The sequence below is a fragment of the Paenibacillus solisilvae genome, assembly GCF_042656405.1.
In the GTDB taxonomy this organism is placed as follows: domain Bacteria; phylum Bacillota; class Bacilli; order Paenibacillales; family Paenibacillaceae; genus Paenibacillus_Z; species Paenibacillus_Z solisilvae.
Genome location: NZ_JBHSOW010000104.1, coordinates 1 through 40,900 on the forward strand (window position 1 = coordinate 1; position 40,900 = coordinate 40,900).

The 40,900-nt window shown below is 49.6% G+C and carries 35 protein-coding genes and 1 riboswitch; of the genes, 12 read left to right on the forward strand and 23 right to left on the reverse strand.

The window, feature by feature from the left end; all coding sequences use genetic code 11:
- Window positions 1–96: 96 nt before the first annotated feature.
- The 3 genes from ACFPYJ_RS27010 to ACFPYJ_RS27020 all read right to left on the reverse strand — a co-directional run bounded on the left by ACFPYJ_RS27010 (window position 97) and on the right by ACFPYJ_RS27020 (window position 2,323).
- On the reverse strand, window positions 97–1,425 hold the full coding sequence (locus ACFPYJ_RS27010) for a 5'-deoxyadenosine deaminase (protein WP_379191353.1): 1,329 nt from the start codon (window positions 1,423–1,425) through the stop codon (window positions 97–99).
- 203 nt (window positions 1,426–1,628) lie between these two features.
- Window positions 1,629–1,973, reverse strand: a complete 345-nt coding sequence (locus tag ACFPYJ_RS27015; RefSeq protein WP_379191354.1) for a hypothetical protein — start codon at window positions 1,971–1,973, stop codon at window positions 1,629–1,631.
- Window positions 1,970–2,323 (reverse strand): hypothetical protein, encoded by a 354-nt coding sequence (locus ACFPYJ_RS27020; protein WP_379191355.1) that lies wholly within the window; start codon window positions 2,321–2,323, stop codon window positions 1,970–1,972. Before ACFPYJ_RS27020 ends, ACFPYJ_RS27015 begins: the two co-directional genes overlap by 4 nt.
- A 165-nt stretch (window positions 2,324–2,488) precedes the next feature.
- Between ACFPYJ_RS27020 and asnB the strand changes: the two genes are divergently transcribed.
- From asnB to ACFPYJ_RS27035, 3 genes are all read left to right on the forward strand, one after another.
- Entirely contained in the window at window positions 2,489–4,333 is a 1,845-nt protein-coding gene (gene asnB, locus ACFPYJ_RS27025; protein WP_379191384.1) for an asparagine synthase (glutamine-hydrolyzing), read from the forward strand.
- A 298-nt stretch (window positions 4,334–4,631) separates the two neighbouring features.
- On the forward strand, window positions 4,632–4,832 hold the full coding sequence (locus ACFPYJ_RS27030; RefSeq protein WP_125653563.1) for a cold-shock protein: 201 nt from the start codon (window positions 4,632–4,634) through the stop codon (window positions 4,830–4,832).
- Between the two features lie 321 nt (window positions 4,833–5,153).
- Complete coding sequence (locus ACFPYJ_RS27035) at window positions 5,154–5,984, forward strand: AAC(3) family N-acetyltransferase (RefSeq protein ID WP_379191356.1); 831 nt, start codon at window positions 5,154–5,156, stop codon at window positions 5,982–5,984.
- A gap of 74 nt (window positions 5,985–6,058) precedes the next feature.
- On the opposite strand, the gene rdgB is transcribed toward ACFPYJ_RS27035, so the two are convergent.
- The 3 genes from rdgB to ACFPYJ_RS27050 all read right to left on the reverse strand — a co-directional run bounded on the left by rdgB (window position 6,059) and on the right by ACFPYJ_RS27050 (window position 8,720).
- Window positions 6,059–6,703, reverse strand: coding sequence for an RdgB/HAM1 family non-canonical purine NTP pyrophosphatase (gene rdgB, locus ACFPYJ_RS27040; RefSeq protein ID WP_379191357.1), 645 nt, complete (start codon window positions 6,701–6,703; stop codon window positions 6,059–6,061).
- A complete protein-coding gene (gene rph, locus ACFPYJ_RS27045) occupies window positions 6,700–7,446 on the reverse strand; it encodes a ribonuclease PH (RefSeq protein ID WP_379191358.1) in 747 nt (248 codons plus the stop codon). The genes rdgB and rph overlap by 4 nt, the downstream gene beginning before the upstream one ends.
- Before the next feature lie 209 nt (window positions 7,447–7,655).
- Complete coding sequence (locus ACFPYJ_RS27050) at window positions 7,656–8,720, reverse strand: GerMN domain-containing protein (protein ID WP_379191359.1); 1,065 nt, start codon at window positions 8,718–8,720, stop codon at window positions 7,656–7,658.
- Between the two features lie 149 nt (window positions 8,721–8,869).
- Here ACFPYJ_RS27050 and ACFPYJ_RS27055 point away from each other — a divergent pair, with 149 nt between their 5' ends.
- Window positions 8,870–9,409 (forward strand): phosphatidylglycerophosphatase A family protein, encoded by a 540-nt coding sequence (locus ACFPYJ_RS27055; protein WP_379191360.1) that lies wholly within the window; start codon window positions 8,870–8,872, stop codon window positions 9,407–9,409.
- A gap of 104 nt (window positions 9,410–9,513) precedes the next feature.
- On the opposite strand, the gene ACFPYJ_RS27060 is transcribed toward ACFPYJ_RS27055, so the two are convergent.
- Window positions 9,514–10,071, reverse strand: coding sequence for an SMI1/KNR4 family protein (locus tag ACFPYJ_RS27060; protein ID WP_379191361.1), 558 nt, complete (start codon window positions 10,069–10,071; stop codon window positions 9,514–9,516).
- A gap of 608 nt (window positions 10,072–10,679) precedes the next feature.
- On the opposite strand from ACFPYJ_RS27060, the gene ACFPYJ_RS27065 reads away from it, so the two are divergent.
- Window positions 10,680–12,485, forward strand: coding sequence for an ABC transporter ATP-binding protein (locus ACFPYJ_RS27065; protein ID WP_379191362.1), 1,806 nt, complete (start codon window positions 10,680–10,682; stop codon window positions 12,483–12,485).
- 330 nt (window positions 12,486–12,815) lie between these two features.
- Here ACFPYJ_RS27065 and ACFPYJ_RS27070 read toward each other — a convergent pair whose 3' ends face one another.
- From ACFPYJ_RS27070 to ACFPYJ_RS27120, 11 genes are all read right to left on the reverse strand, one after another.
- Window positions 12,816–13,679: an aminoglycoside 6-adenylyltransferase gene (locus ACFPYJ_RS27070; RefSeq protein WP_379191363.1), complete on the reverse strand. Its 864-nt coding sequence runs from the start codon at window positions 13,677–13,679 to the stop codon at window positions 12,816–12,818.
- Window positions 13,680–13,763: 84 nt separating this feature from the next.
- Window positions 13,764–14,609: an aldo/keto reductase gene (locus tag ACFPYJ_RS27075; RefSeq protein WP_379191364.1), complete on the reverse strand. Its 846-nt coding sequence runs from the start codon at window positions 14,607–14,609 to the stop codon at window positions 13,764–13,766.
- Between the two features lie 126 nt (window positions 14,610–14,735).
- Window positions 14,736–14,975: an NUDIX hydrolase gene (locus tag ACFPYJ_RS27080; protein ID WP_379191365.1), complete on the reverse strand. Its 240-nt coding sequence runs from the start codon at window positions 14,973–14,975 to the stop codon at window positions 14,736–14,738.
- On the reverse strand, window positions 14,972–15,532 hold the full coding sequence (locus tag ACFPYJ_RS27085) for a histidine phosphatase family protein (RefSeq protein WP_379191366.1): 561 nt from the start codon (window positions 15,530–15,532) through the stop codon (window positions 14,972–14,974). Before ACFPYJ_RS27085 ends, ACFPYJ_RS27080 begins: the two co-directional genes overlap by 4 nt.
- 35 nt (window positions 15,533–15,567) lie before the next feature.
- Window positions 15,568–16,077, reverse strand: coding sequence for a GNAT family N-acetyltransferase (locus tag ACFPYJ_RS27090; protein WP_379191367.1), 510 nt, complete (start codon window positions 16,075–16,077; stop codon window positions 15,568–15,570).
- Between the two features lie 128 nt (window positions 16,078–16,205).
- A complete protein-coding gene (locus ACFPYJ_RS27095; protein ID WP_379191369.1) occupies window positions 16,206–16,823 on the reverse strand; it encodes an NUDIX hydrolase in 618 nt (205 codons plus the stop codon).
- Window positions 16,824–17,041: 218 nt separating this feature from the next.
- The gene (locus ACFPYJ_RS27100) at window positions 17,042–18,544 is read right to left on the reverse strand and encodes a discoidin domain-containing protein (RefSeq protein WP_379191370.1); all 1,503 of its coding nucleotides are present in this window, start codon (window positions 18,542–18,544) and stop codon (window positions 17,042–17,044) included.
- The gene (locus ACFPYJ_RS27105) at window positions 18,541–20,115 is read right to left on the reverse strand and encodes an alpha-amylase family protein (protein ID WP_379191371.1); all 1,575 of its coding nucleotides are present in this window, start codon (window positions 20,113–20,115) and stop codon (window positions 18,541–18,543) included. The genes ACFPYJ_RS27100 and ACFPYJ_RS27105 overlap by 4 nt, the downstream gene beginning before the upstream one ends.
- A 110-nt stretch (window positions 20,116–20,225) precedes the next feature.
- Complete coding sequence (locus ACFPYJ_RS27110; protein ID WP_379191372.1) at window positions 20,226–21,866, reverse strand: ABC transporter substrate-binding protein; 1,641 nt, start codon at window positions 21,864–21,866, stop codon at window positions 20,226–20,228.
- A 237-nt stretch (window positions 21,867–22,103) separates the two neighbouring features.
- Window positions 22,104–23,876, reverse strand: a complete 1,773-nt coding sequence (locus ACFPYJ_RS27115) for a cache domain-containing sensor histidine kinase (protein ID WP_379191373.1) — start codon at window positions 23,874–23,876, stop codon at window positions 22,104–22,106.
- Window positions 23,851–25,410, reverse strand: a complete 1,560-nt coding sequence (locus ACFPYJ_RS27120; RefSeq protein WP_379191374.1) for a response regulator — start codon at window positions 25,408–25,410, stop codon at window positions 23,851–23,853. Before ACFPYJ_RS27120 ends, ACFPYJ_RS27115 begins: the two co-directional genes overlap by 26 nt.
- A gap of 204 nt (window positions 25,411–25,614) precedes the next feature.
- Between ACFPYJ_RS27120 and ACFPYJ_RS27125 the strand changes: the two genes are divergently transcribed.
- Together ACFPYJ_RS27125 and ACFPYJ_RS27130 are read left to right on the forward strand one after the other, a co-directional pair.
- Complete coding sequence (locus tag ACFPYJ_RS27125) at window positions 25,615–26,565, forward strand: ABC transporter permease (protein WP_379191385.1); 951 nt, start codon at window positions 25,615–25,617, stop codon at window positions 26,563–26,565.
- A 15-nt stretch (window positions 26,566–26,580) separates the two neighbouring features.
- Complete coding sequence (locus tag ACFPYJ_RS27130; RefSeq protein ID WP_379191375.1) at window positions 26,581–27,474, forward strand: carbohydrate ABC transporter permease; 894 nt, start codon at window positions 26,581–26,583, stop codon at window positions 27,472–27,474.
- 241 nt (window positions 27,475–27,715) lie between these two features.
- On the opposite strand, the gene ACFPYJ_RS27135 is transcribed toward ACFPYJ_RS27130, so the two are convergent.
- The 4 genes from ACFPYJ_RS27135 to hemE all read right to left on the reverse strand — a co-directional run bounded on the left by ACFPYJ_RS27135 (window position 27,716) and on the right by hemE (window position 32,286).
- A complete protein-coding gene (locus tag ACFPYJ_RS27135; RefSeq protein ID WP_379191376.1) occupies window positions 27,716–28,573 on the reverse strand; it encodes a bifunctional 5,10-methylenetetrahydrofolate dehydrogenase/5,10-methenyltetrahydrofolate cyclohydrolase in 858 nt (285 codons plus the stop codon).
- Between the two features lie 58 nt (window positions 28,574–28,631).
- Window positions 28,632–28,713, reverse strand: a riboswitch (ZMP/ZTP riboswitch).
- Between the two features lie 65 nt (window positions 28,714–28,778).
- Entirely contained in the window at window positions 28,779–30,254 is a 1,476-nt protein-coding gene (gene hemG / locus ACFPYJ_RS27140; protein ID WP_379191386.1) for a protoporphyrinogen oxidase, read from the reverse strand.
- Between the two features lie 42 nt (window positions 30,255–30,296).
- Window positions 30,297–31,223, reverse strand: a complete 927-nt coding sequence (gene hemH / locus ACFPYJ_RS27145; RefSeq protein ID WP_379191377.1) for a ferrochelatase — start codon at window positions 31,221–31,223, stop codon at window positions 30,297–30,299.
- Window positions 31,216–32,286, reverse strand: coding sequence for a uroporphyrinogen decarboxylase (hemE, locus tag ACFPYJ_RS27150; RefSeq protein WP_379191378.1), 1,071 nt, complete (start codon window positions 32,284–32,286; stop codon window positions 31,216–31,218). The genes hemH and hemE overlap by 8 nt, the downstream gene beginning before the upstream one ends.
- A 205-nt stretch (window positions 32,287–32,491) precedes the next feature.
- Here hemE and ACFPYJ_RS27155 point away from each other — a divergent pair, with 205 nt between their 5' ends.
- From ACFPYJ_RS27155 to ACFPYJ_RS27165, 3 genes are all read left to right on the forward strand, one after another.
- The gene (locus ACFPYJ_RS27155) at window positions 32,492–34,165 is read left to right on the forward strand and encodes a PhoX family protein (protein ID WP_379191379.1); all 1,674 of its coding nucleotides are present in this window, start codon (window positions 32,492–32,494) and stop codon (window positions 34,163–34,165) included.
- A 26-nt stretch (window positions 34,166–34,191) separates the two neighbouring features.
- Window positions 34,192–34,365, forward strand: a complete 174-nt coding sequence (tatA, locus tag ACFPYJ_RS27160; RefSeq protein ID WP_379191380.1) for a twin-arginine translocase TatA/TatE family subunit — start codon at window positions 34,192–34,194, stop codon at window positions 34,363–34,365.
- Between the two features lie 268 nt (window positions 34,366–34,633).
- Window positions 34,634–35,848: an MFS transporter gene (locus ACFPYJ_RS27165; RefSeq protein WP_379191381.1), complete on the forward strand. Its 1,215-nt coding sequence runs from the start codon at window positions 34,634–34,636 to the stop codon at window positions 35,846–35,848.
- 42 nt (window positions 35,849–35,890) lie between these two features.
- Here ACFPYJ_RS27165 and ACFPYJ_RS27170 read toward each other — a convergent pair whose 3' ends face one another.
- The gene (locus ACFPYJ_RS27170) at window positions 35,891–36,517 is read right to left on the reverse strand and encodes an O-methyltransferase (protein ID WP_379191382.1); all 627 of its coding nucleotides are present in this window, start codon (window positions 36,515–36,517) and stop codon (window positions 35,891–35,893) included.
- 120 nt (window positions 36,518–36,637) lie between these two features.
- On the opposite strand from ACFPYJ_RS27170, the gene ACFPYJ_RS27175 reads away from it, so the two are divergent.
- Both ACFPYJ_RS27175 and ACFPYJ_RS27180 read left to right on the forward strand, forming a co-directional pair.
- The gene (locus ACFPYJ_RS27175) at window positions 36,638–37,789 is read left to right on the forward strand and encodes a THUMP domain-containing class I SAM-dependent RNA methyltransferase (RefSeq protein WP_379191387.1); all 1,152 of its coding nucleotides are present in this window, start codon (window positions 36,638–36,640) and stop codon (window positions 37,787–37,789) included.
- Between the two features lie 100 nt (window positions 37,790–37,889).
- Window positions 37,890–39,869 carry an LTA synthase family protein gene (locus ACFPYJ_RS27180; protein ID WP_379191383.1) on the forward strand — a complete coding sequence of 660 codons (1,980 nt, stop codon included), beginning with the start codon at window positions 37,890–37,892 and terminating at the stop codon, window positions 39,867–39,869.
- Window positions 39,870–40,900 lie beyond the last annotated feature (1,031 nt).

Here is a 40,900-nt window from a genome sequence, read left to right on the forward strand (position 1 = left end):
GATTGAATACCGGTGCGCGCTGGCAGCATAGCTTTTTTCTAATGTCTACTTGACAGGGGTATGACCACATAGCGAGTTCACCGGTTTTTTTATCGATTATATGCGTTTGAGCAGCCTTGCAATCGAGCGGTCCGCTTCACGCAGGACTAGGCGCTTATCAACGGTACGCACTTTACCGCGTTCAACGACTCGCTTCCCATCCACCCAAACCGAATCAACATTGCCCCTGGATGCGGCATAAACGACTCTGGAATACGGATCGGCTTCGTAGGAGGGGAAGGTGTGGAAGTCATTCAGATCCAGAAGTGCCAAATCCGCTTTCTTCCCGGCTTCAATGGAGCCGATCAGGTGATCGAGCCCAAGCGTCCGTGCACCGCCAATCGTAGCCATCCGCAGCACAGTGCGCGCATCCATCGATTCCGGACCGCAGCGCACCTTATGCAGCAAGGCGGTCAGCCGCATTTCTTGAAACATATCCAGTGTGTTGTTGCACGGAGCGCCGTCAGCACCGATGCCGATTTCCACACCCTGCTCCAGCAGCTCAGGCACCATAGCGATACCGGAAGCGAGCTTCAGGTTCGAGCCTGGACAATGAGTCATTTTCGTTCCGGTACGTCTTATAATTTCCCGCTCTTCGTCGTCAAGCCAGATGCAATGAGCAAGTACCAGCCGCGGTGAGGTGAGTCCAATATGATGCAGATAAACGATATTGCGCATGCCGCGCTGGCTTCTGACCAGTTCAATCTCTTCGAGATTCTCCGCCGCATGCGTATGTACAAGCACATTATAATGTGCAGCTAAGTCCCTTACCTCAATCAGCAGCTGCTCTGAACAGGAAACGACAAACCTCGGACAATAAGCATACCCCAGTCTGCCGCCATCATGGCCGTGCCATTTCTCCAGCAGTCTCGTGCTCTCGGCTACGGACTTGTCTGTCTGCTCTTGGAGTCCTAGAGGCACATCTCCGCCCGCATCCATCATGACTTTACCGGATATCGCCCGAATGCCGCTGCTCGCCATCGCTTGAAAGGCCGAATCCGTATGGCTTACCGTCTCCATATCAAGAATCGTGGTCGTACCGCTCCTGAGCAGTTCTCCGATTCCAAGCATGGCCGAGTAATAAACCGATTCCTCATCATGCGCTGCTTCCAGCGGCCAAACACGTTTGCGGAGCCAGTCCATAAGCGCCATATCATCTGCACGCCCGCGGAATAAGGTTTGACATAAATGAATATGGGTTTGTACGAAGCCAGGCAGCAGCAGCTTTCCCTTTGCTTCAATGACAGTTGTGTCGGCATCATGCTCGGTGATGGTTTCACCGACGGACACGATCCGGTCATCCCGCAGCAGCACGTCGCCGACTACGATTTGATCTTGATCATTCATTGTTACAATTGTGGCATTCCGCAATAAGGTTGTACCCATGAAGCCGCCTCCTCACTTCGCATGCATCCGATAAGCGGTGGTTACCGCTTTGCGAATATCACTTTCGCACCTATTGTAGCATGATCGAAGAAAGAAGGCGGAATTTTCAATCAAATGAATGGCAGTCGTCTCTGTGCGGAATATAGGCGTGTTTGCTGCTCCACGAATTGCGGATTGGAACATTCGGTTTATTTATCTTTTCGTTAAACATCCAGAAGTCGATGTAATTCGGCTCTGACTCCAGGGTAGGAGAGCACCTGCTCCTTGAAGAGTTCCCGCTCTCCCCAATTCGTCTTCATGGTAGTAGTTTCAAACAGCTCCATGCTGATGTCCGAGTAGGCGCTGTGCATACTGTTGTCGTACCAATCAATTTCTGATGAGGCATCATTCTTCACGATGGCAACAAGATCATAGTCGTTATCTTGAGAGGTCCCGAAGAACGCAAGCAGCTCCGGCGCTTCAAGCTGATCTGTTCTTACCTCAACCTCGCAGCAGCGAATTCCATCCCGGTCGATCGCACGGCGTACATGAGCCCCTGTAACCGTCATTGCAGGCTCCCCTCCGAGAAAAGCCCCATTGTAGCGATATGGCTCTTCGTTTCGGGCGTTCCCCATTTATAAAGCAATTTGTAAATATCCACGAGTAGCCCGTCCACGCCCCTGTTGATCTGTTCGTCAGATGCTGATCCGAAAGGACTTTGAGCAAAATGGATCATCTCCGCCTCATCCATAGAAGAGAGCTCATCGAACAGCTCCCCAAGCTGATTCCGTTCTTCTTCATTAACTTCTATTACCAGCTCATAAGCAGCAGCCGTCGGATCTTCCAAAATCGAGCCCGCCTGTACGGACACATAATAAGGTTTACGCGCGTAAAATGCTTCATCTTGATTATTTGTCACGCTAGAAACTCCCTTTCCTAACATTTCTCAAGGAAATGTGTAGTTCGTATTTGCTTGTTTCCGCCATCCTTTAGCATCCCCAGGCGGACAGACATTATATGCTTCACAACCGCATAACCATCTTAGTATCGCTGTTTATGCCCTGCAAAGAGAGGAATGAGAACCATGTGTGGATTCACCGGCTGGATCGACTGGACGGATGACCTGACCAAACAATCTGCGACGCTGGAAAAGATGACCGGAACGCTGGCAAACCGCGGACCAGATGCCTCGGGCACCTGGATATCTCCGCACTGCGCCCTCGGACACCGGAGACTTTCCGTTATCGACCCGATCAACGGTGCGCAGCCGATGGTTCGTACCACTGAAGATGATACGTATGTCCTCGTATATAATGGAGAACTATACAACGCGCCTGAGCTGAAACGGGAGCTTGAAGGCCGCGGCAGACGATTCACAACAACTTGCGATACCGAGGTATTGTTAGTGGCTTATATGGAATGGGGCCCTTCCTGCGTCGAGAAGTTTAACGGTATCTTTGCTTTTGCTCTCTGGGATTCAAAGGAGCAGCAGCTATTTCTAGCGCGCGATCGCCTTGGAGTGAAGCCGCTGTTCTTTGCCAAGCAGCTTGGCCGGTTTATATTCGGTTCCGAGCCGAAGGCACTGCTGGCCCATCCAGCCGTCAAACCGGAGATAGGTCCGGAAGGATTAGCCGAGATCTTCATCGTCGGTCCTGCACGTACGCCAGGGCATGGCGTCTATCGGGATCTCTCTGAGCTGCTGCCTGGCCAATGTGCAATTGCCAACCGGTCAGGCGTTTCGATTGCGGCATATTGGAAGCTTGAGAGCAGGCCGCATACCGAGGATGCTGCTGCAACGGCACGCAAGGTAGGCGAGCTGCTCAGCGATACGGTTGAACGCCAGCTTGTTTCTGATGTCCCGCTATGCACCTTATTGTCAGGCGGGCTTGATTCAAGCGCGCTTACAGCACTGGCTGTTAGCTACTACAAACAAACAGGACAAGGAAATGTCCATACCTTCTCAGTCGATTATGTAGATAACGATAAACATTTCAAGTCACATGCCTTCCAGCCCAATGCCGACGCCCCTTGGATTGAACGGATGACCAGCTACCTCCAGACGGAGCATCATCCGATCGCTTTCGATACGCCGGAGCTTGTTGAGGCGCTTCGTGATGCCATGCTTGCCAGGGATTTGCCGGGAATGGCGGATGTGGACGCATCACTGCTGCTTTTCTGTAAAGAGATCAAGAAAGAAGCAACCGTAGCAATCTCAGGAGAGGCAGCCGATGAAATATTCGGGGGATATCCATGGTTTCACCGCGAGGATGCCTTGAATGCAAATACATTCCCCTGGTCGCTGGCTGCAGGCATGCGTGCTGATCTGCTGTCTCAAGATGTGGCTGCTTGGATCAAACCGCTTGAATACTTGGGTGACCGTTATTCGGATGCGATTGCGGAAGTCCCAAGGTTAAATGGCGAAGATGCTGCAGCTTCTCGTATGAGACAGATGTCTTATCTGAATATTGCCCGGTTCATGCCGACCTTGCTCGACCGCAAAGACAGAATGAGCATGGCAGTCGGGCTCGAGGTACGTGTTCCTTACTGCGATCACCGGCTCGTGGAATATGTATTTAATATACCTTGGCAGATCAAGATGACCGGTGACCGTGAGAAAGGTATTCTTCGGCAGTCGCTCGAAGGCGTTCTTCCGCATGATGTGCTGTACCGCAAGAAAAGCCCTTATCCCAAAACACATAACCCGAACTATCTATCAGCCGTCCGCTCAAGACTGCTCGATATTCTGAGTGATGGTAATTCTCCGCTGCTTCCCTTAATCAATGTGAAGAAAATCCGGGAGATCGCGGAGTCGGAAACGGCAAGTTCTAACCTCCCATGGTTTGGACAGCTGATGTCCGGACCCCAACTTTTTGCCTATTTATTGCAAGTCGATATGTGGCTGCGCGAGTATCGCGTATCGATCCGGTAATTCAACTTGCAAGCAAAAGCCCCGTATACTGGCTGTTCCTGTCGTCCTTACGGGGCTTTCTCAGTAGGTATATTCGAGCATATGGACGCGTCTTATTTTCAGACAAATTTCGCATTAAATAAAAACCCATTTGCTTTGTTCATTTCAGTGTGGTAGGATACGTCTATAAGCAAATTAAACCTTAAATTCACTTATTGAAAAGGTTAGCATTTGTTAATGATACCCTTTTCAATGTGTGATTTTTTGTTATTAAATTTCAAAAAAAACATATTAAATAAACTTTTGGAGGTCATTCAAAATGGCACAAGGAACAGTTAAATGGTTTAACGCAGAAAAAGGATTTGGTTTTATCGAGGTTGAAGGTGGAAATGACGTATTCGTACATTTCTCCGCAATCCAAGGCGAAGGCTTCAAATCCCTTGACGAAGGACAACACGTTGAATTCAACGTTGTTCAAGGCAACCGTGGACCACAAGCAGAAAACGTTGTAAAACTGTAGTTTTCCGTTTTCGAGAGACAGCCCTTAACATTCGTTAAGGGCTGTTTTTTTATGTCTGCACCGTTAATGATTCGGTCCCCCGACAGTGAACTGCAACACATACAGGTTTTTATGCGTATGGAGGATGAGGTGATGATATGCGTATACGTTACATTGTCCTATTAGCGGCTTGTTTACTCTCGGTCTCTTCTTTCACTGTTCACTTTGAGAAAACGGCCGGTCCATCCGTTACAATAGCGAATACCATTCACAACCAGGTTAATAGCTCTCCGGCAAGCCCTCACATACCTTCCTAATCAATCGGCAGAGAGGAACAAGGCTATGACAATAAATGAATCGGCTGCACCAGCTTCCATCTCCTCGCTTAAACGCGATTTTACTGCTGCAGGAGTCCGTAATGGAATGACTCTGATCGTTCATTCCTCAATCAAATCCCTTAATCGCTGGATTATAGGCGGGCCTGCTGCCATAATTCTGGCTTTGGAAGAATTGCTGGGCGAAGCAGGCACACTCGTCATGCCTACACATACCGGTGATCTATCCGATCCTGCACTCTGGCAAAATCCGCCGGTTCCCAAGGAATGGTGGGAGCTGATTCGTGCGGAAATGCCTGCTTTTGACCGGGATTTAACGCCAACTTGGGCAATGGGTACTCTTGCGGAAACATTCCGCAAGCAGGCCGGTACACTGCGAAGCAATCATCCGCAGCTTTCTTTTGCCGCCAGAGGGCCTGAAGCACAGCGAATAACACAGAACCATTCACTTGCCAATGGCTTAGGTGAACACTCTCCCCTTGCGAGGCTCTACGACTGCAAAGCATGGATTATGCTGCTCGGCGTTAATCATGATAACAACACCTCCCTTCATCTTGCAGAATACAGAGCCGACTATCCTGCCAAACAGAGAACGAAAATCGGCACAGTCGGGACCGCAAACAGTCAGAGAGCATGGATTACCTTTGATGATATTGTCTTTGATACCGAGGATTTCATAACGATCGGAGAAGCATTCGAGGCAGAGACAGGATTAGTTCGTATAGGGGAAATCGGAGATGCTGAAGTTCGTTTGATGCCGCAGCGGGAGCTGGTCGATTATGCCGTGCAGTGGATGGAGAACAACCGTACCCTTACTCCTTTCGGAGGAGATAATTGAGAATGATATCGTACTCGTATAAAAAAGGACCGCAAAGCCTCTTATTGAAGCTAAGCGGTCCATTCCTATTCCAGTTAAACTTCTTCCAGCTTCTGCAGCAGCTTCGCAAGTGCCGCACCCCGATGACTGATCTTCTGCTTCTCTTCCACCGTCAGCTCGGCCATAGCGCGCCCATGAGACGGCAGCCAGAATAACGGATCATAGCCGAATCCGCCGCCGCCATGGGGCTGATCTGCAATTTGACCTTCTACATAGCCTTCTGACTCCACGAATTCGCCCGTCGAAGGAATGAACAGGGCTAACGCACATACAAATCTGGCCGGGCTGAGCAGCTTCGTTCCATCCTCTAATTGTCCGAGTGCTGAGCCTTCATTGGCAGTCAATATGGATAGCTCGGAGAGCAGCTTCGCGTTATTAAGCGCATCCGTCGCTCCGGGGCCAGCGTACCTGGCTGAGTAGACACCGGGTTCCCCGCCGAGTAATCCAACCTCAAGTCCTGAATCATCGGCAAGAACAGGCAGACCGAGTGCGACTGCGACTTCTTTGGCTTTCTTGCGGGCATTATGCGAGAAGGTTGTCCCATCCTCCACCACATCAGGCAGCTTGGGATAATCAAACATACTGACAACATGCATACCCAGCTTACCGAATGCATGAGCGAATTCTTTTACCTTGCCTGCATTCTTGGTCGCTACGACAACGGTATCCCCCTGCTTCATACCGTAACTACGCCAATCCGTCTTCCTTTATCACCCAAAGCTTCACGCTGCTTAGCTATAAGTCCATGGATTCCGTCTTCGGCAACTCCGAGAAGGGAATCAAGCTCCTGCCTTGTGAAAGGTGCTTCCTCACCGGTTCCCTGCACCTCGACGAATTTACCCGAGCCTGTCATCACAACGTTCATATCGACCTTTGCTTTGGAATCTTCATCATAATTAAGATCGAGCAGCGTTTTCTCTTGAATTACGCCAACGCTCACTGATGCCAGATAGTCTGTAATCGGGTATTTGGAAAAATCAACCGTTTTAGATAGCTTGTTCACTGCAAGCGACAGGGCAACAAATGCGCCTGTAATGGAAGTTGTACGCGTTCCTCCATCTGCTTGAATAACGTCGCAATCGAGTGTAATCGTCCGTTCGCCGAGGGCCTGCAGATCGACAATCGAACGCAGCGCGCGGCCGATTAAACGCTGAATCTCCATGGTGCGTCCAGTCAGCTTACCTCTGGCGGATTCACGCTGATTCCGAACCTGTGTTGCCCGGGGCAGCATCGAATATTCCGCATTGATCCAGCCTTTGCCTTGACCCTTCATGAAAGGCGGCACTCGCTCTTCAACCGAAGCGGTGCATAACACCTTCGTATCGCCAAATTCGACTAATACCGATCCTTCGGCATATTTGTTCGGGCTCATCGTTATGGTAACCGGCCGTAGCTCGTTCCACTGTCGTCCGTCTGTTCTCATGTTATGTAATCCTCCATATTCAAGTTGCATGCTCCTATTGTTCAGTTCGGGCAGTGCATCTATCCTATTTTACCAAAGTCAGAAGTGAAAAGCATCCGCGGTCCTCTCCGGGCATTCGATAACCCTGCCCACGCAAAAAGAAGCTGCTCCTTCCGGTCATTTGCATGACTTTCCGGCTCAGCTTCTTATTCTCTACAAATGCCTAATGCCTATGATTTGAACGCGTTCACATGTTCCGGACGGCTTACCGGTTTGCTGTATGACTGATTGTTGGTGTCGATTACATCGGTTTTGCCGTTCAGCTTGATCTGAACCTTCGTCGCATTGGTATTCTCAGTCAGGGCAAGTATAACGGCCTGCAGCATTTGTGCCGGCTCCTTCTGCCCTTCTTGATAAGCGTCGTCCTGCAGCTCGACAGTTACAACATCCTTCGTCGTTGTAACGCTCTTCACGATGACATCCGGAGTGATTACGGCTGTGAGAGGATCTGTATCAAGCGGGCCGCTGATCAACTGCTCGATCGCTGATTTTGCCTTATTATCCGAACGGTTAACCAGACGTGTTACCGGGACATAGTACGATTCGTCATCTGGTGTTACTGCTGCGAAGTATAGTGTAACCGGAATCGATTGACTATAGTTCACTCCATCTGCAGCCTGCAGATTGATACCCACAGCGCGGGTAAGCGGTCCGTCAATCGGCAAGCCATCCACCGGCATTTCGGCGAGCTTCTGGCCTTCCATCCAGATTTCCACATTTTTAATTCCCTGCATGCCCGTCAGCGTCCAAGTAACGGCTTCAACAATTTGGCGTTCTTCCGCAGCGGTATAATCACTGAATGATTTGGAGAAATCAACGATAGCCAGGTTCTGATCCGGAACCAGGTTGAACTGCTTAACCGTTGTCCCTTTTGGAAGAATGGCTTGGAAGCCTTCCGGCAGCTCACTAGCGAATTGACCGTCCTCCACCATCATTTCAATTGCTTTCTGGCCGGCTTTCTCCGATTCGCCCAGTGATGCAAGCACGGTAACTGGAGCCAGCAGCCCATTTTGATCCTTGAGGTAAAGAGTCATTTGCGATTGGTCTGTCTGCTGAGCGGCAGCAGTGTCTACCCCATTGTTATCCGCAGCACCGCTTACATTCTGCGTGCTGTTTTGCGGTGGGTCAATGGATTCGCTCGCTTCTTGCGAGAATAATCCACAACCGGTCGTCAGAAGGGGCAGCGCCAGCGCTCCGGCGAGCGCAGCCCGGCGAAACAGGCGATAGTGAGTCATGTCGATTTTTCCTCCCCATGGGTTAGTTGATGGTTGAACAGCTTGTTAGGCGTTTGGTACAAGTACCTCTTTTGTAGTACTATGTATACGAGCCCTCCCAAATAATTAGACCAGTTTTGTCCCACAAATTGAGACAAGAGGTGATCGCTTTGCCTAAATCCAAATTGTACAGCCTAAACAGCCAAACAGTTGCAACAGCCACAAGGGAATGGCTCCTCAAACGCGGTGTAACGATACCGCAAATTGGTGAACTCGTCATGTTCCTTCAGCAGAGTTATTATCCGGAACTGACTCCAGATGAATGTGAGCGGTATGTAGAGGCAGTGTTGTCCAAGCGTGAAGTGCAAAATGCGGTGTTGACAGGCATTCAGCTTGATATGCTTGCTGAGGAAGGCAAGCTCCTCCCGCCATTGCAGGAAATGATCGATAACGATGAAGGCTTATATGGGTGCGATGAAATTCTGGCCCTGTCGATCGTGAACGTCTACGGAAGCATTGGCTTCACAAACTTCGGTTATGTTGATAAATTAAAGCCCGGTATCTTAAAGAAGCTTAATGATAAAGAAGATGCTGCTTGCCATACCTTCCTGGATGACATTGTCGGCGCTATTGCAGCTGCTGCGAGCAGCCGTATTGCCCATCGCAAGCAGGCGGAGCGCGAGAATATAATCGAACCTCCGATTGATTGAGGTTGATTTCAAAGCAAAAGGGTTACAGCGTGCAATTAATACTGCACGTTGTAACCCTTTTTTATAGAATTAACCGCCTGTTGTCCGGGCGTTATTTATGTCAATCATTGTTCAAAATCGAAATCCCCGCTCTCAAATACAAATTCCGCATCGTTCGCCTCATAAGTCTGGACCAGGTATTCGAACCACTGCCGGTAACTGCCAGCTAGTATTCTCCGCTCCGCCCCGTCATGCCACATACTGATGATTTGCCCGCTTGTTCCGCTATCAGCCGGAAATAGATCGAGGCAATGATGATTGCCAGCACCGTCATACGTTAATGGAATCCAAGCCGGCTGCCACCACGTGCTGACAATACCCGTTTGAACGTCGGCATCGAAATCTGCAAATATACTCTTGTCATAGAGGTCTTTCCAAATCCGCCATTCTTCTAAAATCCGCTCCGCAGATAGAAGCTCCCATCCAGCAATGAGCCATTGAGCGTCACCTGATTGACCATTGTGAATGTGCAGCGATTCTCTTAAATCAGCCGGCAGTGTGAAGCCAATGGCTGCTTCAAGCTCAGCAATCTCCAGTTCGCTTGCCCCTGGCAGCAGATCAGCGAGCACATCAGGCGCCTGCTTCTGGAGCCACTGCTCCATTCTATCCCATAATACTTTCATTGCTATTTGCTCCCCCGCCAAGTTCTTCTTCATCACATACCAGCTATCCTTTCCTCAATCCAGAACCGCCTTACCACATTGCCGTTTTCTTCTGTAAACTCTGACTCAACACTCCGCCATTATTCATAATGGTCCGTTCAGAGCCTACATTCGCTTTATCACAAACGACCAAAACGCTGCTGATTCCGAGCGTTCTTGTCGGTTTAAGCGGTGCCGGATATTGACTGCCCCTACCATTTGGTTCTGTTCATCCATCAATTTGCTGATCAATCCAACTTTCATGTTTGCTGTCCATTACCGTAAACCTGGTCCTGATTCACCCAGATATAGTGGCCATCACGTAGAAACACTCCCTCACTATCAATGTAGTCTTGGTATTAGTTCCCATTATAACCTGCCGCCCCGTTTAGAAAATGTACAAAATTATCATAAATGAGCGCTGTCTTTATCCAAATCACTTCTTTCTCTGCTTCCCAAAAAATGGTATAGCGTTTCTAGAAATGCCTTGATATAATCTCCCTAGTATTGGCATCTTACATGCGGATTTTTTTGCAGCAGCTGTTCTGACAGCGCTTACTTCATTCATTTTTTTATATTAGGAGGTTGTCATGAGCTTACGGCCACCAGCCAAACGAATTACTGATAATCATAGGAGATCCGTCCTCTCGCTGCTTAAGGACAAAACCTTCCGCAATCTGTTATCGATTGTGAAGACTTACAAATGGTATTATATCGGCGCGGTCGGATCTCAGCTGCTGCTAACGGCTGCTGCGCTGTTTTTCGCCGATACGAGCCGCCGGCTGTTTGATCTAGCCCCTCATGTACCTCGAAACACGCTAAGCCAAATCATCCTTATGTTTGTGTGCATTGCCTTATCACAGCTCGTTCTTACCTTTCTTAATAACTGGCTCCGTTCCGCGCTTAATGAGTCTGTTGTCTATGAGATGCGGCGCAGCATCCTGAATCATCTGCAGCGTCTACCCTTATCGTTCCACGAAAATAACCACAGCTCCAATTCGGTTAATGTCATGAATAATGAGCTGGAGATCGCGAAGAATTTCATCGTCTATGATGTACAGCGGCTGATTGCTCTGCCTATTTCCTTTGTGTTCGTGGGCATTTATCTTCTATCTGTACACCCGCTGCTCGGCGCGATCGCAATTGCCATCGGACCGCTGCAGATGGTAAGTAATTTGGTCCTGAAGTCAAAATTCCAGCAGGCGGCAGAGCTGCAAAACCTCGTAACCCGTGACGTATTCTTCACAATAGGAGAAACCCTGCACGGCATCCGGGAAGTAAAAGCGAACCAGATGGAAGACAGTGTGAACGCACGTATGGCTGAGATCCAGAAGCGCGGAGTTGCCTATAATGTGCTGTTAACCAATATCAGTACGATTCGCAGCATCACAAAGGATCTGCCAGGGCATGCGGGATATCTGACCGGTATCGGTATAGGGGCAGCCTTAATGACATCGGGCGATATTGGCGTCGGGGGCTTGGTTGCGTTTATCACCCTGCTTGATAAGGTTGCTGAACCTTTCACCGTACTTGTGGATACGATCAATAATTTGCAGCGATCGGTTTCCGGAGCCAGACGCTTGTTCGAAGTGATGGATATGGCGGAGGAGGATACTAGGGCAGGAACGGTACTTGAAGCCGGCGCACCAGCTATTCGTTATGAGAACATTGGCTTTCACTACACGGAAGGAGCAGAGACGCTCCGCAATCTATCCTTTACCATTCCCGCCGGAAAGTCGCTTGCACTTGTCGGGCCAAGCGGAGCCGGTAAAAGCACCATCGTGAAGCTGCTTTACCGTTTCTATGATCCTCAGCAAGGCCGGATACAGGTAAATGACAGGCCGCTTCAAACCTATGCCATTCACTCCATTCGTGAGCGGATGGCACTTGTATCCCAAGATATTTACCTGTTCGACGGCACAGTCGCTGCCAATATTGAAGTGGGCAAGCCGGGAGCGAGCCGGGACGAAATCATCCGCGCAGCTAAGCTTGCACAAGCCTATGCATTCATTGAGTTATTGCCAAATGGAATGGATTCTGAGATTGGCGAGCGTGGAATTAAGCTTTCTCATGGTCAAAAACAGCGGTTATCCATCGCACGGGCGATTCTGCGTGATGCTTCACTCCTCATTCTCGATGAGCCGACCTCAGCACTCGATGTTGAGACCGAGGCCTCTTTTCAACGGGATCTTGGAGAATGGGCGAGCGGCTGTACGAAAATCATTATTGCGCACCGGCTCTCTACGATCAGAGACGCGGATTATATTGTTTTTCTGGAACACGGTGAAGCGGTTGAGTTCGGCACAGCCGAAGAGCTGCTCCGTATGAACGGACGTTTCCGGAGCTATTGGGAGAAACAAGGCCGTGAAATCGGTGAAGAACAGTCTGTCGTGTGACAGGCTGTTTTGTTTTGTTCCATCATCAACAGCAGTGGGGAACCATCTACTGCCGTGGATTACTCCGAAGGGCACCCGGCAATAACGAGGCGTCCTGCTGTTTGCGCGTCATCTCTCGCCTTGTTGAAGCTCATCAGATCAAGCCTCCGCCAAACGAGGAGAAGACTGTCAGCACCACAGCTATGACTGACAGTCTTCTCCTTCGAAATTAAACATGATTCCTACCCGCGTTCGTTTTCATCCCCGCCCAGCTCCGTCCATAGATTGGTGCATCTTATAGACGGTGAAGCAACTGGGAAGCTGCTACTGAAAGCAGCGTGAAATTAGAAACTAAGCATCCTGGGGCAGGTTCCGTATCTGATTGAAATATTCGGTAACCCGCCTGTCATCCTCATGAGGATACGTATAATCGAAAAATGCTGCCACAACCTGCGCAATCTCGCGAAATAAGCTGGTCATGACATATAATGACCGCCAGATGTTCTCATAGTCGGCATCGCAATAGGTTGCAGCAAAAGCAGCCCAGTGCTTCGGTTCGAGATGTTTTTCAAAATATTTGCCCAGCTTGCCTGGATCAGCCTTGAAGTCCGAACGGATGGCAATGTGCCAGTTCAACATTTTCATAAGCATATCTCTGACTGGACCGTCAAACATAAACTTTGCATAAGATAGCTCTCTTCGCCAAAGCCCTTTCACGATATAAGTGCTCACCCACCAAAACTCATTGCAGCAGTGCTCGAATTGTTGAGAGGTAGGCGGCTGGGTCAAGTAATCCTTGCTGCTTGCAGGCGGCAAAGGCGGAATGATCTCGTCTTTATCCAGCAGCAGCTTGCTTAAGCTGTCCTGCTGCATATTCGCCATTTTCTGAACGGGAAACATCGTAAGATCGATCCGATTACCATCTATAAACTGCATCAGGAAGGCGAACTTCCCGTCGCTGTTCTCCCCGGGCGCGGGAACCTCCATCTCATCAGGGGTCTGAATGATCATTAACTCGCCAAAGTAACTGATCCAGCTGCGGTCACGGACATAATCGTCCACAGAGGTTACCAGATAAACAATATCATAATCTTGAAACCGATCGCGGGGCGCATCCGGATTCACACGCGAGCCATTCATAATAACGGCCCGTACTCGCTCATCTGCCCTCGCGAAATCAAGAATTAAATCCATCATGACCTCTTCGCTTCGCATCACAAGCCTCCGTTCGGATTCAGAATGATGAATATAGAACCATCCTCTACAGTGGGAAGATGGTTCCCAATTCTAAATAGGTCATTATGCAATCGCATTCAGTTGTTCGATATCCGCTGCTGATAGAGTCACTGCTGATGCGCCTGCGCTGTTGACGATATTCTTGGCACGGCTGGCTCCCGGAATCGGCAGTATAACCGGAGAATGCTGAAGCAGCCAGGCTAACGCGACCTGCTGCGGAGACAGGCTGTTCTCTGCTGCGATTGCCGCTAGAACCTTGTTGTCGCCGAGTTTACCCGCTTGACCCATCCCGTTCAGCGGGCTGTACGGCAGGAATGCAATACCAAGCTCCTCGCATCGTCTCAGCACTGCCGCTGAAGAACGGTCGAAGACGTTCATCCGGTTCTGTACACTGACGATTGGAACAATGGAGAGCGCTTCGTCGAGCTCTTCTACAGTTACATTAGATAGGCCGATATGTACGATTTTACCCGCGCGCTGCAGATCGGCAAGAGCGCCGATGGAGTCTGCAAAATTCACTTTAAGATCAGGGTGGTGGAACTGATACAGGAATATATCATCCCTATCGAGCGCCTTCAGACTCGCTTCGCATGCTTCCCTCAATCGCTGCGGGCGGCCATCCGTCTCCCACTGGCCTTCTGGGCGAAGCAATCCGCCTTTAGTAGCCACATAGGCTTCAGGATGATTCTTCAGCGCTTTGGCAAGAACTTGCTCATTATGACCCATTTCTGCTGTTTCCAGACAGTAGGAATCTGCCGTATCAAACAACGTTATCCCCGCTTCGAGTGCAGCATTAATGGCTTCAATCCCTGTTTCTTCAGATGGACGGCCATGAACCGAGATCGGCATACAGCCCATCCCTATTTCTCCGACACTTACTCCAGTTGTTCCGAGTACTCTATTCTTCATGTTCTTCATCCTCCTAGTCAGGTCACTTTATTATGAACAGATATATACCGCTTACATTTTGGGGTACACTACCTTGAGTTCGACCTTTGAATGGAATCTCCTTCATCCTCAAGACAGCTCTATTATTTAAAACTCCACATAGAAGGGCTGCTGCGCCTCATCCAAACAGAGCTCAATCCGCTGCTTGAAGTTTTTCCAAGTGACCATCTGAAGCGTCTCTTCAATTGCAGCTTTGATCGATTCACCTTCCTCTACCTGTCCGCCGGGCATCTCCCAGCCTCTCCGCGGTCCTTTGATTAACAGAATTTCGCTGCGTTCATTAAGGATGACGACTGCAGCTGAAACGATATGCTTAGGAGGGCTCATGGTTCTTCGTTCCTCTCTGTCCAAATTCGTTCGATCTCGGACTGGTTGTTGCCGTGGACAATAAGTTTATACACGTCGGGATTGGAGAGATTCTTCCAGCCCTCAATACCGAATTCTTTGTCATAATGCCTTATGATCAGCGACATAAGCGCACCATGCGTGACAATGGCAGCATGAGACTCTTGTCTTGCCAACAGCTCCTCAACAACTGCAATTGCTCTGACCATCGACTCTTTTGTCGATTCTCCGCCTGTAAATTTCAGGTCGGGGTCTTCATAGGCTAGCTTCAGCTTGTCCTGCCAATCCGGATAAGCTTCCGAACTTAATACATATTCAGTCAATCGCTCATCCGTATGCAGGGCGAGGCCTCTTGCGGAACAGAATGGCCGGATCGTATCCACTGCTCTCACCCAAGGGCTGGATCGTACATAATCAATAGAAGCATCAGCCAAGAAATCCGCCAGCGTTTCTGCTTGAATTCTGCCTGCTGGCGTCAAATTCGCCGATGAATCCTGACCTTCTGCTTTACAATGCCGGATGAGATAAATAGATTTCATAGGGCTCTCCTTCGTATTAGCTGCAGCCACTGAGGCTAAATTTTCTCATACAAGCTGCTTTTCCACCCGTTCTCCCATACCTTGACTCCTTGAAACGTGAAGCCATGGTCTTGATAATACTGATTTAACCGCTCATTATCAGCCATGCAGTCCAATCGGACCAGGTTCTTCCCTGCATTCCATATATAATTCTCCGCCCATTCCAACAAAGCGGTTCCAATGCCTAATCCCAAATAATCGCGGCTTACAGCAAAGCGATGGATGTAGCCGGAATCTTCGTTATCCAGCTCCTCCCATATGAAGGGGTCCGACCACCCTACCAGTAAAGTCCCTACGATCTCTTCCTTCATCTCCCCTACATATAATTCTGAACCGTCATGAAAACATTCATAGACGCGCTCAAGGGTAAAATACGCAGGGTCCCATTGCCGAATCCCTTTGGAGTGGAGCCAGTTTGCTGAGCCCTTCCAAAGCTCCAGAACCTTATAACTGTCCTCAAGCGCTGCACGCCGGACAAGAATAGGCGGCTTTTCACTCGTCTGCATCGGTTGCTCCTTTATTCATGCCTCTATAGGCAGCTATGATTTCAAAATTAACTTCTGATAGCTTGCGATATCAAGCCTTCTATATATTCGATGCTGGTATTCATATGCGTTCTCCTCCAATTTCCGCTTTAATCAACAAACACGTCCTGACTGCCTGACTTCATTTGCAGGAAAAGGCTCTTAATCTGCTGCTCCGTATTCCGCTCTACGGATAATTCGGGGAGATGATCCTCATCGAAAAACCCGGCTTCCAGCGTCTCCATCCCGCCCGTCGCTTCACCGCCCGTTATTTCGCAATGTATAAATATCTTATAGACATGAAAGGGTGAAGGAGGATGGTGATGAAACTTTTTATCTAATATACCCAGCAGTCTTATCGGCTTCACGATGTAACCCGATTCCTCCTGAATTTCCTTAACAACCACTTCTTTTGGTGACAGACCAATATCCGCCCATCCTCCCGGCAGTGCCCAGGCGTTATCCAATCGTTCTTTAACCATTAAGATCTTGCCTTCATGAAAAACAACGCCGCGTACATCTACTTTCGGCGTTGCATAGCCGGTTTCGCTGGCGAATAACGTTTTGATCTTGTCGATCTCCACGTCGGTGTACGTGTTCATAATTTCGATGCTCAAGTTTCGTAATTGTTCAAAGCGGTCTAAATCATAGATATCCTTCGAGTACGCAAGCCCTGCTTGACTAATGGATTGTATTTGCTTTGCCCATTCAAGCCATTTTAGCTGCATGGTTGTTCTCTCCTTTATCCCATTCTCTTAAGTTCCACTCTACTTGGAGATAATATCGTTTCTATTTATATGCTGTTCTATTATAGCTTGAATATTTTTCCTATTTCAAATGGAATAAAACTGAAGACCGATCATCGAACCACCCAACCCTCAATTGAAGCTGCACTTAATCGGCAAAAGGCGGCGGGATCACCCGCCGCCTCGTACCGCTATGGGTATTACTCGTTTGAATAAACGGTAAAAATTAAATCCCGCTTCCCGTTATTCTCAGTCGCCCACGTCTTGCCGCCATCTAGGGATAACCTTTCATACCCATCCGCATACGTGTCATTGTCGCTGTATGCAAATCCATAGTTGTTATCCGTCGATGCCGTGTCAGCTGATTTCGGGGATTTGAGGATCAACCCGTATTTCTTGCTCTTATCCAGGTTTTTCAATCTCGGATAGATCGAATACGGACTGACGCTCCCCGGAATATTGTACGCCGGCAGAGAGGCGGAGAAAATTTTCTCCTGCGGATTGTCGTTTTCATCCAAGGTTACGATATCAAAATAATAGGCATCTGCCGGGACGGTATTTACGTAGCTTTCATAGATGTAGATGTCCAGCTTTGGCAGATCACCATTGTTCAGCTTAAACACCTGCATCCGCTGCACACCGGCTCGTAGATCCGAATAGCTGGCATACTCCGAATTGCTGTTGTCCTGAACGATATTCGAACCGGTATTTCCTTTTATATAATAGGCTTCGATCTCGCTTACCGACGGAATGATGTAATTCGTTTTCATATAGAATCTGATTTTCGAGGTCGATACCGACTTGAAATGAATCGTCTTGTTATCGCCTACCGTGAAGCCTTTGGTGATGTCGACGTAGCTTGTGCCATCCCAATACTGCAGGGCGTAATTGGCGATTTGGAAGTTAGCGCCTTTATACTCCTTAATGACAACCTGGTTGACCGCTGTAACCTTTCCAAAATCGATTTCCGCCCACTCATTGTTGAGATGCCCGCCCGCGGCGCTCCACCTCGTAGACCATCGGCCATCTGTCAAATTCGCTGCTTCATACCCGGAATCGCTCCAGGTCGACGATACATTCACAGGCTTCCCAAGAGCGAGATTCACCGCCGTTTCACCTTGCTTGCCCGATCCGCCTTTAGCCACTTTGATAATCGCCGTGCCGTTAGGGGGCAGGTTGTACGTGAATTGACCCGACGCCTTCCCAAGTTGACTGCCCGTATAAATCTCCGACAAGGTGTAATTCGCGCTGCTATTCAAACCGAGGTCTGATAGATTGACGCTCATCGATGCCTCATCTTTGCTGTTCCAATTGGAGAGGCCCACATACACATCGCCATGCTTATCGGCTGTATAAATAACATCCGGAGCATGCTCGCCCTTATGATAGAAATTCGTCATGCTGACAGGCTTGGCAGCTCCCCCGTTTGCGACGATGTTAAGCAGCTGCTTGTTCTCGAGGATATTCATCCGATCTTCAGACAGGAACGGTATATTATCGCCGATCAGCCAATGCCCGCCTCCTAATGCTGCTGTCGTCGCCAGCAGTTTTCCTTCGTTTTGGCTGTATTTATACCAGAAGCCTTGAGCGAAGTTCTCCGGCATGATCATGTCGGGATCATTGTAGGAATAAAGCGTTCCGTTGGTCCACCAAGACGCAATGTCATTGAATGCCTGTCGTTCAATTCCGGAGTAACCGTTCACTCCGATTGAAGTATCGCAAGCTGCTCTTCGCCCATGCGCGAATGCCGCGGGCAGAAGCGGGGCAATCGACTCATTGATGTAATGGGGCGATTGGCAGCAAGAACCGTCTCCCGGATAATGCCCATTCCGATCCGGTAAGCTTGGACGCCGTTGACCGCCGGATCATAATGCTGCCCTTCGTACATGCCCATATCAATGAAGTCGAGCTTAAGATAATCGTAGCCCCAATCCACGTACTTCTGGATTGCGCTGCGGATTGCCGTTTGGGCAGCAGGATGTGATACGTCCATTGCATATGTACCCAAATACGTCCGGATCAGCTTCCCGTTCTCGTCTTTGAGGCAGATATCCCGGTACGTATAAGCCGTCCCCGGAATCGGCAGATCAAGCCATGCATCATAAATGGTGAAGGGGGTCTGATAACCTCCGACCTTCAATCCTTTGCTGTGCACATAATCGGCAAAGGCTTTCATTCCATCATCGAAAGGCAGGCTGGAATCCGGCTGGAAGCCGCCATCCAGGTTGAAGTAGGTGTACCCAAGCGGCTTGAGATGCTTGGCCATATAGTCGACCATCGGATACATCGCTTCAGCGCTCGCATAGTTGTAATGAGAGTAGTAGGTGTTGTAGCCCATCGGCACTTCGCCTTTCCACTCCATATGAGGCTCGCCGGCGTTATAGACGTTCCCATATTCCTCAAGCCCGGCTTGATAATCCTCGTAGAATCCGAAGAAAAACCGGTCTGAATGAATCATCTGCCCGCTCTGTGAGCCTCCCCAGTTATAGACGCTGAAAGAGGTTAGCGGTCCATTCGCCTGCTCCGCCTGACCGAGCTTCTGACTGCTCTTCCAGTTTTTCACGGTGGCGGCTCCCGCTACAAAGCCCTGCTTGCCGACGTTGTCAAATACTGCGGAAACCCAGTAGCTGATTCCGTTGAACGGTTCCCATTTCAGCTGTTCCCCTTCGAACCGGTCGGCGCCGTTTTGACTGCTGCCAAAATCGCTCACCGGCGCTACGCCAAAATCAAAGTTATTCGTATACGGGGTGGTCAGGATTCGTTTATCCGTACCCGCGCCGATATCAAGAAAAGAAGTTGATACGGGCTCGAGAATATCGACGGCCCGGGCTTCAGGGCTGCTCACGCTCATATCGGATAAGAAGTAAGACTGATCCGGGTAAAGGTACAAATTTAAGGTAAGCGTTGAACCGGAATCCAGGGCGCTAAGTATCGATAGCTTCACCCCGTCCCGGCCGTAGACGTCACGATCCAGCTTACTCCACTCTGCTGTCCGCGTCGCCGGATCGGACGAGCGGTACCGAGCAGCGTCGCCGGCGAACTTAAAGTCCGAGCTGAAGTCACGGATAATCATCCGTTTCCCCCAAGCGAAGCTGCCAAGACCCGTGGACAAATCATAAGTAAGCGTATACTGTCCATTTGAAGCTTCCACAATCTTGTTCTTCTGGCCGACCGTCAGTTTCGATGTGGCGAAATTCACCTCAGGTATTAAAGTCCCTCCCATAATAAGTATCATTAAGACAGCAATGAATCGAATCCGGAACGTTGTACGCATGGGTTACCTCCCTGGCAAATAATCGAATGAGAATAGTGTCAAAACCGCCTCGCATGGCAGAAGCCAACGGGCGCATGCAAGCGCCCGAACCGGCTCCCCGAACTTCAACGTTACTTCCACAGCTCTAATCGCTTGTTGTAATTGTCCGTATAAATCTTTTCGAGCTGCGATATGCCTGCCGTCTCCAATTCCTTCATCATCTTATCGTAGGTTGCAACAGCCTCCTCCTGAGAAGGAGCCATCACCATTCTCGGGAAATACTTCGAGATCGTTTCGCTCACCTTCTGCTGAATAATGGCTTCCGGCGTACCGCCGCTTGGACCCAAATTGTCATAAGCCGCTGTGTCGATCGAAGTGTCTGCAAGATTCTTGATGGCCAGCGCTGAGACAGGATCCGTCTCGTAACGGCCGATTAAGTCATAAGGCGTACCATCGGATCCGGGACCGTTCTTGATCGTCCAGGTCCATTTGCGGATTCCGGTTTCCTTGGCATAGCCGGCCCAGTCCTTCTTGAAGCCTGCTAAGGTTTCAGGTCTTGGCACATGCTTCCCGTCCTTCATATCCCAGTCCTTGCCTTCTATGCCCCACATCATGAGATACTGGCCTTCTTCGCTGGCCAGAAAGTCCAGAAACTTAATAGCGCGAACCGGATCTTTGTTGCTTTTGGAGATGCCGATACCGTCCCACCCAAGGGAGCTCTTCAAACCGTAAGTCGCTTTCGCCGGGTCCACTCCGGGAGCGACAACTTTGTACGGATAAAACTGGCTCTCATCCTTGAGCGCCGGATCCTTGGCTGCTTCTTTCAGAATTGCATTAGGCTTGCCCAAATTCCAAAACGCATCGGCCGTTGCAAAGTAGCTGCTGCTTGCCAGCTTCTGTTCATACTGCTGCGTCTTGTTCGTTGCCCACTCCGGATCGATCAAGCCTTGTGTATACAGCGAATTCATAAATTTGATCATGTCCAAATATTTCGGATCCTTCACGTCGGTTTTCAGTCCGCCGTCCGTTTCATAATAAGGCATAATACCGTACATTCCTTTGAACGATCCCGTAATCGCGCCCATATTCTCGCCGTTGAAGGTCATCGGAACCGTCGGCTTACCATTGATTGTCGGGTATTTCTCTTTATATTTCTTGAGCAGATCTACAAACTCATCCGAGGTGAACGGCTGGCCGTTGTTCACTTTATCGCCAACGCCAAGCTCCTTCATCACGTCCATTCGCATGAGAAAGCCGAATACCGGGTACTGTTCAAGCCCATACCAATTGGCCAGATAGTAGTTCTTCCCGTCTGCGCTTCTCGTTTTCTTGAGCATATCCCCGTACATTTCCTTAATATGCGGCCCATATTGGTCGATTAAGTCGTTCAAGGGAATGAGGGCTCCCGCAGCAATATATTTCTCAAGAATGTCGCCTCTGCCGATATCCATCACATCAGGCAAATCGTTGCTTGCGAGCATCAGGTTCAATTTCTCGGATGGATTGCCCGTAGGCTGCTGAATTTCCAGAGAAACATTGGTTTTCTTCGTTATTTCCTTCGCTACCGGATTATCGAAAGAATCACCGACATTCGCATCAAAGAAGGTGAAGCTAACCGGTTTACTGTCTTGGGATTCCTCACCGGCTTCCGCCCCTGAAGCAGCAGTTGTTCCTTCATTTGCTGCAGGCTTGCTGTTGCCGCCGCATCCAGCAAGCATGGATACCATTAAAACCATGGCGACTGTAAATCGAAATTGCCCTTTTTTCCACATCGCTTTCGTTTCCCCCTCAAAGTTTTTGCGCTGCTTCCCGTTTATTCCCCGCGAGTCAATATCCGCTCCGGAAGCATCCGCTTATGAATGACAGCGATTTCAAAGAAACATATGGCTCAACATGCCTTCGTGTCGAATGAATCGCTGCCGCCTAGGTTTATTGTAGTCACCCTGCCCTGCCGCTATCTATATCACTTTGCATGCAAATATAACGGAAAACGACTTTCATAACGTGATTTATACCGTTTTCGGTATCCGGATGCATACCGTCGTTCCGATCCCGAGTCTGCTGTGAACCTCAACGCCATAGCGGTCACCGTAGGCCAGCTGGACACGTTTGTGCACATTGTAAATGCCATATCCCAGCGTCTGATCTGGCTTGCCCTGCATCCTTTCCATGACATCGCGGGGGATACCCATCCCATCGTCAATAACAAAGAGCAATAGATTGCCCCCGTCCTGGGCAAGCTTAATCACGATATTAATGCCGCTTTCCTCCTCCCACATCGCGTGATTGATGCAGTTCTCGATGAACGGCTGCAGGATTAATTTAAGCGTCGAAAAATGAAACAGCGATTCGTCGAGCACGTAATGAACGGTGAACAGCCCCTCGAATCTGACTTTCTGAATCGAAAGATAGTGTTCGGTCAGTCTGATTTCCTGCTCGATTGTTATGCTTTTCTTCCCTTTGCTCAGTGAAATCCGGTAAAACCTCGCCAAATCATCCGCCATCAGATGGCTTTGCTCATTGTTGTTGGCAACGGCAAGCGCGGAGATGGAGGCTAATGTGTTGTATAAAAAATGCGGAGAGATTTGCGCCTGCAAACTGTCCATCTCCGCTTCCTTCTGGGAGATTTCCTTCTTGTAGACATCATTAATCAATTCCTGGATCGTAACCGCCATCTTCTTCAAGGCAAATGAAAGCTGCCCGACTTCGTCAGTCCCCATCGGCGGGAAATTCACGTCAAAATACCCCCGCTCCACTTTGCGGATCTGCTGCAGCAGTGATTCGAACCGTTTGGTCATCAGTTGGCTCGTACCGTAGATCAGAGCGACCGCAACGGCAATACAGACCAATGAGATATACAGCATTTTCTTAGATGCGCCTGATGCTTGTCCGATTAATTCGTCGTAGGGAAGCACAACGAGCGTTTTCCACCCGTTATGCAGTGATTTCTGAACAATGATCGACGGCTCTCCATCGATGTCGCCATAAATGGCAGCGCCTTCACTTAATGCTGCTCCGTTCTTGCCGCCTGGCAGGATTTCGGAGATATTCCGGTAAAGCGGCTTTTTGACGCTGGACGTAATGATATTGCCTCTCTCGTCGGAAACGTATATCGTTTTGTTTTTGTTCTCCTTTTCGATGAGCGAATAGATTTCCCACTCCGATATTTCCATCGTCAGAATGCCGTACGGGTAATTTAAGCTCAAATAATTCAATGAACGGGCGAGGAGAATGACCTTATCGTTCGTAGCCGAGTTATTCAAATAAAAGTTCGTAACTTGCCCCTCTGCGTGAAAGGATTGGGCAATCAGCGATTTAGGAAGCTCTCCCGTATGCTTGATGAAAAAGCCGTCCGAGTAAAGCGATTCATTGTTGGAATAGATTGTAATCGATTTCAAATTGGGATTCATTGCCAAGATCTTGTACAGCGATTTGTTAATATAATCGAAGGCGTCCAGAACGGATACATCATTCTTCTTATAGTGATTCAGCAAATAATTGCGAAGCGACGTGTCCAAATAGATTAACGTTGAAATTTGCGAATAGAGATCAAGCTTATTCTCGATGTTGTTGTTGATCTGATCCAACGTACCGCCTACATTATCGACGGCCTGCCGGATAAGCTGATCCTTGATCGTATGGTAGGAATACGAGACCAGAAAGGAGACAGGTAAAATCGTAACGAGGAGAAAAACGAGAAAAAGCTTGCTTCTGAACCGTTTATTAATCAGATTCAAATACATTTTCTGCAGAAGGTTATAAAAACTTTTTGCGATATTCATTGGGCGTAACTCCTTGCGTTTTATAAAAGAACGAGCAAAAGTATGATGTATTTTCGTAGCCGACTTTTCGTGCGATATCATGTATTTTCAAGGTTTTGTCGTGCAGCAGCTCCACCGACTTGTTCAGTCTGATCCTGGTCAAATACTCGTGAATGGTGCAGCCCTTCTTCTCTTTGAATAACACTCGCAAATAATTGGGCGATAAATAGACCTGGCCCGCCAAATATTCTATCGTAAGCGATTCATAATATTCGCTTTCGATGATATCGATTACTTTCTGCACCAGCAGCAAATGGCGGTCCTGCTGCCTTCCTTCTTGATAAGCGATAATCTTATCGGTCAAATCAAGTATGAAATCTTTGATATCGCCTATATATTCGGCTCCTTCAACCTTTTGGGTCCAATCGCTTAATTCGCCAATGGCAGCAATCGAGCGGTCCTCGTATTTGGCTAACTCGGACGTTATCGCCTTCAGCAGCTCCACAGTTACCTCATAGACGAGCTCTTTCGTGACTCGAAGCCTGGTCAGCAGGTCAAAAAAATGATGAATATCCAGGGTTGCCTGCTGCCTGTCCGATAAATCAATCCTCTTCAGCAGCCCCTCATACTCAGCCTTAAAGCCGAGGTCAAGCCGGTCGTGAAGCTTGGCCGAGTGGACGATATGCCCGGGTCCAATGAAGAAGCGCTCGTTTACGGCATTCTTGGCTGCTTCGAACATCACACGCCCATGCTGCAGCGAATGCCTGGCGTCGCTTACGCCGATCGTCACAGTCGCGGCAAATGCAGCTTTGATGGCATCAGACAATGCCAGCCATAAGGCCTCATAATCGGCCCCCTCTTCATATTGGAGCACAACGAGCCACTCCTGCTCATTCAACCTCAAAAGGGTTCCCTCTGCCGCGAAATCGTGGAGCAGCGCCTGGATGACATCAGCCGTACGGGAGATGTCATCCAGGCGCTGCTGCGATTGGATTGTACGGATTGCAGGGTGGCTGTCGACACTAATTAAAGCGGTTACAAATTTCATGGCAGCATACTTGGGAGCCATGCTAACGAGCTCCAGCCAGACTTGTTCCCTGCTCACACTTTCTTTTACCGTCAATAGATTCAAGGTATGACTCTCAATCAGGACCTGCTTGGAGCGCCTAAGCAGCTTGGCCTTCTCCACCTCTTCCTTCACTTTAGCCATAACGGAGGACAGTTCATTCCGGTCAATCGGTTTGAGCAGGTAGCCTACTGCCCCTGATTGAAGCGCTGATTTGACATACGTAAATTCATCATGCCCGCTTAAGAAAACGACCTTGATCCAGTCGTATCGTTCTTGAATTAATGAGGCGAGCTGCAGTCCGTCCATAAACGGCATGCGGACGTCCGACAGCACAATATCCGGCTGCAGAACTTGAATTTGCTCCCAAGCCTTCTTCCCGTTTTTGGCGGTGCCGACAACCTCGATCCCCATGCCCGCCCAATCGATATGGTTTCTCATCAGGTTCAGCTCAATCATTTCGTCCTCAACAAGCAGTATAGTCAGCAAGCCGAATCCCTCCCACTTTTCCAGATCAGCTCTTATTATACTACCGGCATGTGCAGCGAAGAAGGGAAAAAAATGGCTCCTCCTCATGTAAGATGTTTTCCCGTACATTTCTGCACATTGTTGTATTGATAGCCCAAATTACAAGCCCGTATAATTTTCACATTACGAAAGAAAGAGGTGCAGCCGATGGAAACGGCCGTTACGATGATTCGCAAAAAGGAAGCTGGGGCCTCCAGAAAATTCAAGCACCGACTGATTGAGCAAAGATATCTCCTGCTCATGCTTCTTCCTGCGATTGTATGGGCGGTTCTATTCGCCTATCTGCCGATGGCCGGACTCTACATGGCCTTTATCAATTATCAACCCTCGCTTGGGAACTTCTGGAGCAGCATGTTTCATGGAGAGTTCATCGGGATGAAATGGTTCGATTATTTTTTCAGCAACGGCGACTTTTACATCATTATGAGAAATACGCTTGCCTCCACAATGCTGACCCTGCTCGTATCCTTTCCGATTCCGATTATCATTGCGATCGCAGTCAATGAAATCAAAAGCGCCATGTTCAAGAAAACGGTGCAGACCGTATCTTACCTGCCGCATTTTATTTCTTGGGTCATTGCCGCCAACATCGTTGTAACCGTTCTCTCTTCGGATGGAATCGTTAATAATGTGCTCAAATGGCTGCATCTGACCGACAACAGCATTTTGTTTTTGCAGGAAGGCAAATACTTTTGGTGGATTGTGGCAATCGGCAACACGTGGAAGGAAATGGGCTACAGCTCGATCATTTATCTGGCTGCGATCTCATCGATCAATCTGGATCTGTACGAAGCGGCCAAAGTAGACGGCGCCGGCCGATTCAAGCAAATTATCTATGTAACGCTGCCGCACTTAAAACCGACGATCGTTATCTTACTCATTTTCTCGCTGGGAGGCGTGCTGAACGCCGGGTTCGACCAGCATTTCCTGCTAGGCAACGGGCTTAACCAGGATTATTCCGATGTTCTATCGACGTATTCGTTCCGCTACGGACTGCAGAACTCCATGTTCTCTTACGCTTCAGCCGTCGGATTATTCAATTCCGTCGTCGCCTTCATTATCGTCATCATCGTTAATTTCGCAGCCAAGAAGTTCAATAACCAATCATTATTTTAGGGAAGCAGGTGCAGCATGCTTGGGAAAAGCACGATTTCGGATAAACTCTTCGATTTGTTGATGTATGCGTTTTTGTGTCTCGTCTTTCTCGTCACCTTCTATCCGTTCTGGAACATTCTCATCGTATCCTTGAACGATGCCACCGACTCCGTTCGCGGGGGCTTATATTTATGGCCCAGAAAGTTTACGCTGGAGAGCTACCAGTCGATTCTGCGGAATTCGGAGCTGATCAGCTCCGTGAAGGTAACCGCCCTGCGGACAATCGTCGGAACGCCGCTGTCCGTATTGAGCATATGTATGATGGCGTATTCGCTTAGCAAACGCCATCTGATCGCCTGGCGGTTCCTGACGTTATTTTTTATTTTCACCATGTACTTCGGGGGCGGGTTAATTCCGACTTATATGATCATCAAATCCCTTCATTTGATCGATTCATTCTGGGTATTTATTTTTCCCGGGCTCATCGGCGTCTTTCTGATGATCCTGGTGCGCACTTATATCGAGCAGCTCCCGCCGGAGATGGAAGAATCGGCCAAGATCGACGGTGCCAATGACCTGCAAATGTTCGCCCGCATTATCCTTCCGCTCTGTATTCCGGTGCTTGCAACGATTGCTTTGTTCATCGGGATCGGACATTGGAACTCCTGGTATGATTCGTATATCTATACGTACAAGCCGGAGCTGAAGACCCTTCAAGCCGTGCTTGTGAAGATATTAAACCAATACCAGACAGGAGGGATGGTGTCCGAAGCGGAGCAGATGGCCAAATCCTCCAAACGAATACCGGTATCCGGCGAAAGCATCCGAATGGCGGTCACGATGGTGTCTACGATTCCGATCATTCTGGTTTACCCGTTTATACAGCGGTTCTTCGTGAAAGGCATCATGATGGGTGCAATAAAAAGCTAGATTCGATTTAAGACAATCACGCAAGCAAAGAGGCATGCTGCAGAAGCATGCCTCTTTTGTGTTTCAATATAACGTCCAAGAACCAGGTGGAATAAAGTCGCTTATACGGTTAGCCCACTTACTACTAACCCGTTGAAGCCAAAGAGGCTCCGCCTTGCCCTTTAGCAGATCATTTCTACTTTAAAGCATCTTTTTTAGGGACTCTGCTGAACGCGAATCAGGTTAGTTTTCCAGGGGTTTCTCACCGGGCCATGGATAATCTCTCTGCCGCCTCTACCGTATGCTTGAGCAGCGCTGCAATCGTTACCGGTCCTACTCCAGAGGGAACAGGAGTAATCGCACCGGCTATCGGCTCGCACTCCGCATAGTCTACATCGCCGACATTTCCTGCATTATAGCCGGCATCCAGAATGACTGCGCCGGGTTTAATCCAGCCGGCCTTAACAAACTTTGCGCGGCCGACCGCGGCAACGACGATATCACCGGAGCGGACGATATCGGAGAGATTCTCTGTTTTGGAGTGACAGATGGTAACTGTGGCATTCCTGTTGAGCAGCATCAACGAAACCGGCTTGCCTAATATGGGGCTTCTGCCAATAACGACAGCATGCTTTCCCTCTACCTTCAGCTGATAATAATCCAGAATTGCCAGAATTGCCGCCGGCGTGCAGGAAGGATAGGGCGCGGCGCCAAATGCATTCTGGGCAAAACCCATCATCGTCACGCCATCGACATCCTTATCGATGCTGATCGCTTCAAACGCGGCCCGCTCATCAATGTGAGGCGGCACGGGATGCTGGAGCAGAATCCCATGAATGGAAGGATCGTTGTTCAACTGCTCAATGACCGCGATTAACGCAGCTGTGGATGTGCTTGTATCAAGAGTTATCCGCTTCGAATCGATGCCGAGCCTACGGCATGCATTTCCTTTCATCTTCACATAGGTTGCCGAGGAGGGATCATCCCCAACTAAAATCGTTGCCAGACAGGGAACAATTCCACGGCTGGCCAGCTTTTCAATCGAGCTAAACAATGGTTCCTTCAAGCTCTCGGCAACAGGCAGACCATTCAGTATGACGGGTTGTTTCTTCGCATTCACTTTGCCTCATCCTCTTCTATGGGATTAGAAACATAAAAAGGCAAGGGGAGAATCCCCTTACCTTTGCCCAGGCGTACGGCCGTTTATGAGTGTGCGCTCCCTCATGGTTAACCCATGTTCCGCCAGTTACGCACCCTTGAAATGATACCTAGAGTTTACATCGATTAGTCCAAAAAAGCTACATCAATCTGCTGCAAGAAATGGATTATTTGAATTCGCCGATCAATGATTTATATACACCTACCGCCGCTTCCTTACCTTGACGAATACAGTCGGGCAGGCCGACGCCATCAAAGGCAGCACCTGTAATCCAAACCCCGGGCATCTCGGAACGAAGCTTCGTCCGCAGTTTGGCAGTCTCCTGCAAATGCCCGACGGGATACTGCGGCATCGACTTATGAAGCCGGGTGATCTCGGTAAACAGAGGTTCAGCCGTAATGCCCATCACTTCACGAATATCACGCCTGACCGCAGCAGTAAGCTGATCATCCGGCAGGTCAACGACCTCTTCGTCGCCAGATCTGCCAACGTAGCAGCGCAGCAGCACTTTATTACGAGGGCTGGAATGCAGCCATTTGGCCGAAGTCCAGGTGCAGGCGGTGATCGTCGTTCCCTCCGAGCGAGGCACAACGAAACCGGATCCATCGAACTCCACGCCAAAATCTTCTTTGTCGAAGGCCATAACGACATTCGCTACCGAAACATAACGGATCGCCTTCAGTGCATCTACGTTCATATGCGGCTCAAGCAGTTCCGCTGCATCGAAGGCCGGAGCAGTAATGACGATGCCATCCGCCTCCAGAACCTCGCCGGTGCTGAGCAGCACTTCGTACGGGGGAACATCCTGGCCATCGGTATCAGGATCATTTTGGCGAAAGGCGACTGCCTTCACTCCGAGCTTGCGCTCCACGCCTGCAAGTGCCTCATTAAGTGCATCGAGCATGGTGGCTAACCCGCCTCTGAAGGTCATGAATACGCTGTCCTTCACAGCCGCAGGAAGGTTCGCTGTGCTCGCAGGAGCAGCAGCCGCTTTACGTTTATTGGCTCTCATGCCGCGAATAAGGCTGCCATGCTTCCGCTCCGCTTCCCGGAATTGCGGGAAGGTCGCCTGCAGACTGAGCTTGCGCAGCTCACCCGCGTAGATCCCTGCAAGCAGCGGCTCGGCGACACGCTCCATCACTTCAGGGCCGAGACGGCGCGAGAGGAAATCGCCAAGCGATTCATCCCCTGTATCCTTGCTCGCAGGCTTGAAGAAATCCAATCCGGCTTGAAGCTTCCCGCCCCAAGACAGAAGATTCGACTTGACGAAAGGCAAGATCTCCGTCGGTATTCCCAGTACAAGCCCGGGAGGCATCGGATGCAGCTTGCCGTTATGAAGAATATAGGTTTTCTTGGCTGCGGGATTCGTCCCGACAAGCTCATGCGTAATCCCAAGGTCACGTGCCAGATCGATAATCGGCGTCTTACGGGACAGGAACGAATCAGGCCCCTTTTCAATAACAAATCCATTCTTGCGCAGTGTATTTATTTTGCCGCCAATTCGCTCTGACGGGTCTACGAGAGTGACGATCGCCTCGCGTCTGCGAGTTTTCGCCTCCCGCAGCAAATAAAAAGCGGAGCTCAGTCCGCTGATCCCTCCGCCAATGACGACAAATCGATCAGGTTGTCCTTCTCTCCGCATCATGTTCATCTCCTTAAGTCTTATGCTCTCTTGACGCTATTCTTAGCTGTTCCAAGCATCCCGTGCAAGGACTGAATCGGCGAGAGTTGCCATATATAAAGGATCGGTGTTCAGCATTTGAATTCGGGCCAGCTTCATATCCATCGACCGGGCCGCTGCTTGGGCTTCTATATCAAGATCATAGAGAACCTCAAGATGGTCGGAGACGAATCCGACAGGAGCAGCCAGCACCTGTTTATAGCCTTCAGAGCTAACTTCTTTCAAAGTCTCGAGTATATCCGGACCGAGCCAAGGCTCGCGGGTTCGTCCCGCGCTCTGCCAGGTAAACTGCCAGTCCTTCACACCCGCTCCCTCGGCAACAGCAGCAGAGGTTTCCATCAGCTGCTGCTCATACGGATCATTCATTTCACGAATTTTGACCGGCAGGCTGTGCGCGCTGAACAGCACTTTAACAGGCTCATCGGCATTGAAAGGCTCCAAAGCTGCTTTCACCCGATCCACCAATGCTTCGATCAGCTTCGGATGCAAATGGTAGCTCTCAACGAACGTCATTTCGATGCCCAGCTCGTCTGCACGCTCCTTCGCGCGTTTGACGTAACTGCCGACACTCATCGTCGAATAATGCGGGGCAAGCACGATCCCGATCGCCCGGCGGATTCCGTCCTCAGCCATGCCGGCCACGCCGTCTTCAATGTAAGGGCGGGCATGCTTTAAGCCTTGATAGCATACATAGCGTCCAGGATGCATCCGATCAAGCTCTGCCTGCAAGCCTGCGACTTGGCGATTCGTATTCTCGCGAAGAGGGAACACGCCGCCGACAACGGCTTCGTATCTGCCGCTCAGCTCCGCAAGCAGCTCCGGAGTTGGAGCATTCCCTCTGCGGATATGGGTGTAATATTCTTCAATGCCGTCCATGCTCTCCGGTGTTCCGTAGGACATGACGAGCACGCCGATTGCCTGATTAGACATGACGCGCCTCCTTCTGCCTGAGTCCTGCAATGGCTTCTTCTGAATAGGCATGCACATATTCAGTCAGCTCACGCAGCTTATCCAGCGATGCTTCCGGGAACAGGCCGTGCCCCAGGTTAAAGACAAACCCGGGTTCCTGAATGCCCTCGTCAATGATCGCCTTGGCATAGGATTTAATGACATCCATCGGTGCGGTCAATACGTATGGATCCAGGTTGCCTTGAACGGCGTAGGAACCGCCAAGACGCCGGCGTCCTTCCTTTATCGGCACTCTCCAATCCAGCCCGATAACGTCAGCCTTAACGGAGCTTAGTGTAGGAAGCAGCTCTCCCGATGCAACGCCCGGGAAGTATATCTTCGGCTCTTTCAGATCGGACAGTTCAGAGAAAATCCGTTCAATCGTAGGCAGCACGTAGGTTTTAAAGTCCTGCGGCGATAACGCGCCGACCCAGCTGTCGAATACCTGAAACGCCTTGCCGCCTGCTTTCACGTGGGCGCGCAAATAAGCGATCACCATATCGCCAAGCTTGTCCATCAGCTGGAACCAGATGGCCGGCTCACTGTACATCAGCGTCTTCGTACGTATGTAAGACTTGGACGGACGGCCTTCTATTAAATAGCTCGCAATGGTAAACGGTGCTCCGGCGAATGTAATCAGCGGCACATCCAGCTCGCGGTCCAGTATTCGAATCGTCTCCAGGACATGGGACAGATCACCTTCAACATCAATCGGCTTAAGATTGGCAACATCGGCCGCCGAACGAATCGGATTGGCGATTACAGGCCCGACATTAGCCACGATATCAAAATCGATACCGATGGATGCAACAGGATTCATAATATCGGAATACAGAATGGCCGCATCAACGCCAAGCTTCTTCACGGGCATAAGCGACACTTCAGCAGCGAGCTCAGGTTGGCGGCATATTTCAAGGAGTGAATAGTTTTCTTTAATTTTACGGTAATCGGGATCATAACGTCCCGCTTGTCTCATGTACCATGCAGGCAAGCGATCGACTTGCTCCTTCCGGCAAGCCCGGATGAACCGGTCGTTGTAGCTCATTGAAGTTCCCCATTTCTCTCATTATCCTACGTTTCCATTATGCCCTTTTTACAGGAGTGTAACAACCGCCAAGCTTCGACTTTCCTTGACAAACCTATGACAATCCCATTTTACATTTTATCCATACCGCTCTAATCTTGCAATGATATTGGTCGTCTATGCTTGTCTGTGAATATGAAATCGAAACTTAAAGGGAGTGTATGGTTTGGAAAAGAATATAGACCGTCGTACGTTTCTCTCCTATTTGGGCACGGGGACAGCAGCGCTTGCAGCTGCATCGGCCGGACTCGGCGTACTAGAAGGCAAAGCTTCAGCAATGTCATCAGCGGCTAACCACTTATTTGGCTTCAAAACGAATAAAGTAAGCGGATATTTCGACCCCATTCAACCATCCAATGAGGACAAGCTTCTTCTGCCAAAAAACTTTAAGTACGATGTCGTTGCCGCTTTCGATGATATCATCAATGAAGCCGGTGAGAGATTCGGCCAGGGCAGCGATTACAACGCTTTCTTCCCTATTGGAGGTTCCAGCTCCCACGGACTTCTCGCAAACAATCATGAATATACCAATATTTTTGCACTCGGCACGACTGACTCCGGCAAATTCACACAAGAGCAGATCCAAAAGACGCTCTATTACCAAGGCATGTCCGTTATTGAAATTTACCGCGACGGCAACGGTGTTTGGAAAATGGATCGCCAGTCCAAATACGCGCGCCGAATCAATCATTTATCCAAATTCCAGCTCACCGGCCCTGCCAAAGGCGGTGCGGCTGTCAGCGGCGCTGCGACGGTTCAAGGAACTTTCGCTAACTGCTCCGGCGGGGTGACCCTCTGGAATACGGTCCTCTCCTGTGAGGAGAACTACGAAGAAACTGCCAATCTGGCGAAGCTCCCTGTCACTCATTATGGCTGGGTTATCGAGATCGATCCTTTTGACGGGACGTATTTGAAGAAACATACGGCGCTGGGCCGCTTCAACCATGAGAATACTGCGATGGGTCTTGCAGCAGACGGCCGTGTCGTCGTGTATATGGGGGACGACAAGAAGGATGCCTGCATCTATAAATTTGTCAGCCAGGACAAATACGATGCGCGAAAAGGCCGCTCCAACGCCGCTTTGCTGGAGAACGGCACCCTGTATGTCGCGAACCTGAAGAGCGGCAAATGGCTTCCTGTAACCATCGAGGAAGTCAAAAAGGTGCTGGGCAATGAGAAATTCATAAATCCGGCCGGCGTGACGGCATCCAAAGACGAACTTCTGAAGAAGTATACAACGCAGGGTGATGTAGTTACATACTGCCAGGAAGCGGGGCTGCTCGCGGGCGGCATGCCGACGGACCGTCCGGAAGATATTGAAATCTCCCCTTTCGACAATACCATCTTCATCTGTCATACCAATAATGATTCCCATGGCAATATTCACGGCCATATCACACGCATTTTTGAGAAAGACAACGATTTGACCGCACTCGAGTTTAATTTCGAAATCTTTGCCGCAGGCGGCCGTCAATCCGGCTTCAGTTCACCGGACAACCTGTCGTTTGACTCGAACGGCGATCTGTGGGTCGTAACCGATATCTCCTCTACGAGCTTGAACAAAGGGGTGTACACCAGCTTTATGAACAACGGCCTGTTCGTCATCCCTACAAGCGGACCAAGTAAAGGCCAAGCGCTGCAGTTCGCCTCTGGACCGGTTGAAAGCGAGATGACCGGCCCCTTCTTCACCCCTGATGAGCAGACGCTGTTCCTCTCGGTTCAGCATCCAGGCGAGAATACGACCGATTTAAGTAAGCCCACCAGCTTATGGCCCCACCGTCCGGGCGACAAAATCGCAAGATGCGGCGTCGTGGCGATCAGCGGGTTCAAGCTAGGCTAATCCAATTGAGATGAGGAGCTGGTAACATGCCATTTGCAAACATCGGAGTAGGCGGACTTGTGCTAATTCTGATTATCGCTTTAATCATATTCGGTCCTGCCAAGCTTCCTGAGCTTGGACGCGCTTTCGGAAGAACGCTAAGCGAATTTAAAGGGGCTGCGCGCGGCCTGGTGAACGGCACGGATTCGGAGTCGCGCTGATCGCAGCCTTCTTATTTGTTCATGTTATCTATCAATGGCTGGTGCCGTTATTCCTGCTCTATGAGATCAGCATCGGCATCTCGAAATTTGTCTACCGCAAACAGCTGCAGCCCCAAAGTGAATAGCAGGACCGGTTATATAACGCCCTCATCCGTCCTCCGTGACGGGTTGAGGGCATTCCTCGTCTCTAACCTCGCTTCCTTGGTTTATGCTATACTGACCCTATTGTGTTCACCTCAATACGAATCACGTAGAACAGGAGCATGCCATGGAACAGTGGAAGAAGAACCTCGCCGTCCTTTGGATTGGACAATTTTTGGTCATGGGCGGCATGACGATGATCATTCCTTTTATGTCGCTGTATTTGCAGTCGGATCGGATCGGTCTGACCAATCAGCATGAAATCGCAACCTGGGCAGGTATTATTTTCGCAGGAAATTTCGTGACTGCTTTTCTGTTTCAACCCTTGTGGGGCAAATTATCGGATCAATATGGACGCAAAATGATGCTCCTGCGTTCCGGATTCGGCATGGCGATCGTCATGATTCTTATGGGCTTCGCAACGTCGCCTTGGCACTTGCTGCTGCTGCGCATGGTGAACGGAACCATCTCCGGCTTCAATCCCGCCGCCGTTTCCTTAATTTCCGCATCCACGCCGAAGGAGCGGATGGGCTTCGCCATGGGAACACTGCAATCCGGCGGAATCGCAGGAACCATTCTTGGACCCTTCATCGGCGGCTTGCTCGCGGATGCGATCGGCTACAGGCCTATCTTCTACTTGACTGGCGCACTCTTGTTCGCCGCATCCTTACTGGCGTTCTTCATTGTAAGAGAACGCTTCGACCGCGCCCAGGCTGCAAAGGGTCCCAACGTCTCCATCATCGCAGGGTTTCGGCAGCTTGGCCGCGTACCACAGCTCTACTCCCTGTTTGCAGTCACGTTCTTACTGCAATTCGCTATGATCGGACCTATGCCGCTTATGCCGCTCTATGTGCAGCAGCTGCATGGAACATCCGTTAACTTGGCCTTTTGGGCAGGCTTCGTCGGATCGGCTGCAGGACTCTCCAATATGGTCGCCGCGCCGATGCTTGGCCGGCTCAGCGATCGAATCGGTCAGGAGCGGGTGCTTGGCATCTCGCTGATCGGAGCCGCGCTGATGTTTATCCCTCAAGCGATGGCCGGCACCGTTTGGCAGCTGCTGCTCTTTCGACTGCTGCAGGGGATATTCCTTGGCGGCCTTATCCCGTCTGTCAATGCGCTGGTTCGGCGATTTACACCCGATGGCATGGAAGGACGAGCCTTCAGCTTCAACAGCAGCATGCTGGCGCTTGGCAATATGATCGGTCCCATCGTCGGGGGGCTCGTATCCGGCTGGACTGGAATTGGGGGCGTCTTCCTCATTTCCTCGGGTCTATTCATTCTTAATGCGTTATGGGTACGAAAAACGCTCGTAGTCAAACAAACAATCAAGGGTGCCTCATAATGAGGCACCCTTGATTGTTTGTTGCTTGCGGATTCAAGAATGTTATTTGACGATTGCAACCGCTAATCCGTCATAAGCCGGCAGCAGTGTGCCGATTAACCGCTCATCCTTAACCATCCGTTCATTAAATTCCCGCATGGCTAGAACGGAAGGGCCATTTTTCTCCGGATCGATGGTTCGTCCGTGAAGAAGCGCATTGTCACCGGTAATAATAGCTCCAGGATTCGCAAGCGCGATCGCCCACTCCAGATACTTCGGATAATTTTCTTTGTCTGCATCAATAAAGAAAAAATCGTATTTCTTCCCCTGCTCCTTAAGCTGAGCCAAGCTCGCTTGGGCATCCCCGACCATGTAGCTCACTTGTCCGCCGAATCCCGCTGCTTCTAAATTGCCCTTAGCTGTAACCGCATACTGCTGAACGAGCTCGAGTGAAGTTAATTGGCCGTCATCACTCAGTCCTCTTGCAAGACAAATCCCGCTGTAACCGCCCAGCGCGCCGATCTCCAGCACCTGCTTGGCTCCTGAAGTTCGAACCAGCATCGTAAGCAGACGCCCGTAGCCGGCTGCAATCGAAATATCCGGCATACCCTGCTCCGCAATGACCCGGACAACGCGCTCCAAATCAGCATCCTCGCCAAGAAGACGCTCCACATACTGCTCCGTTGACATAATACCTGCCTCCTTCCTCATTTTCCGTACGTAAAGTTGTATTTAAACCCGTGTATGGCCTATACTTGATTGTATGATTTTTAGGGACCGGAAACAACCGGAGAAATCCGAATTGGAGTGATGATGTTGGAACAATTACAGCTTATCGCAACTGCGCCTATGGGGCTCGAAGCGGTTGTGGCACGTGAGTTAAAGGATTTAGGGTATACCGATTTAGTGGTCGAGAATGGACGGGTTATTTTTACCGGTGGACCGGCGGATATTTGCCGTGCCAATCTATGGCTGCGCACGTCTGACCGCGTACTGATTAAAATGGCCGAGTTCCCGGCAACAACCTTTGAAGAATTATTCGAGGGCACCAAAGCCATTAACTGGCCGGATTGGATCCCGGCAGACGGCGAGTTTCCAGTAGAAGGCCGCTCTCACAAGTCACAGCTGACCAGCGTTCCCACCTGTCAGAAGATCGTGAAAAAAGCCGTAGTGGAGAAAATGAAAACCGTCTATGGAACCGAATGGTTCCCGGAGGACGGCGCCAGATTCGTTATTGAAGTGTGGATGCTTAATGATATTGCGATGATTACGCTGGATACTACGGGACCGGGGCTGCATAAACGCGGCTACCGTAAACTCGTAACGGAGGCTCCGCTCAAGGAAACCATGGCAGCGGCAATGGTGCTTCTGAGCAGATGGCAGCCTGAGCGCCCATTATATGATCCCTTCTGTGGATCAGGCACCATTCCGATCGAAGCGGCGATGATTGGCTGGAACATTGCGCCTGGCCTGCGCCGAACCTTTAACAGTGAAGGCTGGCCGCTCATTCCCGAGGAGCTGTGGGAGCAGGCTCGCGAAGAAGCTTATGATTCCGTCAAAGATGATATTCCTCTTATGATTAACGGTTCGGATATCGATCCCTCCGCCATAGAAATTGCTGCTGCTGCTGTCAAAAAAGCGGGTTTTGAACGTGAAATCAAGCTCAGCGTGCTGCCTGTTTCCAGAATGAAGCCTGAGGGCGATTATGGCTGCATCATTACGAATCCGCCTTATGGCTTACGGCTCGGGGATGAAGCGGAAGCTGAGAAAGCTGTGAAGCAGCTGGGTCTTAGCAAGCTTTATTTGCCAACCTGGTCGATGTTTGCCCTGACGCAGCCAAAAACGTTTGAGCAGACCATCGGACGCAACGCGGACAAGAAACGGAAGCTCTTCAACGGCAGAATCGAATGTACCTTTTACCAGTTTTTTGGCCCCCTTCCTCCATTTCACAGCAAGGAATAATTTTCTGAGCCTTGAATTGCGATCGGAGTGTACTATAATGGAATGATGTAAAAGTATTATACCAATATTGATATATTGGCATAGAAAGGATTACTCTCATATGGCTCAACCGCTACAAACCATCGGTAATCGCGGCCTTCGAGCGAAGATAGATGCCGTCAGCCGTATTAAAGGTTTCGACCTTTTGCTGTTTTTTGTGCTAATGATGTACAAGCTTGTTCTATTTGACCGTTTCGTTAAAGTTCCGAATATGGCTATGAGCGTTGATGATGTATTCGTTGCCTTGGGAACACTGGCGCTTGTCTGCTTCTGGACCTTGTGGCTGCCTATACGGGGACGGATTCTTGCCCTGACTATTCTTAATGTGGTGCTCACTGCTATCGTCTATTCGGATTTAGTGTACTTTCGTTATTTTCAAGATATGATCTCGATTCCGGTATTGATGCAGGCCGGACAGGTTGGCGCGCTTGGCGACAGCATCGGCTCACTGCTTAGTGCAAGGGATATTTGGTTCTTCATTGATTGGCCGTTCATTATCCCGCTTGTCATCTATTTGATACTGCGCAAACGAGAGTATCAGGTCCAATTATCATTTGCTCAACCGAAGAGGCTTCGCCGGGCAGTTGTCCGGATGTCGCTCAGCCTTATTATCTTCGCAACCGGAGTTACGCTTGTCTTCGTGCCGATCAATATTGCGAAGAAAACTTGGGCAGTCGGCCTGTTTGTCGGAAACTGGTGGAATATGTCCCTTTATAATGTAACTGGCGTTATCGGATTTCACGGTTATGATATCTACCGGTATGCCAATGAACATTGGCTGCACGACAATACCATCCCTGCGGCGGCGAAGAATGAAGCCAAACAATGGTTCGAAGAACGGGGCAATGAACGCAAACAGCTCGAATCGGATCCATTGTTCGGTAAATATAAAGGCAAAAATGTCATTATGGTTCAGCTCGAGGCGTTCCAGAACTTCGTCATCGGCCAGAAAATCAATGGTCAAGAAGTTACGCCGAATATGAATAAGCTGCTTGGTGAGTCGATGTACTTCAAGAACTTCTACCACCAAACCTCACAAGGCCGGACTTCGGATGCCGACTTGGCAGCAAATGCCTCTTTGCAGCCGCTTATGACCGGATCGGTTTTCATTCGTTACGCCCAGCATGAATATGACAGTATGCCTTCTACTTTGAAGGATAACGGTTATACAACCTCTGTGTTCCACGCCTATGATGGCGGCTTCTGGAACCGGAATGCGATGTATCAGACGTTGAAATACGATACTTTCTACAGTAAGAAAAGCTTTACCATCGATGAGCCTCTCGGCTGGTCGCTTGGGGATACTTCCTTCTTCCGCCAATCTGTAGATTTGATGAAGAAACAGAAACAGCCGTTCTATTCGTTCATGATTACCTTATCCAGTCATCATCCTTATACGCTTCCTGAGAGCTATCAAACTTTGAACGTAGGCAGCTTCAAAGGAACGATATTCGGAGATTATTTAGAAGCTGTCCATTATGTTGACGCATCTGTCGGCAAGCTCGTGGCGCAGCTGAAGGAAGAAGGTTTGTGGGATAAATCGATTTTCCTGTTCTATGGGGATCATGATAATTCCATTCGCGAGTGGGAGCCGTTCGAAACTTTCCTCGGGAAGCCGCTGTCCGAGCTCGACCGGCTTAATATCTTGAAGCAGGTGCCGTTTGTCGTCCATCTGCCCAACGGAGACCACGCCGGCGTGTACGATCAAGTCGGAGGACAGCTGGATGTTACGCCAACCGTCCTTCATCTGCTTGGAATTTCTACAGCTGATAAATATTTTGTAGGTACACCGCTTGTCACAGAGAAGCCACTCGCCGGTAAGAAAGTCGTGCTTCGTGACGGCTCGTACACAGACGGTAAAATATTCTATATTCCGCCGGATGACGGCAAGCCGGAGCATAGCAAATGTTATGATGTAGCGAGCGGCAAGCTGACCGACGTCAAGGCATGCGAAGCTGGAGTAGATCCGGCCCGCAAGGAGCTCGTTGAATCCGATCTTGTAATCCAGCATGATTTGATTAAAGAATTTAAGAAGAAATAGAATTTGCAGGTGCTGCGGAATAGCCGCTAGGCTTGGCCAAGCTGCTAAGTTCAAGCCCTTATTAATAGAGAATCAGGCGGATTCGCCTGGTTCTCTATTTTTGTTTATGGTTGGTTAGTGGTTGTATAGACTTGTATGGTGGAAGATTGCGGTTGTGTAGATCTGTACGGTGGAAGTTTGCGGTTGTGTAGATCTAACCGGTGGAGTTTGTGGTTGTTCAGCCTGTTCAGTGGAGTTTGTGGTTGTTCAGCCTGTCCAGTGGAGTTTGTATTTGTTCAGCCTGTTCAGTGGAGTTTGTGGTTGTTCAGCCTGTCCAGTGGAGTTTGTATTTGTTCGACCTGTCCAGTGGAGTTTGTATTTGTTCGACCTGTTCAGTGGAATTTGTGGTTGCTCGACCTGTCCAGTGGAGTTCGTCGTTGTCCGACCTGTCCAGTGGAGTTCGTCGTTGTCCGACCTGTCCAGTGAAGTTCGTGGTTGTTCAGCCTGTCCAGTGGAGTTTGTATTTGTTCGACCTGTCCAGTGGAGTTTGTGGTTGTTCAGCCTGTCCAGTGGAGTTTGTATTTGTTCGACCTGTCCAGTGGAGTTTGTGGTTGTTCAGCCTGTCCAGTGGAGTTTGTGGTTGTTCGACCTGTCCAGTGGAGTTTGTGGTTGTTCGACCTGTCTAAATGACGTTCATGGGAAAAGTGCGCTTTGTTCCAACCATCCGCTCGACTCTGGATTTTTATTTGAAGGGAGTCTGGATATTCCTGCTTGACCCTTCCATTAATGTCAGGGTTTATAATTAAAGTTATGAACTCCATAGGAAGCTTAACCAGCTCACAAACCCAGGACAGCTCTAGTATTGATCCCAATTCCAAATGAAATCTCGCTATACTGGATATCATCCAGTTATTTTCTCAGATATCGCCTGTTTTAATAGCTAAACTGGATTTATCCACTTAAAAAATCAATTTAGGGCTAACACTGCAGTTAGACTATTTAGTAGACACGCCTTAATGGAAGACCTGTATACTTAAAAATAAAAAGGTCGA

Coding starts and splice junctions, on each gene's coding strand:
- ACFPYJ_RS27010 (WP_379191353.1), bottom strand. CDS start 1,425: ATGGGTACAACCTTATTGCGGAATGCCACAATTGTAACAATGAATGAT.
- ACFPYJ_RS27015 (WP_379191354.1), bottom strand. CDS start 1,973: ATGACGGTTACAGGGGCTCATGTACGCCGTGCGATCGACCGGGATGGA.
- asnB (WP_379191384.1), top strand. CDS start 2,489: ATGTGTGGATTCACCGGCTGGATCGACTGGACGGATGACCTGACCAAA.
- ACFPYJ_RS27030 (WP_125653563.1), top strand. CDS start 4,632: ATGGCACAAGGAACAGTTAAATGGTTTAACGCAGAAAAAGGATTTGGT.
- ACFPYJ_RS27035 (WP_379191356.1), top strand. CDS start 5,154: ATGACAATAAATGAATCGGCTGCACCAGCTTCCATCTCCTCGCTTAAA.
- rdgB (WP_379191357.1), bottom strand. CDS start 6,703: ATGAAGCAGGGGGATACCGTTGTCGTAGCGACCAAGAATGCAGGCAAG.
- rph (WP_379191358.1), bottom strand. CDS start 7,446: ATGAGAACAGACGGACGACAGTGGAACGAGCTACGGCCGGTTACCATA.
- ACFPYJ_RS27050 (WP_379191359.1), bottom strand. CDS start 8,720: ATGACTCACTATCGCCTGTTTCGCCGGGCTGCGCTCGCCGGAGCGCTG.
- ACFPYJ_RS27060 (WP_379191361.1), bottom strand. CDS start 10,071: ATGAAAGTATTATGGGATAGAATGGAGCAGTGGCTCCAGAAGCAGGCG.
- ACFPYJ_RS27065 (WP_379191362.1), top strand. CDS start 10,680: ATGAGCTTACGGCCACCAGCCAAACGAATTACTGATAATCATAGGAGA.
- ACFPYJ_RS27070 (WP_379191363.1), bottom strand. CDS start 13,679: ATGCGAAGCGAAGAGGTCATGATGGATTTAATTCTTGATTTCGCGAGG.
- ACFPYJ_RS27075 (WP_379191364.1), bottom strand. CDS start 14,609: ATGAAGAATAGAGTACTCGGAACAACTGGAGTAAGTGTCGGAGAAATA.
- ACFPYJ_RS27080 (WP_379191365.1), bottom strand. CDS start 14,975: ATGAGCCCTCCTAAGCATATCGTTTCAGCTGCAGTCGTCATCCTTAAT.
- ACFPYJ_RS27085 (WP_379191366.1), bottom strand. CDS start 15,532: ATGAAATCTATTTATCTCATCCGGCATTGTAAAGCAGAAGGTCAGGAT.
- ACFPYJ_RS27090 (WP_379191367.1), bottom strand. CDS start 16,077: ATGCAGACGAGTGAAAAGCCGCCTATTCTTGTCCGGCGTGCAGCGCTT.
- ACFPYJ_RS27095 (WP_379191369.1), bottom strand. CDS start 16,823: ATGCAGCTAAAATGGCTTGAATGGGCAAAGCAAATACAATCCATTAGT.
- ACFPYJ_RS27105 (WP_379191371.1), bottom strand. CDS start 20,115: ATGCGTACAACGTTCCGGATTCGATTCATTGCTGTCTTAATGATACTT.
- ACFPYJ_RS27110 (WP_379191372.1), bottom strand. CDS start 21,866: ATGTGGAAAAAAGGGCAATTTCGATTTACAGTCGCCATGGTTTTAATG.
- ACFPYJ_RS27115 (WP_379191373.1), bottom strand. CDS start 23,876: ATGAATATCGCAAAAAGTTTTTATAACCTTCTGCAGAAAATGTATTTG.
- ACFPYJ_RS27125 (WP_379191385.1), top strand. CDS start 25,615: ATGATTCGCAAAAAGGAAGCTGGGGCCTCCAGAAAATTCAAGCACCGA.
- ACFPYJ_RS27130 (WP_379191375.1), top strand. CDS start 26,581: ATGCTTGGGAAAAGCACGATTTCGGATAAACTCTTCGATTTGTTGATG.
- hemG (WP_379191386.1), bottom strand. CDS start 30,254: ATGCGGAGAGAAGGACAACCTGATCGATTTGTCGTCATTGGCGGAGGG.
- hemH (WP_379191377.1), bottom strand. CDS start 31,223: ATGTCTAATCAGGCAATCGGCGTGCTCGTCATGTCCTACGGAACACCG.
- hemE (WP_379191378.1), bottom strand. CDS start 32,286: ATGAGCTACAACGACCGGTTCATCCGGGCTTGCCGGAAGGAGCAAGTC.
- tatA (WP_379191380.1), top strand. CDS start 34,192: ATGCCATTTGCAAACATCGGAGTAGGCGGACTTGTGCTAATTCTGATT.
- ACFPYJ_RS27165 (WP_379191381.1), top strand. CDS start 34,634: ATGGAACAGTGGAAGAAGAACCTCGCCGTCCTTTGGATTGGACAATTT.
- ACFPYJ_RS27170 (WP_379191382.1), bottom strand. CDS start 36,517: ATGTCAACGGAGCAGTATGTGGAGCGTCTTCTTGGCGAGGATGCTGAT.
- ACFPYJ_RS27175 (WP_379191387.1), top strand. CDS start 36,638: ATGATGTTGGAACAATTACAGCTTATCGCAACTGCGCCTATGGGGCTC.
- ACFPYJ_RS27180 (WP_379191383.1), top strand. CDS start 37,890: ATGGCTCAACCGCTACAAACCATCGGTAATCGCGGCCTTCGAGCGAAG.